This window comes from Haloarchaeobius salinus, from assembly GCF_024464185.1.
In the GTDB taxonomy this organism is placed as follows: domain Archaea; phylum Halobacteriota; class Halobacteria; order Halobacteriales; family Natrialbaceae; genus Haloarchaeobius; species Haloarchaeobius salinus.
This window is the reverse complement of sequence record NZ_JANHAU010000002.1, coordinates 219,956-274,333: the sequence shown is the minus strand read 5'-3', so window position 1 is coordinate 274,333 and position 54,378 is coordinate 219,956. Positions and strand designations below refer to the sequence as shown.

The window sequence follows — 54,378 nt, the reverse complement described above, 5'->3', positions numbered from 1 at the left end:
CGTGTTCGATAGCACGGTGACGGTCCAGGCGGACACGAGCTACACCGTGGTCGCGTTCGGGAACCTCACGGCTGACGAGTTCGCGGTCGGCGTACTCGAGGATGCACCGCCGTCGGTCGGTTCGGACGAGGCGGCGGTGGGCCTGTTCCACGCGTCCCCGGACGCCCCGCCGGTCACGGTGACGGTCGCGTCGAGCGGTGACGCGCTGTTCGAGAACCTCGGCTACGGCGAGCAGACGGACTACACGACGGTCCCCGCGGGGTCGTACACACTCGAGGTGCGGCCCGCGAGCGGGGGCGATCCGGTCGCGACGTTCGACGTCGACCTCGAGGGCGGGACGGCGTACTCGGCGTTCGCCGTGGGCTACCTCGAGCCGGCGAACGCGCCGGGTGACGAGCCGTTCGACCTGCTGCTCGCGACCGATACGACGACGACGACGATGCAGCTGCTCTAGAGGTCGCGGGCGAACTCGCACTCCGTGAGGGGCTGGCCCTTCAGCTCGACCGTCTCCTCCCCGGTCCGCTCGAAGCCGTGACGCCGGTAGAACGAGATGCCGACGTCGTTATCGGCGATGACCCGGAGGACGAGCCGCTCGAAGCCGCGCTCGCGGAGCCGGGTCACACAGCGCTCGAACAGCGACGTCCCGATGCCCTGCCCCCAGCAGCGGGGGTGAACGTAGATGCTGTACAGCCCGGCGACCGACGCGGGGTGGTCGTCCCCCGTCGGGCCGACCGACGCGTAGCCGACGACCCGGTCGTCGACCGTGGCGACGAGGTAGTCGACGTCGTCGTCTTCGATGGCCTCGACGAGCGTCTCGGCGTCGTACCAGTCGTCGATGCAGTCGTCGACGGTGTCGGGGTCCATGACGTCGTCGTAGGCGGCGTGCCAGCCGGCGCGGGCGACGCGCTGGACACCCGGAACGTCCGCCCGCTCGGCCGGGCGGAGGACGTGCTCTGACATGGATTGATCGTCGGCGGGCCCGCCGAAAAGCGTTCGGTCGGCGTGACTCGTTCACCCGGTCAGTTCGACATCGGTGAACTCGAACCGGGCACCGCCGGCGTCGCTCGCGGTGACGTCGACCGACCAGCCGTGGGCGCTGGCGATCTGCTGGACGATGGCCAGCCCGAAGCCAGTACCCTGGTCGTCGGTGCTGAATCCGGGCTCGAACACCGAATCACGCTCGGCGGCGGGGATGCCGTGGCCGTCGTCGGTGACGTAGAAGCCCGACGCGCCGTCGAGTTCGCCGACGGTGATGCTGACCGTGCCGTCGGATGACGGGTCGTCTCCCGACCCGTGCTCGACCGCGTTGGCGAACAGGTTCTCGAGGAGCTGCTGGAGTCGCCCCCGGTCGGCGACCAGCCCGAGGTCGCCGTCGACCGCGAGGTCGGCCCCGTCGGTCTCGACCGCGCCCCAGGCGCGCCGGGCGACGACCTCGAGGTAGAGCGCCTCGGTCTCGCCGACGACCATCCCCTGTTTGGCGAGCGTGAGCATATCCGAGACGAGGTTTTCGATCCGCGTCAGCGACGCCTCCGCACGGTCGAAGTGCTCGTCGGACCCGGTCTCGCGCGCGAGCTCGAGCTGCCCACGGACGACGGCGAGTGGGTTCCGCAGGTCGTGGCTGACGATGTTCGTGAACTCCTCCAGCCGGGCGTTCTGCTCGCGGAGTTCGCGCTCGCGCTCGCGGACCGCCAGCTCGCGGTCGGCGCGGTCGAGTGCCGACTGCAGGTTCGCCGCGAGGATGCGCGCGAGGTTGTGGTCGGTCTCCGCGAAGTCGTCGGGCGTCGGCGACGCGAGCACGAGCGTCCCGTACTCCCCGAGCGGGAGGACGAGCAGCGACCGGATGTCCGCGTGGGACTCGACGGTCACCGACTCCGTGGCGATGTCGGGATACCACTGCACCTCGCCCGTGGTGTAGGCGTCCCAGGCGGGGCCGTTCTCGCCCGGGAACGCCAGTCGCTCCGCCAGCTCGGTCGCCGTGGCGTCGGTCACGGCGACCGGCTCCAGTTCGTCCGTGTCCGCGTCGTACAGCCTGACCGACGCGATGGGGAACTCCAGCGAGTCACAGGCGGCCTCGACGGCGACCCACGCGCACTCGTGTCTGTCCGCCGTCTCGAGCAGTCGGCCGAGCACCTCGTTGAGCGCGTCGAGCCGGTGCTCGTAGCGGACGCGCTCGGTCACGTCGGTGATGAACCCCTCGAGCGCCAGCAGCTCGCCGCCGTCGCCGTACACGCCGCGGCCCTGCTCCCACATCCAGCGTACCGCCCCGTCGCGCCGGCGGATGCGATAGGTGACCTCGAACGACTCCTCGTCCTCGAGGGCGCTCTGGACGGTCCCCCACGCCATCTCCTGGTCCTCCGGATGGAGGACGTCCTCGCCCCAGACCACCTCCCCGCGTTCGAGCACCGCGGGCTGGTAGCCGGTGAGGTCCAGACAGCCCTGACTGACGAACTCCATCGGCCACTGGGGGGCGTTCCGACACCGGTACACCATGCCCGGCAGGTTGGAGATGAGCGTCGAGAACATCCGTTCGGACTCCTCGAACGCCGCCTGGGTGCGGTGTGCCTCGACCGCGTTCCGGATCCGGTTCGCGAGCAGCTGGAACTGCTCGTTCGCGCTCCCCTTCTGGAGGTAGTCCGTCACGCCCGCCGAGATGGCGTCGCTCGCGATTTGCTCGGAGCCGTGTCCGGTGAAGAGGACGAACGGTAGCTCCGGCCGCCGCTCGCGGACCGCCTCCAGCAGCTCCAGCCCGTCCATCTCGGGCATCTGGTAGTCGCTGACCACGCAGTCCGGGTCGAACGCGTCGAGACGGTCCAGTGCCTCCGTCGCACTCGTCGCCGTCTCGACCTCGACTGCGTCGAGCTCTCGAGCGAGGAACTCGCTGGTGAGGGCCAGGAACGCCGGCTCGTCGTCGACGTGCAGGACCCGGATGGGGTCGGTCATGCGTCGTTGCTCCACGTACCCACGGCACCGATTAATACTCTTGGGAAGGTGCCAGATACCCGCAGAACCGTCGAACTGCGTCGAAGATCAGCCCGGATCCTCGACCGGCGAGAGTACCCGAGTCCCGAACGGTGGAGAATCGTGTGTCGCCTAGATGGGCCCTGACGGATTCGAACCATCGACCACTCGGTGTCCCACGACCGGACCCGACACGAGTCCACGGTCGATATGAGCCGAGCGCTCTAACCAGGCTGAGCTAAGGGCCCTGACGGTCGGTAGTTCCCGACCCGGGATAATAGACGTGTCGAAAGTACGGGCAGGGAGTGGCTCAACCTGGTTGCTCGTGGGAACATCGGGAGCTGTGCACTTACTCGAAGCTGGCGCGCTGCACGACGTGAAAGTGCGAGAAGCGCCGTCACCAGGGCTCGAACCTGGGACCACCACGTTAACAGCGTGGTGCTCTACCAACTGAGCTATGACGGCTCGTCGCGTTCTCAGGTAGGCCTGCCGGATATAAAGAGACTTTCGCTTTACCGTGGCCGGGTGCCGTGTCACCACCCCATCGACATCCGTTTAGGGGCCGGCCGAGTATCCGGCGAGCATGAGCGAGGACGCCTTCGAGGCGACGGTCGCGGCGGTCCGCGAGCGGGTGGATCCGTCGCCCGCGGAGCGAGAGCGCCTCCGGTCGGTCGCCGACGAGCTGGTCGAGCGGGCGCAGGCAGCAGCCACGGAGCGCGTCGCGGACGCCGACGTTGTCCAGGTCGGGAGCACGGCCCGGGGGACGTGGACGGCGGGCGACCGCGACATCGACGTGTTCGTGCGGTTCCCGACGGATATCGACCGGGAGGCACTGGAGCAGTACGGGTTAGAGGTCGGCCGCGCGGTGCTGCCCGACGGCCACGAGGAGTACGCCGAGCACCCGTACGTGAAAGGCGAGTACGAGGGGTTCGACGTGGACCTCGTGCCGTGTTTCCGCGTCGACAGCGCGACGGAGATCCGGTCGGCGGTCGACCGGACCCCGTTCCACAACGCCTACCTCGGCGAACGGCTGGACGACGAGCTTGCGGGCGACGTGCGCGTCGCGAAGGCGTTCTGCAAGGGCATCGGCGTCTACGGCAGCGACCTCCGCACGGAGGGGTTCTCCGGCTACCTCGTCGAACTCCTGGTGCTCGGGTACGGCGGCTTCCGCGAGCTCGTCGCGGCGGCGGCGGACTGGCACCCGCAGGTCGAGCTCGACCCGGAGGACCACGGCACGCGGTCGTTCGACGACCCGCTCGTCGTCGTCGACCCGACGGACCCCGAGCGAAACGTGGCCGCGGTGGTCTCGCCGACGAACGTGGCACGGTTCCAGCACCACGCGCGGGCGCTGCTCGCGGATCCGGACCCGGAACGGTTCGAGCCGCGCGAACTCGACCCGCTCTCGCCGGCCGACGTGCGCGAGCACCTCGACGTTCGGGGGACGACACCCGTGGCGGTGCGGTTCGACCCGCCGGACGTGGTCGCGGACCAGCTCTGGCCGCAGCTCCGGAAGTCGCTGGACGGCGTCGCCGACGAACTCGACCGGCGCGGGTTCGACACCTTCCGGGCGACCGCGCTGGCCGACGAGACGGCGGCCCTGTTCGTCGAACTCGCCGTGGCGGAGCGCCCGGCCGTCGAACGCCACGCCGGCCCGCCCGTCCACGTTCGCGACCACGCGACCGGCTTCTACGAGAAGTACGCCGGGATGGACGAGAGGCCGCCGTACGGGCCGTTCGTCGACGACGACCGCTACGTGGTCGAGCGGGGACGCGACTGCACGAGCGCGGCGGCGTTCATCCGGAGCGACCGGCTGTTCGACGTGGCGCTCGGCGCGGGCGTCGAGCGGGCGCTCCAGGACGGTTACGAGGTGCTCGTGGGTGACGAGGTCGCGGTGCTCGCGGAGGAGTTCGGCGAAGAACTGGCGGTCTACTTCTCGCCGCGGCCCTGACGCCGGTTCGCGGTCGGTGGCGACCGCCGTGGGTCAGTCGAGGTCGTGTGCGGCGCGAACCTCGCCGAGCAGGTCGGCGACGTCCTCGTTGACCTCGCCGTCGGGGTCGATGGGGTCGCGGCCGTCGAACGTCTCGTGGACCATGGCGACCCCGTCGGCGAGCACGTCCAGCCCGTAGCCGCCCTCGAGGACGAACGCGATGGGCGCGTCGACGCGCTCGCAGAGGTCACGGAGTCGGGCGGTGAGGACGGCGTAGCCCTCAGTCGAGAGGCGCATCCGCGAGATGGGGTCGTGCCGGTGCGCGTCGAAGCCCGCGCTGACGAGCAGGAGCCCCGGGTCGAACCGCTCGATCGCCGGCTCGACCGTGCGCTCGAAGACGGTGGCGTAGTCGTTCGTGTCCGCGCCAGCGGGGAGCGGGACGTTCATCGTCGCCCCGTCGCCGTCGTCCTCCCCGGTCTCGTCGACGTCGCCGGTGCCCGGGTAGAGCCCGTCCTCGTGGACGGACGCGAAGAACACGTCGCCGCGGTCGTAGAAGATGTCCTGCGTGCCGTTGCCGTGGTGGACGTCCCAGTCGACGATGGCGACGCGGTCCACGTCGCGCTCCTCGATGGCGGTCTGGGCGGCGACGGCGACGTTGTTGACGAAACAGAAGCCCATCGCGTCGTCGTAGATGGCGTGGTGGCCCGGCGGTCGACCGAGCGAGAACGGCGTGTTCCGGCCCTGTTCGCCGTCGAGTGCGCTCGTCGCGGCCCACTGGGCACTGCCCGCGCTCTTCAGCATGGCGACCCAGGACTCCTCGACGGCGGTCGTGTCGGGGTCCCAGTCGCCGCCGCCGTCGGCGCAGAACTGGCGGACCTCCTCGATGTAGTCGGCCTCGTGGACGCCCGTGATGGTCTCGACGGACGCCGGGTCGGGGTCGACGTACGCCACGCTGTGCTTGCGCTTCAGCCCCTCACGGATGGCCCGCAGGCGGTCCGGCGTCTCCGGGTGCCGTGGGCCGGTGTCGTGCTCGAGACAGCGGGGGCTGTATCCGAACTTCATCTCATTCGAACAGGGCGAAGTACGTCTCGATGTCTTCGGCCTTGATGGTGCGTCTGTCTGCGTGGCGCGCGAGCGTCGCGGCCGCCGCCGCGACGTTGTCGGCGTAGTCCTCCAGGATGTCCGCGAGCGCGACGCGGGCGTCCATCGCGACCCGATACGAGTCGTCGATGTCGAGGCGGGCGATACGGTCGACCGGGGCGACCGGCAGCTCCAGTTCGTCCTTGTCGATGGACGCCTCGACGCCGAAATCGCTCGCCATCAGCGTCTTCCGCCCGTCCGCCGTGGCGACCTCAGCCGCGTCCTTCGCCAGCGCCGCACCGTGGAGCTGGATGCGTCGTGCCAGCTCCTCTGCGGCACCGGCGCTGACCCGAAGGTCGCCTGCGTTCCGTCGGATGATGGAGTCCACCGGGGCGAACGGTAGCTCAACGCTCATACCCTGAACCGAGTTCTCCCGTCCCTTTGTAGTTTTCCGTCACGCCAGCATCGGCCGCGACTCGGTCGATGCAGGCCAGAGTGGGTCTCGTTCGGTGCGCCCGGGACCGGACCACCGCCTCAGAACACGTCGGCGGCGTCGAGCGTGCCGTCGGAGACCGTGCCGCGGACCGTGACCTCCTGGCCGAGGTGGACGTCCGCGTCCGTCTCGACGCTCATCGTTTCCTCGCCGTCGTCGAGGATGACCGGCGAACCCGCCTGTACGACGGTGCCGGTGAACTCGACGACCTCGCCCTGGAGCGACGCCGAAGCGGAGCCGCCTGCGCCGCCCGAATCGGCGACCGCGGTGCCCGCGTCGTCGGTCGTCCCGGTCCCGTCAGCACCGTCGTCCGCGTCCCCGCCAGCGAAGGCGTCGAGTCCGGTCGCCTGCTCGTCGACACCGTCGCCGTCGTCGCCACCGGGTGCGTCGCCAGCACCGTCGAGGACGGTCACGCTCGCACGCCACCCCGCCGAGGCCTCGAGGTCGTCCTGCCAGCCGTCCTGTATCTCGACGTCGGCGAAGGCGACCCTGTCACCGGGTCCGATGTTGTAGTCGGCCTTGTCGCCCCAGAGCGCGACCCGGATGTCGCCCGTCTCGTCCTGCACGCGGATGTTCCGGACCTGCCCCTCGCTGCCGTCGTCCCGGTCGAACGTCCGCTTCGGGTCCGCCGACCGGATGACGCCGGCGATGTCGACCGTCTCGTCGAGCTCCAGTGCCTCGATGGGCGTGCTCTCCGGCTCGTACTGGATCTCCTCGTCGAGCTCCTCGATGGCCCCGCGCTCGCCGACGTGGAGTTCGAGGCTCCCGTCGCGCTCGCGCACGTAGCCGTCGACGACCTCGACGCTCGTCCCCGCCGAGAGCTCCTCGACGGTGTCGGCCTGCCCGTCCCACATCGTCACGCGGATGCGCCCGGTCGGGTCGCCGAGGGTGAGGTTCGCGACCTTCCCCTCGGAGCCGTCGTCGCGGTCGAACGTCCGGATGGACTCGGTGTCGAGGATGCGTCCCTTGGTGTTCACGTCCGAGAGCCCCAGCGAGAGGTCCTCGACGCGGTAGGAGTCCCGGATCTGCACGTCGATCTCGGCGTCCTCGTCGACCTCGACCTCGTCGACGTTCACCTCGATGCCGTTGTAGCCCTCCTTCGGCCGGCCCTTCACGCGGAGCACCTGCCCGACCTCGAGTTCGTTCTCGGCGGCGGCGGCCTTCTCGTCCCAGAAGGCGAGCCGGAGCGAACCGGTCTCGTCGGCCACGTCGACGTTGACGACGCGGCCGTCATCGGCGTCGTCACCGTCGCGCTCGAACGTCCGCACGTCGCCGATGGCGGTGACCTTCGCGAGGAACTTCACCTCGTCCATCCCCGGGGCCACGTCGGCGATGCCGTTGACCTCCTCGTCGCGCAGCTCGTGCGCGATGAGCATCGCCGCCGTCTCCTCGTCGGCCAGTCCCCCCATCTGCTCGACCTTGGCCTCGACGGCCTCCTCGAACTCCTCGAAGGAGACGTCGGCCTCGAGGTCCTCGTAGACGTCCTCTATAGCGCCCATAATCCTAGAATTTCGCAGGGTTGGGCGTCGCTTAAGCGTTGTCCTTGCAGTGGACGGTCGCCTCTTGCTGGTGGTTTTCGCGTCCATCGCCGGCTGAACATACCCGACGCTTGGGCGGCTTCCTTCAAGAACTTCGGGACGGTCACGTGCCCGTCGGTCAGTGCCCGGTCAGTGCGGCTGGACGTTGCGCGACTCGGTCGTGACCGTCGTCGTCTCACCCTGGCTCGCGTGCTGGACCTCGACGGTGCCCGGGAGCGCGTCGGCGAACGCGAAGCGTGCCTCGTACTGGACCTGTCCGAGACACTGCTGGCACGCGTCGGCGTCGGCCGCTTCGACACCGACGACGACCGTGAGCGTGCCGTCGGACACCGCGGCACGCTCGACCGTCGCGACGTGGCACGGGTCCGACGCCATGATGGAGCCGTCGACGCGCACCGTCGACGAGCCACCGTCGAACGTCACCGCGGCCTCGCTGGTCGAGCCACAGCCGGTGTCGGTCGTGGTGATGTCCCGGGACTGCAGGTCGGGACTGGTCGGCTCCCCATCGTCCGAGACGTCCGAGTCCGACGAGTCGTCGCCGTCGGTCGTGCCATCGCTGTCGGAGTCATCGTCGCTGTCGGTCGTGCCGTCGCTGTCGCCGCCTTCGTCATCGCCGCTGTCTCCGTCGTCGCCGCCTTCGTCATCGCCGCCATCACCGCCGGAGCCACCGGACCCGTCGGTCGGCGTGCTCGTGTCCTCCCCGCCGCCGCCCGGGGCGTCGTCGGTCTCCAGCGAGCCGATACAGCCCGCAATCGATCCGATCGCCGCCACTGTACCCGCTTTCGTGAGTAGCTCCCGTCGCTTCATACTCCAACCGACGTTCCCTAATTTCAAATCCCTTTCCCACGGTGAAAATCTCGTTTCAGTTGCGAACCCGAGACGAACTGCGTGACAGATGCCCGCACACGTCGCGGGCCCACCACATCGTAACCCTCTTATCCTTCTCCGCGGAACGTGTAGATGAGTCCGGGTAGGGTAGTGGACTATCCTCTTGGCTTGCGGAGCCAGGGACCGGAGTTCAAATCTCCGTCCGGACGTTTCTCTCCAGCGCAGAACCGTGAGCGCCAGCGAGCGGTTCGTCCGCGCTGGAGGAAACTCCGCAACGGAGATTTGAGCAGCGAGCGCAGCGAACGGAGTGAGCGAAGCGAGTGAGTTCAAATCTCCGTCCGGACGTTCCTTCGTTCCTTCACTTCGTTCAGTCACTACGTCACGTCCGGCCTGCCCCCGCTCGCTACGCTCGCGGGGACTCCGTCCGGACGTTCCGCTCGACGCAACGACGACGAGCGCAGCGGGGATCGACACACCAGTAGCCCAGAGAGCCGTTGTACATATCCGAGATTAAAAGATGGTGTGTGTTCACAAAGGACAGATATGGCCGGAGAGATGGAGCACCCGCTGTCCGCCCTCGGTCGTCTGCCACCGCTGACAGCCGGGAACCTCGCTCTCGCGCTCCTCGGACTGCCGCTGTTCGTCGTCCTGCTGGCGGTGACCAGCACGGATGTTCGGACGGTGACGACCATCGGCGTCTACTGGGCACTGGCGCTTCTCGTCGTCGGCGTCGCAGTGAGGGGTGAAGGGCTCTCCGTAGCCGACCTCGGGTTCCGGCGTCCAGCCCTCGTCGACTTCGGCTACCTCTTCGCGACGTCGGTCGGTATCATCCTCGTGTACACCACCACACCACCGCTGATAGAAGCGCTTGGCCTGCCGGTGAGTGAGGGAACGACCGCGGTAGGAGCCGGTGTCGGGATCGGTCTGGCGCTCTTCCAGTCCGTGACCATCGGGATCGTCGAGGAGGTCCTCTACAGGGGCTACCCGATCGAGCGACTGCTCGCGTACACGGACAGCTCGCTCGTCGCCGGTGGGGTGACGTGGCTCGTGTTCACCGCCGCCCACGCGATGAACTGGCCGGCCGGAAGCCTGCTCCAGACCTCACTGGTTGCCGCAGTCCTCACCGTGGTCTACCTCCGCCGACGAACGCTGGTCCCCGTGGTCGGCGCACACGTCCTCGTGTGGGTCTTCGCGACACTCGGACAGTTCTACGGCTAGCGAGCAGGTGACGGCGTGGAAAGCCAGCTGTTTCGCCTGCTGTCCACGTTGGCCGCTCTCCACGAACAGTCTCCGGACCCGGTCCTCACGGCGGTACGATGACCGCCCGCCCCTCAATCTCGCCGTGTTCGAGCCGTTCCGCGACGTCGTTTATCTCGTCGAGGTCGTGTCGTTCCGTACGGAGTTCGACGTCGCCGCGCTCGACGAGGGCGACGAGCTCCTGCAGCTCGGCGTAGCGGCCGACGATGTTGCCCTCGTAGGAGAACTCGCCGTTGACGAGCGCCTGGCAGGGTGCGTGGACGTGGCCGCCGTAGCCGATGACGTGGTGGTCGCCGCCGGCGGCGACGATGTCGGGGGCGTAGCCGGTGGTCTCGTCCGCGCCGACGAAGTCGAGCACCTGCGCAGCGCCGACGCCGTCGGTGAAGCTGTCGAGGACGGCCGGGACGTCGCTCTCGGTCGGGTTGACGGTGTGGTCCGCGCCGCCGTCTTCGGCGAGTTCGAGGGCGGCGTCCTTGAGGTCCACCGCGACGACGTCGGCGGCGCTCATCGCGTCGAGGCACTGGACGCCGATGTGGCCGAGGCCGCCGATACCGATGACGACCGCGGTGTCGCCAGGGTTGAGCCGCCGGGTCGCCTTCTTCGCGGCGTGGTAGGCCGTGATGCCCGCGTCGGCGTGCGGTGCGATGTCGACGGGGTCGACGCCGTCGGGGAGCCGGACGACGGCGCGCTCGTTCGTCAGCAGGTACTCCGCGAAGCCGCCGTCGGTGGTGAGCCCGTTGAACGACTGGTTCTCGCAGTACATGTCCTCGCCCTGCCGGCAGGGGCGGCAGGTGCCACAGGTCTGGACGGGGTGGCAGACGACGGTGTCGCCGGGCTCGACCAGCGTCACCGCCGAGCCGACCTCGGTGACGGTGCCGGCGTTCTCGTGGCCGAGCGTCATCGGGAGGTCCTGGTCGACGTACTCCGTCCACATCCCCTCGATGATGTGGTTGTCCGTCTGGCACCAGCCCGCGCCCTCGACCTCGACGACCACGTCCGTGGGGTGCGTCGCCGTGGGGCGGTCCACCTCGTCGACGGAGAGCCCGTGACTCATGTCCTCGGTGTACTCGTGGAGCCGTGCAGCGTGCATACTCGACCCATCGGGTGCCGTGCCAATAAGTGTCAATGCCGGGGCCGTCGAACCGGAAAGGGGTTTCCGGCCCGCCATCGTAGCCGGGGGTGAATGCGCGAGCACCTCCGGGCGGGCATCGCCGTCTTCAACGCGGGCGACTTCCACGACGCCCACGACGCGTGGGAGGACCGCTGGCTCGACCTCGAGTCGGACACCGACGACGAGCGGCTGCTCCACGGTCTCATCCAGTTCACGGGCGCAGTCCACCACGGCTACGGCCGCAACTGGACGGGCTGTGTGGGGCTGGCCGAGAGCGCGGACGAGTATCTCTCCGGGCTCCCCGACGACTACCGCGGTATCGACGTTGCCCGTGTGCGGCGCATCCTCGCCGGGATCTCGCGGGACCCGGAGGTGCTGTACCGCCGTGGCGCGCCGTTGCTCACCCACGAGGGTGCGCACGTCCTGCTCGAGGACCTCGACTTCGAGGCGGCGGCGGTCGCCGCGGGCGTCTACGCGGAGCGCGAGGGCTACGACGAGACGGTGGTCGACCGCGGGGTGGCCTACGCTCGCGATGCCCTCGCCGACGGACTGGAGAACAGCCGGTTCGTCCACCTCGTGCGGGACTTCGCCGCCGACCCCGCCAATCGCGGCATCGTCCACCAGCGCCTCGCCGGCCACGTCGAGCAGCGCCGCCACCGCGAGCGCGACGTGGAGGGCCTGTTCGACTGACCCAACCTACCCCGGGTGCGGCGTGTAGTCGGCCCCCACACGGATGTCGAGCGCCCCCGACGAGACATCGAGCGCGAGGCATTCGTGCTCGCTCAGCTCGCCGTCGCGGCTGAACGTGATGGGCTCGCCGTCGGTGTCGCGGACGGTCACCCGGGCGGCCTGGAAGTGCGTGACGTTCTCGCTGCCCGACCCGAGCAGCCGGTGCTGGACCGCCTCCGCGACGAGGTTGCTCGTCGGCATCTGCTCGACGACGGCCACGTCGAACAGCCCGTCCTCGAGGTCGGCCTGCCCGCCCTCCTCGACGAACTTCCGGGCGTTGCCGACGAGCACGCAGAGCGCCTCGCCGGACCAGCGCTCGTCGCCGTGGTCGGTCGCCAGCTCCAGATCGATGGAGAGGGGTTCGAACTCCAGCGCCTCCTGCGCGCCGGTGACGAGGAACGCGAGCGTGCCGAAGCGAGCCTTCAGATCGCTCGTCGCGGCGACGCTCGCCTCCGCGGGGAAGCCCGCGATACAGGAGACGGCGAACGGCTGGCCGTCCGCCATCCCGAGGTCGATGGTGCGCACGTCGCCCGTGTCCGCGATCTCGATGCCCTGCTCCATGTCGACGACGCCGATCTGTCGGGCGAGGATGTTGGCGGTGCCGGCTGGGACGACCGAGAGCGTCACCTCGTCGAGGTGGTCCGCCGCCGACAGCCCACGCAGCACCTCGTTCACCGTGCCGTCGCCGCCGACGACCGCGAGTTCGGAGACGCCGTCCCGGCCGGCCGCCAGCGCGAGCTCCACGCCGTCCTCGGGTCCCTCCGTCTCGTGGACCGCGAAGCCACGGGCTTCGAGCAGCCGTCGCGCGTAGTCCGCGTGCCCGCCGCCGCCGCTGATGGGGTTCACGATGGCACGCCGGGACCCGACCTGCATACCCGGTTGGACGGCGGCCTGCTATTTAAGCACGGGCGGTCGTCGGTGACGGTTCAGTCCGTCCAATCCGCCGAGTTGTCCAGCGGCTCGTAGCCGAGCACCTCCCTCGCGTTCTCCAGCGAGTAGTACTTCCGGTCGTTGTCCGAGATGCCGTAGACGATCTCGTAGTCGTAGTCCGCCGTGAGACAGCAGTCGAACAGGTGCGCGCAGTCCCGGTAGGAGAGCCACATCGCCTGCCCGCGCTCGTAGTCCTTCGGCGGGTGGCCCTTCGTGAGGTTGCCGATGCGGACCGCGACGAACGAGAGGTCGTGCTCGTCGTGGTAGTAGCGTCCGAGGAGTTCGCCGCTGGCCTTGGAGACGCCGTAGAGGTTGCCCGGTCGCGGCAACTCCGACCCGTCCAGCCGGAACTCGTCGTGGGTCCGGTAGAGGTCGGGCTTGCGCTCGGTCTCGTAGTGCTTGACGGCGTGGTTCGAGGAGGCGAAGGCGACACGCTCGACGCCGGCGTCGACCGCCGCGGAGAGCACGTTCTGGGTGCCGTCGATGTTGTTGGCGAGCACGCTGTCCCAGGGCGCTGTCTTCCGGGGGTCGCCGGCGAGGTGGACGACCGCGCCACAGCCCTCGACCGCGTCGCGGATGGCGTCCTCGTCGGTCACGTCGGCGACGACGAACTCGCCGGGGAACCGGTCTGGGTCGGTCGGCGGGTCGCGGTCGAGGCACCGCCACTCGTAGTCGTCGGCCAGCTCCTCGAGGATGGCGGTGCCGACGTGGCCGGACGCGCCGGTGAGCAGGACGGGGTCGTCCATTCGGTCGGAGGGACGACGGGGGACAGTAAGTACGATGTGGTTTTGCGCGACGGCTCAGTCGCCGGTGGTCCAGGTGGTCTCGCTCCAGGCGCTCGCGGCACGGTTGACGGCCGTGGCGTAGTCGCTCAGCAGGCGGGCAGGGGCGGCGGCCAGCACCGCGATGCTGTCGCGGTCGCCGGCGTCCTCGGCGTCGCCGTACGAACGGCGGACGGTGAGGGTGTGGCCGCAGTCGGGGCAGATCAGGGCGGTACCCGACGAGTGGTCCCGGAAGAGCCAGTCTCCATCGGACGAACTCTCGTGGTCGCAGGCCCCACAGAACAACGTGGCCTTGCGACGGGTGCGTGTGCCGTCGCCGGGTGCGTCGACACGGGGGTTGGTCATACTAGACGGGACGTTCTCGACGGGTAAAAGCCTCTCCTGCGTGTGTGTACCGTAGTCGAGGGAGGAGTATGTACCTCCCTAGTGCCCCTTGTATCACCCGAGCGCCACGTCGAGCGAGAGCATCACGACCACGCCGAGCATCGTCCCGAGCGTGGCGACGCGCTCGTTCCCGCGGGCGTGGGTCTCCGGGACGATCTCGTCGCTGATGACGAACAGCATCCCGCCCGCCGCGAAGCCCATCGCGTACGGGAGGATGGGCGCGGCGATGCTGACCGCCAGCGCGCCGAACAGCGCGAGCGGGATCTCCACCAGTCCGGCCCGGATACCCGCGAACGCGGCGTAGAACCGCTTTCCGAGCCCGGCGTTGACCGCGGCGACGGACACCGCGAAGCCCTCCGGGATGTTCTGGATGCCGATGGCGAGCATCAGCGAGATGGCGTTGCCCAGCGCGGACTGGCCGTCGACGGTCGCTCCCGGGTCCAGCGCCGCCGAGCCGAGGCCGACCCCGACGGCCAGCCCCTCCGGCATGTTGTGCAGCGTGATCGCCACGATGAACAGCAGGACAGACGCGACCCGGGCGTCGTCGCCACGGCCCTCGTCCCGGGTCTTCCCCGTGACGAACACGTGGACGTGTGGCACCCACTCGTCGGCCTGGTCGAGCAGGAGCACGCCGAGCCCGAAGCCGACGACGACCGGGAACAGGCTCCCGCCCGCGAGCTCGATGCCGGGCAGGATGAGGCTCGTGTAGCTCGCCGAGAGCATCACGCCCGCCGCGAAGCCGAGCAGCCCGTCGAGCTCGGGCTCCGAGGGGTCGGTCCAGACGAACACCAGACACGCCCCCACGAGGTTCATCCCCGCGATGACGAGCCCCCCGACCAGCCCCCAGACCAGCGCGTTCGTCCCGAACAGGTCGACGAACTGGGACTCGAGGCTCATCCCGTCGTGCCTCCGTTCTGCATCATCGGGTGCGTTCTCGGTGCGGTCGTTTCAGTGTTACCCCCCGTTAGCAGTTGTTTGGGCGTGGGTCGACGGGAGCGTCCCTCGCGCGGATGGTAGAAAAAGTGAATCGACGCCCTACTCCGCCCCGACCGCATCCAGCCGGGCCATCTCGTCGTCGGTGAGTTCCAGCGCGGAGGCGGCGACGTTCTCCTCGACGTGGGCGACGCTGCCGGTGCCGGGAATCGGGAGGGTCACGTCGGAGTGCCCGAGCAGCCACGCGATGGCGACCTGTTGCTGCGAGGCGTCGTGCGCGTCGGCCACGTCGTCGACGGCCGCGGCGACGTCGTCATCGAGTTCGCTCGCGCCGAGGGGGTACCACGGGATGAAGCCGATGCCGTGGTCCTCGCAGGCGGCGAGCACGTCGCTCTCCTCGCGGTAGCCGACGTTGAACCGGTTCTGGACGGTCGCCACGTCCACGATGTCGAGGGCGGTCTCCAGTTGCTCGACGCTGACGTTGCTGACGCCGACGTGGTCGACGACGCCGTCGTCCTTCAGCTCGGCGAGGGCGTGGATGGAGTCCTCGAAGTCGGTGTCGGGGTCGGGGCGGTGGTACTGGTAGAGGTCGATGGTGTCGACGCCGAGGCGGTCGCGGCTGCAGAGCACGGCGTTCCGGAGGTAGTCCGGGTCGCCGTGGGGGAGCCAGTCGCCGTCGCGGTTCCGGAGGAGCCCGCCCTTCGTCGCGACGACGAGGTCGTCACGCCTGCAGTCGATGGCCTCGCCGAGGATGCGCTCGGAGACACCGGGACCGTAGGAGTCCGCGGTGTCGACGAGGTCCACGTCGAGCTCGACCGCGCGCTGGGCCACGCGTCGGGCCTCGGCCTCGTCGTCGGGCGGCCCGATGATGTCCTCGCCGGTGAGCCGCATCGCGCCGAAGCCGAGGCGGTTGACCGTCGTCTCGCCGTCCAGGTCGAACGTCTCCGACTGGTTCTGTGTCGCCATGTAGGGTGATGCGGTCGCCGGACCCAAGAGTGTCAGCCTCCCGGTCGTCACGGCCGGGACCGTTCGAACCGACCGCGGTCAGCGAGTCGCGTCGGCACCGGGTGTACCAGCGGGCCACTCTGCGTCCACGGGTTCGACGGGCCGGACGGGCTCGCCGGGGTCGGCCGGGCGCGGCTCGGGGCCGGCGGGCTCCTCGACGGGCTCCGTCGGCTCCCCGGAGTCGACGCGGTCGAACGGCAGCTCGGAGACGGGCTCCCAGGTCTCCTCGTCGACGACGGTCAGGCCGTCGTTCGAGAAGACGTAGAGGTAGTCACCGACGTACGCCGCGCGGGTCGCCGGCGAGTCGGTCCGCACGAACGCCTGCTGGTTCAGCTCGGTGTCGAAGACGTAGCCGCCCCGTTCGGTCGGCAGGAAGAACACCTCGTGGCGCTGGTCGTAGAGGAACGCGTGGTGGGTCTGTGCGATGGCTGACCAGCGGGCTTCGAGGATGCGGGACTCCGCGACGGTCGGGTCCTGCGGGTCCGACACGTCGAACACCGTCGCCTTCACCTGGCCGTCCTCCTGCCCGATGCCGAGGATCCGGTCCTCCGAGAGCGGGTGGAGGTAGCGCGAGAAGCCGGGGAGCTTCAGCTCGCCCTGTATCTCGGGGTTCTCCGGGTCCGAGAGGTCGAGCGTGTAGAACGGGTCTATCTCCCGGAACGTGACGACGTAGGCGGTGTCGCCCTCGAAGCGCACCGAGTATATCTGCTCGGTCTCGCCCATGTCCCGGGCCGAGCCCTGCACGTCGAGCGAGCCGTCGAGCGTGTACACGTCGTTCACCGAGGTCGCGCCGTGCGGGTCGACCGTCGTCGCGATGCGCAGCGTGCCCTCGTGCTCGTCGAGCGCCCACTGGTTCAGCGGCCGACCGGGCACCGCGCCCGTCTCGGCGACCGAGAGGGAGTCGCCCTCGCGGTCGATGCGGACGATGCCGGAGCGCAGCAGGTCGCGCTTGCGCTCGTCGACGTACTCCTCGTAGCCGGACTGGAGGTCCGACCGGAGCTGGTCGCGCTCGTCGGCGGGCTGGCGGGCGAGCCAGTCCTGGACGAGCGCGTGGAGCTCGGTCATCCGGGCGCTCCGGGTGAGGTCGTACGTCGCCAGCTCGTCGAGGCGGTCGTGGGCCGTCTCGTCGAGCATCGCGCTGCTCTGCAGGTACGCCTGGTACGTCTCCGCGTAGGGCACCCGCTGCGTGTAGGTCAGGTACACCGAGTCGTTCGTGACGTACGTCGCGGAGTGCTGGCGCGTCCCGAGGAACGTCACGCGGTCGTGCTCGTCGCCGGTGTGCGGGTCCATCGAGACGACGGTGTAGGTCACGGAGGCGTCGGCGTCCGCGCCGGGGTGGTACACGTCGCCGCAGGCGGTGCCGGGGCGGTCGGTGAACGGCTCGACCGGGCACGGGTCGTCCAGCGAGACGCCCTGCTGGAGGACGAGCACGAGGCGACCCTCGGTCATCCGGGCGGTCTGGATGTGCGAGTTCAGGCCGACCTCCCACACCTGCTCGGGGTTCTCGCGGTCCGAGATATCGTAGCCGGTGACGCGCTCGTTCGAGAGGACGACGAGGGTGTCGTTCACGAGCAGGAGCTGACCCGAGTCGGGGATGCCGCCGACGATCTCGGGCGCGGCGGGGTCGCTCGCGTCGATGAAGCGGGTCCGGCCGTAGCCGTCGTCGCGGACGTAGCCGCCGCCCCAGTAGCGGCCGTCGGCGTAGTACAGCGTGTCCTGCCCGGTCTTCAGCCGGTCGGGCTCGTCGACCCCGCCGACCTGCACGTTGGTGTCGGAGATGCGGGCGTCGCTGCCGCCACCGTCGCTGCCGCCCGCCCGCTGGCTGTTGGTCGCGGCGTCGGCGGTCTCGACTTCCACGTCGTCACCAGCCTGGAACGTGACCCGACCGCCACCGCCGCCAGCGAGGAACGTCCCGCCGCTGTCACGCTGTGCCGCCCTGACGTACTCCTCGAACGCCGCGTCCGACCCGAACTGTTCGACCGTCGCCTCGCCGTCGACCGTCGGCGGGTCGGTCGTCGGTGGGTCGGTCGCGTCGCCCGGACTGTCCGTCATGAGCGCGAAGGCACCCACGCCGACCGCCACCGTCGCGATGGCGGCCAGCAACACCACTACCTGGAGGGAGCGTCGCATACACGGGGAGACGACACCCGACATAAAGGCCGTATCGCTGGCTGAAACGGCGGTTTCAGCTTGCGAGGGCAACCGTTTTCACGGTTCGGGCGGAGTGGGTGGGTATGAAGGTGCTGCTGGGAATCGACGGGAGCGACGAGTCGATGAGGACGTTGCGCAAGACCATCGACCGCACCCTGGAGGCCGGCGACGACCTGACCGTCGTGGTCGTCCCGAAGGACGAAGCCAAGCGCTCGCAGGACGAGATGGCGGCCGCCGCCCGCGAGCTCGTCGGCGACGCCGGCCTCGACGTCGAGGTCCGCGTCGTCTCCGGCGACCCCGGGAGCACGCTCGTCGACATCGCGGAGCGCGAGTCGTTCGACCAGCTCGCCATCGGCGGCGGCACGGAGAGCCCGATGGGGAAGATACGGCTCGGGCCCATCACCGAGTTCGTCCTGCTGAACGCGAACGTCACCGTGAGGCTCGTCCGATGACCCGTCAGCGAGTCTACCCCGAGGAGCCGGCCGGTCCGTTCCCCGAGCCGCCACAGACGTTCGCGGACAGGGAGGACCGGGAGATATCGGTCGTGACCGCTGCCGACGCTGACGTCGACGCCGTCACCGAGATGTACTGCGACTTCGACCCCGCCGACCGCGCCCAGGGCATCCCCCCGACCGGCGAGGACCGCATCCGCGAGTGGCTCGACACCATCTTCGGCGAGGGGCTCAACGTCGTCGCCCGCGACGGCGACACCGTCGTCGGCCACGCGACGCTCGTCCCCGACACCGCCAACGGCGAGGGCGACGAGTGCGCCTACGAGCTCGCCATCTTCGTCCTCCAGTCCCACCAGCGCGCCGGCATCGGCCGCAAGCTGCTCACCACGCTGCTCGGCTACGGGAAACGCGAGGGCATCGAGCGCGTCTGGCTCACCGTCGAACGCTGGAACCGCGCCGCCGTCGAGCTCTACCGCGACGTCGGCTTCGAGACGTGTGGCTCGGAGAGCTTCGAGCTCGAGATGTCGCTGCGGCTGAGTGGGTGACACCCCCACCAGTTCCCACCGCCGGCGGCGATCGAGTGGTCGTCCGCGCGAACGACGCGAGCGCGGTTCCCCGACTGCGAGGCCGAAGGCCGGGCAGCCGGCCTTTTCCACCCATGGTTTGCGAGGAGTGGTGCCGGAGCGAAGCGGCGGCAGCCGACGCTGAGAAAGGTGGGCTTACACCGACAGCAGCGGCTGGCTCGCGTACAGCAGCACGTACTCGGCCGCCTTCGCCAGCACGTCGCCCGCGTCGTCGGCCATCGACTCGCGCGGGACGACGATGAAGTCCGCGCCCAGCTCCTCGGCGGTGTCGAGCACGACGCTGCCGGGGTGCTGGGTCTTGCGGTGCGTGGAGAAGCCGTACGCCGTCGACGTCGACAGCTCGACGTCCTGGTCGGCCGCCACCGCGACGGTGTCGTCGACGAACGACTGCGCCTCCGTGGCGACCTCGTCGTCGTCGATCACACCCTCCTCGATGGCCCGCGTGACGTCCTGCCCGACGACGTACACCGCGTGCACCCTCGCGTCGTAGCTGCCCGCAATCGCCACCGCGTACTCGACCGCCGTGACGGACTCGTCGCTCCCGTCGACCGGCACGAGTACGAGGTCTACGTCGAGCGCCTCGGTCATGTGCGGGAGTGCGTCGGCACGCACCAAAAACGTGCCCCCTCGTGCGTGGGTGGCGTCCGCTGTCGGTGTCGCGGACCGAGAGAGTTTACAACTATTGTAAACTTTGGGCCTGCTTCATCGAAGAACCAGCCGGGTGGCGCGCGGCTGGCGAGACTGTGCGAGCGCAGCGAGCACGTCGAGCCATTCCGCGCGAGGGACGAGAAGCGCAGCGGGCGGGAGACGCGACCGCCAGGGAGCGTCTCCACGCGGAACGGCGAGCGCCAGCGAGCCGTGGAGCAGCGAGCATCGCAGGAGGTTGGGGGGGTTCGAGGGCGGTTGCGGTGCTGTGCGGGATGGGACTGAAAGGGGCCGCGTTCTCGACGAACCCCGACGCAGCAAGCACCGCAGGAACGAGGAGCGCAGCAAGTCGCGGGAGTGGAGAACGCGGGGGCTTTCTGGCTGTTCGCGGTTCAAGTGAGTCCCACGATTGACGGGGTTTTTCCGACTGCTGTCGGAACCAGCAACCCTCACGACAAACCGAGAAGCCACTCACTACTCACACTCACCCACCAAGAACAGACGAGGAAGGTATTTACCCGCGACCCGCTAGCCGACGGACATGTACGACTTCGTCGTCGTCGGTGCCGGACCCGCCGGCTCCCGATTCGCTCGGCGTGCGAGCGAGGCGGGCCACGACGTGCTCGCGCTGGAGCAGGGCCGCGTCGGCGAGCCGCTGGCGTGTTCGGGGCACGTGAGCACCGACATCTGGGAGTTCACCGGACCCGAAGCGCGGTCGGAGCTCCTCCAGAACGAGGTGTTCGGCGCGCGCTTCCACGTCGGCGGACCGGGGTCGGGTTCCCACGTGTTCTACAAGCACGACGTGGTCTCGAACGTCATCGACCGCGTGGGGCTGGACCGCCATCTCGCGGCGCTCGCACGCGAGGCGGGCGCTGACCTGCGCGAGGAGCACACCGTCACCGAGGTCGAGGAGGAGCGCGATTCAGTCACGGTCACGGCCCGCGGCCCGGACGGCGTCGGGACGCACGAGGCGAAGATGGTCGTCGGCGCGGACGGGCCCACGTCGCGAGTGCGCAAGGCACTGAACCTGCCCGAGCCGGGCGAGCTGCTCCACGGCGTGCTCGGCTTCGACCCGGACGCGGACCCGGGGGACTTCGTGGACGTCCACCTGACCGCGCCGCGCTTCTTCGCGTGGCGCATCCCGCGGGCCGACGCGGGCGTGGAGTACGGGCTGGCGTGTCCGCCCGGCCAGCAGGTGAACGAGCTGTTCGACGAGCTGGTCGCGGGCTACGGAGCCGACATCGAGAGACGCTGCTCGGGGCTCATCCCGGTCGGGCCGCCGGGCGTGGTGACCACGCGCCGTGGCCTCCTGGTCGGCGACGCCGCCGCGCAGACGAAGCCGTTCACCGGCGGCGGCATCCTCTACGGGATGACCGCGGTGGACCACGCGGTGCGCACGGTGGACCCGGACGACCCGCGCACGCTGGCGGACTACGAGGCGGCGTGGCGCGACGACCTCTCGACGGAGATCCGGCTGGGCCACCTCATCCGGAAGGCGTACTCGCTGCCGGAGCCGATCCAGACGCTCGGGCTCGCGTCGGTGTCGGGCGAGATCGGCGTGCACATGGACCGCCCGACCAGCGTCCTCTCGGTCGAGCACCTGAAGAAGATGCTCCGCCCCTGAGGCGGGCGTTTTTATCGGGTCGGGCGCTAGAGCGGCGCATGAGTGATGACACCGCCGCCAGCGCGAGCGGATCGGTCGCCGCCGATGCACGTGACTCGGTCGCCACCCTCTACGGGGCCCCAACCATCGTCAGCCTGAGCGACGTTCACGGCTACCTCGACCGGGCCCGCAGCGCGCTCCTGACGCTCTCGGACCACGACGCCTTCGACCCCATCGTCGAGGAGCGGGACGACGGCCGGCTGCACTGGGCCGGCAACGACTACGTCTTCGTGTTCAACGGCGACGCGGTCGACCGCGGGCCGGACTCCGCGGGCTGTCTCGCCCTGGTCGACCGGCTCCGTGACGAAGCGCCCGAGGGCCACGTGCGCCAGCATCTGGGCAACCACGAGTGGTTCTGCCTGCTCCCGAACGACCCCGAGGACGGCAGCTGGTACTGCGACGCCGTCCCCGACGACCGACGGCGTGCCATGTACGACGCCATCGTCGACGGCGACATGGCCGTCGCCTACGAGGGGTACAACTACACGTACAGCCACGCCGGCCAGCCCGACGGCGTCGACCCCGCTGCGGTGAACGACGAGGCAGCGGCGGCCGCCGCGGACCTGCGCTCGGTCGTCGGCACGTCCGAGGACGACCTCCGGAGCGTCGTCGACCGGTTCGGCGAGTATCCCGTGTTCGACGCCGGCCTCCACATCCTCGACGGGGGCGACGGCCACGTGAAGGGCCCGGGCGCTGGCCCGCTCTGGCTCGGCTTCGACCACCTTCCGGCGGCCGCACCACCGCAGATCGTCGGCCACACCCGCCACGAGGAGCCCACGAGAACCGGGAACGTCGTCTGTGGGGACGTGGTATTGAACAACCGCGAGACACCGGGCGGCGAGGCCGTGCTCGTCGAGACGCCGGACTCGCTGCGGGCGCTGGTCAGGCAGGGCGGCGGCGGTGTGGAACTGCGGGAGGTGTAGGGAATCTACGCTTCGGGGTACGCCGGCAGTCTGGCGGAGCGGTCGCTCCCGTCGACGAACGGCAGGTCGACGACCGCGGCGTCGGTTTCGTCACCCTCGTACCGGACGCTCAGGTCCGTCTCGCCGTCGGCGGCGTCCCACTCGACGTACGCCAGCGCGATCGGCCGCTCCAGCATCGGGCTCTCGACGGCACGCGTTACCTCGCCGACGGCGGCGTCGCCAGCGAAGACGGCCGCGCCGGACTCGGGGACTGCGTCGGGCTCCACCCCGACCAGCCGCTTGCTCGGGCGACCGCGGTTCTCGACGCGGGAGACGACCTCCTGGCCGACGTAGCAGCCCTTCTCGAAGTCGAGCGCGTTCCGGATACCGGCGACGTTCGGGATCCTCCCTTCGAGTTCGGTGTCGAACGTGGGCGTCCCGGCTTCGAGCGTCAGCGCGTCCCACGTCCGGTAGCCGAACGGCGCGGCGTTCAGTCCGTGGTTGACGAGCGTGTCGAACACGCTGGCGGCGGCGTCGGCGCTGCAGACGACCTCGTAGCCCTCGTCGCCGGCGGGCGCGTCGCTGGCGATGACGGTGACGCCGTCGTCGCCCATCGAGCCGCGGTCGAACGAGAGGTGGCCCTCCGGGCTGCCCGCGCCGTTCAGTACGCTCGCTATCTTCTCGGTGGACTTCGGGCCGTGGACGCCGAAGGTGGCGAACTCGTCGGTGGCGACCCGGATATCGACGTCCTGGATGAACACCTTCTCGGCCCAGTCCTCGGCGAGCGGTTCGGCGCGCTGGGGCGGCGTAAAGAGCAGGAGTCGCTCGCCCGCGTTGTAGACGTACATGTCCGTCTCGATGCCGCCCTGCGGGTCGAGGAGCAGCGCGTAACAGCCCTGGCCGTCGTCCGCCGGAACCCGGTTGGAGACCGCGTTGTCGACGAACTCGACGCGGTCGTCGCCGGAGACGACGAGGACGCCGTAGCCGAGCTCGATGACGCCGACGACGCGCCGGACGGCCTTGTGCACCCGCTCCGGACGTCCGTAGTGATCGACGACCCGACGGCCGCCGCGCTCCGTGAACGTGGCTCCGTGGTCCGCGTGGACCGACTCGATGACCGTCATTCTCTGTGCCGAGGTTGGCGTCGTTCGCGGGTAAAGGCTCCCATTCCGGTCGGGAGACGAGCAGAAACTGCGTTCAGGCGTCGACGTCGTGGTCGGGGTCGTCCTCGACCGACCGCTTCATCGACTTGCGGCGGGACTTGGCGTCGCGACCGGTCGCCTCGAGCAGGAAGTCGTTCTTCCTGTCGACGGCGTCGCCGGCGGCCTCCAGCTCGTCGGGGCCCAGGTCGGCGACGTCGCGCTCGTGGAACTCGACGGCGAGTTTGTCCTTCTTGCCGGAGTAGGAGACGGCACCGGCGACGACGCGCTCGAACACGGGGTTGTCGGGCTCCGCGATGACGAACAGGTCGCTCCCCTTGTACTCCTCGGTGCCTGTGATGGGACCGAAGTACTCCTCGACGGTCGATTCGAGGTCCGGGATTCGTTCCTCGAGGTACTCGCCGCGTCGCATCTTGTACTCCTTCATGGGTGGGTCAATGACAGGGGTCGGTTTACTTGTTTCGTCACTCGTCCGTCTCCGCCAGGTAGCCCCGCTTGCACTCCGGACAGATGTCGCCGGCTCGCAGCGAGGTGCGCGACCGGCTCTCGGCGTTGCCACAGGCCGGGCAGACGAGCTGGGCGTCGGGGCTCGTGCTCGTGCCCTCCGAGGGCGCGGTGACCTCGCTCGCGCTGGCGATGCCGGTGACGCTCTCGCCGTCGGTCGACCGTCCCGGCTCGGGCTCCGCCCGCTCGCGCTCTGGCGCACGTCCGACCGCGTTGTCGACGAACTCGGCGTCGTGGCCCTCCTCGGGTTCGGCGTCCCCGGCGTCGTCTTCGGCCTCCGGTGCGAGGCCGCCGCCGAACTCCACGTCGGCCGCCTCGTCGTCGGGGACCTGTGCGTCGTAGCCGTCGTCGTCGGTCTCGTGCTCGGGCCACGCCGTGGCCTCGCCGGACTCCGGGGCGGCCGCCTGCTCGTGCTCCGGCCACTCGCCGTGGCCACGCTCGTCGTCGGTCGACGACTCCGTCTCGCCGGGGAGGATGACGCCGTCGTCCGTCGTGGGGTCCTCGTGGGGGTCGGCCGAGGACGCCGACGCGTCGGGAGTGGCCTCGGTCGCATCGGCGTCCGTGCCAGCCCCGCTCGGTTCGTCGTCGTCGTCCGTCATGACCATCGCATCCTCCTCCGCGGGGTCGACTGCCGGCTCGTCGGTCGCCGCCGCCGGTTCCTCGGTGGCGTCGGCCGCAGCCGTGTCGGCCTCATCGCCGTCCTCGGCGTCGACGATGATGGCGGCGTCGTCACCCTCGACGACCGCGTCGGCGGCGTCCTCGCCGACGCCGTCCTCGCCGACGCCGTCCTCGCCGATACCGTCCTCGCCGACGCCGCCCTCCACCACCTCTGTCGCCGCATCGTCGACCGTGGTGTCGTCGCCGCCCTCGGTGTCGGCGTGCTGTCCAGTGTCCGCGGTCGTCCCGTCCGCAGCCGTCTCGTCCGCCTCGTCCGCCTCGTCCGCCTCGTCCTCGGTGCTCGCGACCGACGTGACCTCCGTGTTCTCGCTGACGAGGTTCCGGGCGTCGCAGCGAGAGCAGACCTCGTACTCCCGGACCGTCAGCACGACCTCGTTCCCGCGCTCGTCGCGCTCGTCCTCCAGTTCCCTCTCGCTCCAGTCGTGACCACGGAGCGAACACATCAGACCCATTGTGAGCGCCTACCCTGTCCGTGCCTAAAAGGCTACTGCCGCGGCAGTCGGCGTCTGACACGCGTCCGACGCGAACCCGTCAAGCAGGGACAAACATCAAATCGTATCCACGCGAAGTGTGGGGTGATGAAGGCAAAGCGGGAGTACCGGGACCGGGACGAGATCGACGTTTCGGTGCTCGACGCCCTCGTCGACCGCCAGCACGACGGGATGACCGTCTTCGAACTGCGGTCGCACGTCGAGGTCGAGATCGACGCCCTCGAGGACGCCCTGGCCGGGCTGAAGGACGACGGCCTCATCGTCGTCGAACAGCCGTCGGCCTCGCGGACCGTCATCAAGCCTGCCGAGAGGGTCGTCCCCGATCCCGAGGACCTGGAAGACGACCCCTCCCTCGTCGACGAGCTCCGTCGTCGGCTGCCGTTCTAGTCGAGCGCCCGCTCGACGGCGGTCGCGACCTGCCGGGCCCTCTCGGCGAGCGGCTCGGGGACGTGACCGGCCGCGACCGCATCGTCGAGCTCGTCGTCGTCGACCCGTTCGACGGTGCCGTCCCCGTGTCTCACCACGTCGACGTGCAGGTCGACGTACCGGGCCACGTCGGGGAACAGCTCGACGGGCGTGCAGATGTTGACGTAGGTGCCCTTCGATTCCCCCTCCGAATCGCGGTACACCGTCGGGTACCACCAGCGACCCTCCTTCAGCTTCGTGACGGCTGTGTCGCCGGACTCGCGTGGCGTGCCGAGCGCGTCGTAGGTGCCGCCGCCGGTCATCGACCGCTCGACGGTGAGCGTGCCCGCGTCCGGGTCGAACTCGGTGACCTCGCCCCGGCCGAGCGTGAACGCCCGACCCTCGGGCTTGCCGTGGTGGATGCCGAGACGGTCGCCCAGCCGCGGCCCGAAGCCCTCGCTGACGGCGCGGAACGGGAACTCACCCTCGCCGGGGTCGTCGCAGACGGCCTCCACGAAGTCGACGGCGGTGTTGGCCGACCGGGCCGCCGTCTTCACGCGGTGGTGGCCGATCATCGTCGACTCGACCTCGCGCCGGGCCTCGTCCAGCCCGAACCGGCTCTCGCGGCCGAACCAGACCCAGACCGTCGCCTCGCCGTCGGCGACCACCGGGTCGTCGCTCCCGACGTTGTCCTCGATGGGTGGCGCGTCGGCGACCGCCGCGTCGAGGGCCTCGGCGCGTTCGACGGCCCCCGCGAGTGCGTCGCCCAGTGCATCCATCTCGGCGTCCTCGGCGGCACGCTGCCAGCGGAGCCCCCAGCCGTCGGGGACGTCGGCCGAGAGCAGCTCGACCGTCCGGACGAGCTCGGTGGCACGGTCGCCGGGCACGTTCGCGGACGCGCCGGAGCGCCCGCGCGAGAGCTCGACGAGCCCGGTCTGCACCGTCAGCTCGGTCGTCAGCTCGGCGCGGTCGTCGCCCCAGGGCGGCGTCGGGTCGGTCACCTGCACGCGGAGCGCGTCGCCGTCCTCGACGTAGCCGTCGGTCGCGCCGAACGGGAGGAAGCCCTCGAAGTCGCCGCAGTCGACGACCGCGCCGGAGCCCAGCGTCTCCGTGACGACGCCGTCGACGACCGCACCGCGGCCCGCCGGGTCGGGCCACGAGAGCGCGTCACGGCCGACGCCGGTGCAGACCTCGCGGACCGTCGTGACGACCCCGGCGTCCCCGTGGATGCCGACACCCTGCCTGTCGTCGGTCGTCTCGACCGCGGCGGCGTCGGGGACCGCCGCGAGGTCGGCGTCGTGGTCGGCGAACCGACGCTGGATCGGCGGCGACGCCTGCACCACGTCCACGCCGGCATCGAGCAGGAGCTGGGTCAGCGCGGTCGTGTAGATGCCCCGGAGCCGGACCGTCATAGTGCGTCGCGGGTCGGCGCGAACCGCACCCGGTCGTGGACGCTCGGCCCCAGCGTCAGCTCGACGGTGCCGTCGTCGAGCAGTCGACCGTCCTCGATGTAGACGCCCCAGGTGGAAAAGCGAAGCCAACCGCGCATCTCGGCGGCGTGGGTCGTCACGTCGCAGTACTCGACGGTGTGCTCGGGGAACTCGGCCGTCGAGTGCGCCTGGTCCATGTCCGAGTAGACCACGTCGTTCGTCTCGAAGAACTCCTCGAGCGCGGCGGCCGTGTCGGCGACGCGTTCGACGACGCCCTCGGAGGCGGCCTGTAGCTCCTCGGTCGTCAGGCCGACCTCGCGCAGGGCGGCCTGCGTCCGCTGGTCGAAGTGCATACCCGCCGCTACTCGCAGCAGCGTCTTGAACCTGGCCTCCGCCGGCCGGTCAGTCGTCCGCGGGGGTGCCCTGCCAGGAACTGGGAGATTCGGTGGAAGTCGGACGAGAAGTGCGTGGTGGTTCGGTGGTCGGTGCGTCGGTCGTGGGGGATGGGGCGTCTGTCGGTCGTGTTAGTGTCGGTACTGGTTTTCTAAAACCGTCCTCCTCGGTTGGGAGGGGGGTGTAGAGCATTCTCCGGCTGTTCTGGTCTGTCATTACAACGTACACAGGGTTTCTGGTTGATAAGCTACCCCTAATACGGATACTGTGAATCAATGTCATACTAAGATGGACCAGCAATCCTTAAGGTAGGTGCCGACTGCCGTAGGGGGAACCATTACGGGGCCGTTACCCCAACCCGGAGCCAATGAGTCCACGACGGGACCCGATAGAGCGCGCCGCCGACCGCGGGCGGGACCTGTACGAGGTCGCGACCTGGGACCAGCGCAGCGAGTTCGACGGGATCGCCGTCGCGATCTACGAGGGACTCCGACCGGCCGCGCGCTGGGTCGTCATCGGCGTCGCGACGATCATCACGCTCGCGCTCTTTGCCTTCGGCGGCCTCGCCACCGTCTCGAACCCCATCGTCGGCACGTTCGTCCTCCTCTCGCTCGTCCCCGCGCTGCTGCTCGCCGGCTACGTCTACCGGAGCGACGTGACCACGCGCGAGCCCCTGCCGATGCTCGCCGGTACGTTCCTCCTCGCCGTCGTGTTCTCGACGTTCGCGAGCATCGTCAACACGTTCACGAGCGCCGTCTTCGCGAGCGTCGGCCTCTCGACGCAGGGGTTCGTCGGCGGCGTGCTCTTCTTCCTGTTCATCGTCGGCCCGGGCGAGGAGTTCGTGAAGTGGCTCGCGGTCCGCATCTACGCCTTCCGGCGTGCCGAGTTCGACGCGGTCATCGACGGCGCGGTGTACGGTGCCGTCGCCGGCCTCGGCTTCGCCACCATCGAGAACGCCTTCTACATCACCCAGTTCATCGAGGCGACCGGCACCAGCGTCTCCATCGTCGAGGCCGGGTCGAACATCGCCGCCCTGCGCGCGCTCGCCGGCCCCGGCCACGTCATCTACTCCGGCATCGCCGGCTTCTATCTGGGCCTCGCGAAGTTCAACCGCGAGCACTACGGCCCCATCGTCGTCAAGGGGCTCCTGCTGGCCGCGCTGTTCCACGCCGTCTACAACATCACCGTCGGCTACGTCCCCGGCATCATCTCCCTCGTCTCGCCGCTGGACGGCTTCGCCGCCAGCATCGTCTACATCGTCGCCTACGACACCGTCATCGGGCTGTTCCTCTACCGGAAGCTCCGGAACTACAAACGCGCCTACCGGGAGACCGGCGTGCTCGAACACCGGAACCGGGCTGACGACCCCGAGCTCGCCGAGTTCGACAGCCCACCCCGTCGCTGAAGCCGGCTACTCGCCAGCCGTCGCCCGCTCGCCCAGCATGTTCTCGACGTACTTGGCGACGACGTCGACCTCCAGGTGGACCGGGTCGCCGGGCTCCTTCGTCGACAGGTTCGTCAGCTCGTACGTCGTCGGCACGATGGCGACGGAGAACCCCTCGGCGTCCCGCTCCGCGACCGTGAGGCTGATGCCGTCCAGCGTCACCGAGCCCTTCTCGACCACGTACCGCCCGTAGCCGTCGGGCAGGTCGAACGCGAACCGCCAGTCCTCGCCGACCGACTCCACCGCCCGCACCGTCGCCGTCGTGTCGACGTGGCCCTGCACCACGTGGCCGTCGAACCGCCCGTCCGCCGGCATCGCCCGCTCCAGATTGACGGGGTCGCCGACCGCCACGTCCCCGAGGTACGTCTTCGCGACGGTCTCCTCGGCCAGGAACACCTCGAACGTCTCCTCGTCGTACGCCTCGACGGTCAGGCAGACGCCGCTGACGCTGATGCTCGCGCCGTGGCCCACGTCCGAGAGCACCACGTCGCCCGCGATACGGAGGCGACGACCGTCGTCGGCGTCCGTGACCCCGACGATCTCGCCCGTCTCCTCGACGATTCCCGTGAACATTGGCGGTGCTTGGGGTCGGGCACCCAAAACGCTCCCGTTCTCGCGAGACCGAGGCCACACCTACACGCCAGCGTCCAGCTCCTCGTACCGGTCCCGGAACCGCGCCTCGCAGGAGCCACAGCAGAACTGGTAGACGTCGTCGCCGATGCGGGCCGAGGTGCCCTCGCTCGTCACGGTGTTGTCGCACTCCGCACAGGAGAGCGCGAAGTCCACCCCGCCCACGCTCGGCGACCACTCGGAGTCGGCGACGAGTTCGACCTCGAGACCCCGCACCTGCGAGACGTCCACGATACCGTCGAGCCAGCGGTGGACGGCCGCGTCGGGGACGCGGGCGTGGACGGTCACGTCGCCGTCGGCGGTCGTGAACACGTGCTCGGTGGCGTCGGCGGCGCGGAGCGCGGCGGCGACCTCGCCGCTTGCCCCGGGTTCGAGGGCGAGGCGGGCGAGGACGGGCGTGCCGTCGCGGAGCTGCGAGCGGTCGACGTCGACGGTGAACCGGCGGACGACGCCGACCTCCTCGAGCCGCGAGACGCGGTCGGAGACGGCGGGGCCGGAGAGGCCGACCTCGTCGCCGATGCTGGCGAACGAGCGGCGGGCGTCGGCGGCGAGCAGGCGGAGGATCTCGATGTCGGTGTCGTCGAGGTCGCGCATGGACGGGACGACGGGCCCGACGGCGAAAAGCGTTGTGCGGGTCCGACTTTGGAATCGAATGGTCGGTGGCGGCAGAGCCCCGGAATCGAACGTCAGTAGACGAGACCGGAGCCGTAGACGATGAGCGTCGCGTCGACGAGCAGGAGCACGGCGACGACGCTGGCGGCGTAGAGGAAGGGCTTCGCCTGGCGGGCGGGCGAGCGGACCTTCTGGTCGTCGAAGCCGCGGTCGAGCTTGCCGGCGGCGACCTCGACGAGGCCGGTGAGGACGAACCAGAGCGCGAGCATCGCGAGCACGAGGTGACCGCGCGCGCTCCCGGTGAGCGAGTCGACGGTGTAGAGCGTGCCGGCGAGGTGGCCGCCGGTCACGAACAGCAGCGCGGAGCAGCCACGCGAGAGCCAGCGGAACCGCGAGACGATTGCCTGCGAGGGACTGGCGTTGAGCGACCCGTCGAGCGCGGAGGGGAGCAGCCCGAACGCGACGAACAGCACGCTCCCGACCCAGGCGGCCGCGGTGATGCTGTGGATCATCCGGACGACGACGTCGATGGTGGACATGCTCGTCGGTGACGAAGCACGGGACAAAAGGGTTGCCGAAGTCGGCAGGCGGGCGGCAACAGGCGGACCGTCACCCCCTCATCCCGACGGGGCGGGCACCGCGACCCGCTCGGGGTGTCGCCACGCCGTGACGGCGGGGCCGACGTCGGTCGAGACGAGCAGGAGCCCGACGATGCCGACGAACGTCGCCAGCGCGCTCCCGGTGGTGAGTCCGACCGCGGCCGGGACGACGCCGAGCAGCAGTGTGGGCGCGGCGAGGCAGAGCCAGTACGCCGTGCGGCGGACCGGCCGCGTCGGATGCACCGAGCCGTGGACCGGGTCGAACCCGTCGCCGAAGTCGATGCCGGCCTCGACCCGTATCTCGTCCCACGAGCAGCGCCCGACCGTCGCGTAGGCGGCGGCGTGGACGGCCTCGTGGACGACGAACACGGCGGCGATGACGGCGAACTGGAGGAGTTCGCCCGCGGGCAGCACGTCGGCGTAGGTGAGGTACTGGTCGAGACCGTACGTGGCGACGTACGCGCCGCCGACGGCGAGGGCGACGGTCGCGCCGACGGCAGTCGAGCGGGCCGTCCCCCAGCCGTCCTCGTGGCATTCGGGGTCCGGGTCGACGTACATACCCAGGGAGTTGTCCAGCCGGTGGCTTGAACGCCCGGGCACGGTCACGCGTCGACGCCACAGGTGCGGCCGGGGTCCCGACCGCGCTCCCGTCGGTAGTACGCCAGCGCGAGGAGCTGGCCGTACAGCAGCGCCAGCGCGATGGGGAACAGCGCCAACGCCCCGAGCGTCTCGGAGAGGTAGCCACCCTCGACGAGTAGTTCGGCGAGTTCGTTCCCGGCGACGACCGTGACGGCACCGATGTACAGCAGCGGGGAGGCGACCATACTTCGGGCGGACCTGTACAGCGAGCGGCGGCCGGTGTCGGCGTCACGTCGCGTCATCGGACACCCGTACGACGGCTGCCCACTTGGGCGCTCGGCGAACAGAACTTCTATAGGACGGCTGTCAGTTCCCGTCGACCGCGACGACGCGTCCGTCTCCATCGAGCGTGGCGGTCAGGCTGTCGTCGTCGATGGCGACGGTGACGACGAGCTCGCCGTCGGCGTCGTCCCCGGCGGGTTCGACGCTCGCGTCCTCGCCGACGAACGGGAACTCCCAGACGTGGTCCTCGCGGAGCGTGTAGCCGTGGTCGCGGCACCAGCCGGCCACGTCGGGGTCGACGAGCAGCGGGAAGCTGATCGGGCCGACGAGCCGAGCGGGGCAGGTGTCACAGACGGCGCGGAAGCCCGGCTCGTCGGGGGTACCCACGCTGGTCTCGACGCCGTCGTAGCACTGGGTGCAGACGCCGGCGAGCGCCTGCTCGATGGCCTGGAACGCGAGCAGTTCGGCGAGGTCGACCACCTCGGACAGGCTCGCGTCGGTGGCCGCGTTCGCGGGCACGTGCCACGAGAACAGCGGATGCTCCCCGGCGCAGGAGACGACGCACTGCCCCTCGCGGACCGTCGCGACCGCGGGACTGCCACAGAACGGGCACGTGCTGTCGAGTTCGGCCGGCCCGAGCGAGACCGACTCGGTGTAGGTGCCCGCGAGGATGGCCCCGGCGACGCGCGCACCGGTTGCGGTCAGCCGGTAGCCGTCGACGGTCCGCTCGACGAACCGGTCACGCAGCTGGTTGAGGTGGTAGCGGAAGCGTCCCGAGTCACGGACCCCGACCCGCCGGCGCAGCGCCGCGAAGCCGATGGGGGCGTGGCCCTCGGTCCGGTGGTGGTCGGTCAGCGCGTCGAGGATGTCCAGGCGGACCGGGTCGCTCAGCGCGGCGAAGGCGTCGGAGGGCGCTGACTCGTCGTCGGTGTCGTCGGTGTCGCCGGTGTCGTCGGTGTCGCCGGTGTCGCCGGTGTCGCCGGTGTCGGCCATCGCGTCCTCACTCCGTGTCGGCGGCACAGCCGGCACAGAGCAGCTCGATGGTCGCGGTCTTCGAGCCGATGACCGTCTCGAGGTCGTTGACCGGGTGACTGTCGCCACAGCGCTCGCAGTCGGCGGTCGGCTGGGACACCTCGCCGAGGAGGTTCTCCACGTCGAAGGCGTCGTCGCCGAGGTCCGCATCGAGGTCGTCCGCCGAGCCACCGCGCAGGAGCGCGTCCTCGTCCGGCTCGAGCTCGTCCGGCTCGTCGGGCTCCTCGTCGACGACCGAGCGCATCGCCTCGCCGAAGAACTCGCCGGCGAGGTCGTCCGGGAGCCCGGCGTTGCCGTACAGCGTCGAGACGAGGTCCGTCCGGAGGTCCTCGGGCGAGACGCCCTCGCGCCGGGCGACGGCGGCGATGGCGTCGGCCTCGCGCTCGTCGTGGCCGGTGTACTCGTTCGGGTTGTGGACGTAGCGGTCGACGACCGCGTGCAGCCGTCGTCGGACCGTCGCGTCGGCGTCCCAGCGGGCCGGGAACGCCTCGTCGATGCGCTCGACGAGCTCGCTCGTCGGCCCAGCGGGGGCGGGGGCCGCCGCGTCGGCGGTCGACTCGGTGTCCGCGCTCGCGGTCCGGTCCGCGCTGCCCGGTGCCGGGTCGAGTCGGCCGTCGGCAAGGTCACAGAGCACGCTGAGGCTCTCCTGTGACGACGCGGGCTCGTAGCCACGGCAGTCGACGAAGATGCGGTCGATGCGGTCGGCCAGCGCCGCGGGTATCTCGACCTCGACGGCCTCGCCGTCGCGGTCGTCGCGCTGTTCCATCGTCCATCGTCTTGCCCCCGAGACCTATAAATTTCACTGAAGCTGGTCGTGGGGATTGGCCGCAGTGAGTTGCTAGCGGCTATTGGTAGCGGTGAGCGACAGAAGTCGCCGGCGGTCCGTGAAGGTGGTCGACGAGGTGTGGGGGTGGAGCGACGGGTACTGTTATCACGCGTCGTCTGCTAGGAGGATGCAGCATCGGAACCATGTGGACACGAAACCGGGTGCTCGTGCTGGTGTTCGCGGTGACCATCCTGCTGCTCGGCACGACGTTCGTCTCGCCGTCGGTCCAGACGCCACCCGGCGGCCCCGCGGACGACGACGAGGCGCTCGTCACACTCGGGGAGACCGGGACCGACGTCTGGCCCTACGTCAGCAGCCGGCAGGACTTCCGTGGCCGCGCCAGCGCACTCAACCTGCTCGTCCGAGGCAACCCCGAACAGGTGAAAGCACGGCTCCAGGCCGGCGGCGACGGCTGGAACGAGACGGAGCCGGTGTTCACCGAGGGAGAGGACGAGAACCCGCAGTTCGGCAACGACACACGCATCGTCTGGGCCGACGCCGTCGGGGCGAAGCGCTACGTCTACTACGAACACGCGGACGGCGAGGGCACGTGGACGCCGCAGTCCTACCAGCTCCACCGGGGCGACTACTTCGGCGGCCAGTACCACATCCGGGCGTACCAGATCGAGAGCGGAAGCGGCAACTGGACCGCGGTGCAGGCCCACGCCGAGCACTTCGACTGGTTCACGCTGACCCACACCGTCGACAGCCTGGAGGAGGCCCGGATCGACATCGAACGCGACTTCATCGACTCCATGCCGCCCGGCGACGTCCAGCGGGTGTACCACGACAACGGCGACACCCACGACCACGACGGCTGGACGACCATCGTCTACCTGCTCGCGCTCCCGCTGCTCGGCAGCGTCTCGCTCGGGTCGGCACAGTCGACGGCGCGGACCATCTTCGACGGCGTCTGGACCCACCGGACCCGGCTCCGGGTCGCGGTGTTCGTCGGCCCGGCCGCGGTCCTGCTCGGGGTGCGCTTCGCCGGCATCGCCATCGAGAACGCGATGTCGGTCGACCCCAACGCCGTCGTCGCCGCGCTCTACCCCGTCCTCGTCTTCGCCACGCCGGCCGTCGCCTACGTCGCCGGCCGGAACCTCGACCCCGTCGACGGCTTCATCTTCGGCACGCTCGGCTTCGGCACGGGCGTCGTCATCGACTACGGTTTCATCGGCATCCGCGTGCTCCCCATCGAGATCGTCCTCCACCGCGTCGGCCTCGCGGTCGGCGTCGGGCTCGTCGCAGCCGGCGCGAGCTCGTTCCGTGACTTCGAGCTGCGCCGGTCGCTCGTCGCCGGCGGCCTGCTCTGGTACGGGCTCGTCGTCGCGGCCCACTACGTCTGAGCCGTTTCGGTTCCCGGCGTCCCGTCCGCGTTTTCTGTCCCAGCAGTCGTCGGAGCGATTTAACTGGGTCGCGGGCGACGTTCCGGGCATGCACCAGTCCGTGCGTCCCCCGGAACGCCCCGGCCGGCTCGCCAGACGGCACGCTCCGTCGTGGTCCCGGTGGTAGTCGACCTCCGACACGTCCGTCGCATCGCCCGGATGGAGTTCCGTCGAACCCTCCGCAAGCTCGGCGACAGCACCGTGCAGGTCGTCGCGCTGGCGTTCGCCGGCCTCATGTTCAGCGGGATATCGCTGCTCGGCGCGTCCCTGTTCGCCATCCTCGGCCGCGACCTCCGCACCGGCGACCTCGGCGACCTCCCTATCGAGGGTGGACTCGTCGCCGGCGTCCGCGGCGCGGTCGGCCTCGCCGCCGTCGGTCTGCTCGCGCTGGCGACGTTCCGGACCATCGCCCAGCGCGGCGGCATCGACGAACCCGAGACGCTCCTGCTGGCCGCCCGCGTCCGCGACGTGGTCGCCGGCATCCTCGTCGCGGAGTCGGCGAGCTACATCGCGTGGCTGGCCGTCCCGGTCAGCTTCGCCGTCGGCGGCTTCGTCTACGGTGCCCGCGCCCCGCTCGTCCTCCTCGCACTGCCCGTCGTGTTCGTCGGCGTCCTCCTGCCCGCCATCTGGCTCGGCTTCTGTCTGGGGCTCGTCGGCCGCCACCTCGTCACCCGGTACGAGCCCATCGCGCGCAACCGGACCGCCATCGGACTGCTCGCCTTCCTCGCCTACATGGGGCTCATCTTCGGCAACGGCTTCGCCGTGCTCACCGAGGCGCTGTTCGAGCCCCTGCAGTCGACGCCGCTGTCGGGCTACGCGGACCTGCTGTTGCTCGGCGCGCCGAACGTCGACACCTCGCCCCTGTGGGCCGGCGGCGCGCTCGCGACCACCGTCGGCGTCGTCCTCGTCGGGCACGCCCTCGCGGTGCGCCTGGCGAACTACCACTGGTTCTCCGACCCCGCGACCGAGACCGAACACGAGCGCGTCGAGGACGACTCCGGGCTCGCCGTCGGCGACCGCCTCCTCGCGCTCGTCGACCGACCCACCCGGAGCGTCGTCCGCGTGGCCTGGACCCGGACCCGCCGCGCTCCGATCAAACTCATCTACGCGCTCTACCCGCTGTTCTTCCTCATCTCCGACGTCCAGACCATCGTCCGGACGGGGACCATCCCCACCCATCTCCCCTGGCTCCTCGGCCTCTACGTCGCCTGGGCCGTCGCGCTCGCGTTCGCGCTCAACCCGCTGGGCGACGACGGCCCCGCCCTCGAGGCCACACTCACCGCACCGATCTCCGGCCGGCAGTACGTCGTCGGCCACGTCCTCGCCGGCGCGGTCGTCGGGATACCAGCCGCCGTCGTCGTCGTCGGCCCCGTCGCGTTCCTCAGCCCACTCCCCCCCATCGAGGCCGCGGCGGCCGTCGGCGTCGCCATCCTCGGGAGCCTGCTCACGCCACTGCTCGCCATCGGCGTCGGCATGACGTTCCCCCGCTTCGGCAGCGTGCAGGTCGCCGCCAACAAGAACGCCGTCGTGCCGAGCAAGACCGCCCTCGCCGCGTTCTCGGTCGCGCTCGTCACCATCGCCGGCAACGTCGCGCTCGCGACCGACGCCGGCACCCGCCAGCTGCTCGCCGGGCTCGTCAACGGCCTCGTCGGCTTCCTCACGCCGTGGACGCTCGGGCTCGATCCCGCGTGGCTCCTCCCGGTGAGCGGCGTCGTCGTCGCCGCCGGAATCGCCGCGCCGCTGCTGTCGTACGTCTACGCAGTCAATCGGTTCGAGCGGTTCACCCTCTCCTGACTACTGGAACCGCTCCGGCGTGATGTCCGGCAGGCGCTTCCGGACCACCGTGTACGCCAGCGAGACCACCAGCCCCGCCAGCACCGCCTGCTCGATCCAGCCGTCGAAGACGACCAGCCCCGGCAGCGCGAACGCCGCCCCGACGACGAAGTCCTCCGGCGCGCCGTCGTACCTGACCAGCCGTCTCGGCCGGAGCCACCGCCGCTTCGGGTGGACGTACACGGCCTTCTCGCCGGTCGCCTCCCACGGCCGCAGTTCCAGTCCCCCGCCGAGCACGTCGCTCGCGGAGTGGACCGCCGCCGCGATCAGGAAGAGCGCGACGGCGACGGTCGTGGTGGTCGAGTCCACCAGCGCGAGGAGGGCCGCTGGAACGGCCGCGACGCTGTAGTACACCGGGAAGTGCAGCGTCTTGCGGTGGGCTGCCGCGAGGTCCAGGTCCGGGAAGATGCCGCCCGCGAGTGCACCCGTGGCCGCGGCGACGCCGAACTCGGGTGCGACGAACGCGACGACGGTCGCCAGTGCGAGCCCGACGAACGCGTGCGTGGTCGCCATCATTTTGGTGCCTCTAGGGCCTTCGGCGGCAATGAGCGTTTTCGTCGGGGAACGTTCGTGGGTTTGTTTTCGGTGGGCCATCGGAACCGCGGAGCGGTTCCGAGACGGCCGCGCGCCACCCGACTGGTCCGGGACCACCGCCGTCGGACCCGAAACGCCGGTGCCACCAAGTCCCTCCGCGCCCAAGCCGGAGGTATGAGCCTGACACTGTACCAGCTGGAGGGCTGTCCGTGGTGCGAGAAGGTCGCCGACGAGCTCGACGAGCAGGGCCTCGACTACGAGAGCATCTGGGTGGAGGCGCTGCACTCGGAGCGGGACGAGGTCAAGCGCGTCTCCGGGCAGCGGGCGGTGCCGGTGCTGGTCGACGACGAGCACGGCGTGACGATGAACGAGTCGGCGAACATCGTCGAGTACCTGGAGACGACGTACGGGGGCTGACTACTCGGCCCACTCGGCGTCGGCGAGCGTCTTCTGCACCGTCTCCTCGCCGACGGCCGCCGCGAGGGTCTCGAAGCCGGCGCGCTCGACGCGGTCGTCGGCGTCCGCGACCAGCCGGGAGACGATGAACTCCGGCGTGGAGCGGCCGAGCTGGTCGAACCGGGGCTGGTAGTCGACCTCGAGTTCGAGGTCCGGCGTGAGCCCCTCGGCGAAGATGCCGTCGACGCGGGCCTCCTCGGGGAGCGGTTCGAGGTCGTCGGCGAGGTGGGTGACGAACGCGCCGACGGCGTCGCGGTCGACGGTGAGCGTGACGAGCCCGTGGAGCAGGTCGGCGGCGCTCCCGGGCTCGGTGATGGCCTCGAACTCGTCGACGAGCATCAGCGTCCGGCCCTCGCCGGTCAGCGGCGGGACGACCGACTTGAGCGTGGATTCGAGCACGCCGGCGTTGAACGAGGCGTGCCGCCGGTGGAACACCACGTCGTCGAAGGTGGTGAGCTCGGCCGACTCGGCGGGGACGGGCAGGCCCATGTGCGCGAGGACGACGACCTGGCAGACCGTCTCCAGCAGCGTCGTCTTCCCGCCGGAGTTCGCCCCGGTGAGGACCGCGACGCGCTCGTCGCCCGGCGGCGGCGTGAGGCCGTGCTCGCCCAGCGCGTAGCGCACCGGCTGGACGTCGGCGTCGCCGGCGAGCAGGTCCAGGTTGCGGGCTCCCTCGACGGCGACGGTGGCCTCGCCCTCCACGAACTGGGGGCGGGCGAGGTCGTAGGCGGCGGCGAACCGCGCCAGCGAGAGGTCGAGCGCGATGTCGTCCACCGCCGAGACGGCGCGGTCGATGTCCTCGCGGGCGTCGCTGATGGCGTGCTGGAGGTCGACCCGGACCTCGCGCTCGCGCTCGTCGACGGCGGTGGCGAGCTCCTGGGTCAGCGAGCGCAGTGCGGAACCCACGAAGTCCGTCGCGTCGCGGGCGTCCGCCGGAACCGCGTCTCTGATGCGTTCGGCGTCGACCTCGGCCTGGCCGCGGACGTGGTCGACGAACGCGCTCCGGAACTCGTCGGGCGAGCGTGCGCCGGCGTCCCGCACCGCCTCGATGACGTCCACCGCGTTCGCGTCCATCGTCTCCACGGCGGCACGAGCGTCGCGCAGCCGGTCGAGGCGCTCGTCCGCGCCGGGGGCGACACGGCCATCCTCGAGCGCGCCGAGCGCGTCCGCGGCGTCGGCGAGGCCCTCGCGGTCGAGGTCCGCGAGCGGCGCGAACGTCCCCTCGGTCAGCTCCAGTTCGAGCAGCGCGAGCGCGGTCTCGACGGCCGCGAGCTCGCCGCCGCCGGCCGCGTCGTAGTCGGCGAACGCGTCGAGGATGGCCTCGCGGTCGTCCTCGGTGACGGCCTCCCAGGACTCCCGTGCGGTGGTCACGTCGTCGAGTCTCTCCGCCATCGCCTCGCGGTGCGCCAGCGGCGTCAGCACGCGGATGCTGTCGGCGGCGTCCTGCGTGACGGCGTGCCGGCGCGCGAGCTCGATGCACTGCTTGTACACCGAGCGCGTGTCGCCGGTCGCGAGGATGCCCATGCCCTCGCCGCCGCCGGCACGCCGGAGGATGCGCGTCGCCCGACCGCGCGAGAGCCCCGCCTCGGCCAGCGTCCGCACGTCCGCCGACTCGATGGCCGAGACGCTACGCTCGACGCCGAGTTCCGCGACGAGCAGCTCCCGGGTCTTCGGCCCGACGCCCCAGTAGTCTTCGAGTCGCATACCTGCCGGCAGGGCCCCCTCCCCCAAGAGGTTATCCGAAGCGGCCGGAGTGAGCGTCGTCGTCCGGCCCCGCGAGGGGAACACGCCCCGATTCTGCCAGCGCAACGGGAGCGAGGACCGTGAAATCTCGGCCAGCGAACCGGAATCGCTTAAAATATCGGTGAACTCGAGGGATACCTGTCGAGGAAAACGCCACCGTATCCGACTTTCAGAGCGTGAAACTGTGTCGGTTGCTTTATCTGTTTACCAGTCAGACGTCCGATGTATGCAGGACAGTTCCCGCAGAGCAGTCCTCCGCAGTATCGGTACAACGCTCTCCATCGGTGCCCTCGCGTCGGTCCCCGCCGCCGCGACTGACGCCCCCCGGTCGACCGTCCTCGACCGCACGTGGCGCGACGCCGCCGAGTTCGGCGAGCTCTTCGAGTACGTCCCCGCGTCGGCCAGCGATGACCAGTTCGCGTTCGGTGCCATCGACTACGCGGCGATGCGCGAGGCGAACCGCCAGGCGACGACCTCGGTCCCCGTCGCGGGCCTCGAGATAGAGACGGACGCGCTCTCGAAGGGTGTCGTGCTCCAGAACGGCCAGTACGGCGGCTCGGTCGAGCTGCTGGTCCTCACCGGCGACGTGTCCCTCGACGGCGAGGGCGAGACGGTCGAAGGTCCGACCGGCACGGAGTACGAACGCTACGAGCGCGACGAGAACGTCGTCGCGGCCGTCGACGACCGCCTCGTCGTCGCCGCGTCCGACGACCTGCTGACCGACGCGCTCGCGGCGAAGGCCGGCGAACGTGACCGACTGCTCGACGCCAACGAGGGCGTCTCGGACGGCATCGACGCCTTCGGCGACGCCGACACGCGCGCCGTCATGGTCGGCGACGAGATCGGCTACGGCCAGGCGTTCGACGTCGAGCTCCGGTTCTCGGGCTACGCGACGACCGTCCGCGACCCCGATACGCTGGAACGCACCTTCCTGTTCGGCCTCGAGGACGAGTCCGACACCGAACAGCTCGCCGACAGTCTCGAGGAAGACGGCTTCTTCGGCGACGGCGAGGACACCACCGTCGAGACCGACGGCGCGGTCGTCACCGTGACGACGGTCATCGACCTGGCCGCCCGCCGTCGAGCGCGCGAGCACGACAGCCCGGGCGGTCTCCGGGTCGACCGGGAGGACCTCCAGAGCGACGACGAGTACGTCACGGTGGAGGTGACCGACGGCGACCCGACTCCGGTCGACGAGCTCACCCTCGAGGTCGGCGGCGAGACGTACGACCGGGCCGTCTGGGCCGGCGACCAGGAGACCATCGCCGGGGGCGACACCATCCGCTTCCGGGCGGCCGACGTCGAGCCGAACCTCGAGGTCACCATCACCCACGAGCGCGAGTACGGCACGAGTTCGAGCACCACGCACGTGCTCGGGTCGCTCGAGTTCGACTTCGGCTACGCGTTCGACGACCGCCGCCTCGACGTCGAGTACGCCGATACGTTCGACATCGACGGCGACGAGCTCTCCGTGGTCGTCTTCGAGGGACAGCAGTGGTGGCGTCACGACGCGGACGACGAGACGCGGACCGAGAGCCCCTGGACCGACGAGACCGTCACCGAGGGCGACACGGCGTCGCTCGCCGACGTCGACCCGGGCGAGACGGTCGTCGTCACCTACGGCGGTACCGAACCCCAGGACGGCATCGCGTACTTCCGGCCCGACCCGCCGGGCGAGGCGACCGTCGAGTACGACTTCGAGGCCCGCTCGATGACCGTCACGCTCGACCTCTCGGAACCCCGGCCGGCGGCGGAGTACAGCGTGCTCGTCGACGACGAGCCCGTCGAGTCGGGCTGGAACGACACCGTCGAGACCGGGGACAGCGTGACCGTCGAAGACGTGGCCGTCGGGACGACGGTCGCCGTCGTCTGGGGCGAGAACGACGCCGTCATCGCGTCCGAACGGGCCGTCCCGGAGATCGAACTCGAACTCGACGTCGGCGACGAGATCGAGCTCCGACACGCCGGCGGCGACGCCGTCCCGGCCGAGGAGCTCGCCGTGCACGTCTGGAACGGCGACCGCACCGTGGTCCCCCTCGCCGACGCGGTCGACGGCGCGTTCGAGTCGGGCGACACCGTCGCACTCGACGTCGAGACGGTCGAGTACGTCTCGCTCATGTACGACGACCGGTACTACGTCGGCTACGCCTCGGCCCGGTCCCGGTAGCCACCGACAACCGACAACGCCGGTACGGTTTTTTCCGCGCCCCACGTAGCCCGAGGCATGACGGACGCCTTCGACGGTGCCGACCGCATCGACACCCACGCACGGTCGTACCGCTACTACCGAAACGCGGTCGAACGCCACTGGGACCCCGCCGATGTCGACCTCTCGCAGGACCGCGTGCACATCGCGGCCCTCGACGACGACACGTTCGACCAGCTCAAGGGGGTGCTCGCGCTGTTCGGCGCGGGCGAGGAGGCCGTCACCGAGGACCTCGCCCCGCTCGGGGTCGTCCTCTCGGACCTGAACGACCAGCTGTTCGTCACCACCCAGCTCTACGAGGAGGCCAAGCACGCCGACTTCTTCAACCGCTACTGGTCGACCGTCATCAGGCCGGAGGAGGACAGCCGCGGCAACACACGGACGAACCCCCGCGACCCGAACTGGTACTCCGACGCCTACGTCGAGCTGTTCGACCGCACCGAGGCCGCCATGCACCGGCTGCTGACCGAGGACACGCCCCGGACCCGAGCCGAGGCGTACTGCCACTACCACCTCACCATCGAGGGCATCCTCGCCCAGACGGGCTACTACGGCATCCAGACCTCCTTCGACGGCAGCGTCCCCGGTGTCCCCGAGCTCCCCGGCCTCGTCGAGGGATTCGGGAAGATCCGCGCCGACGAGGGCCGCCACGTCGGCTTCGGCATGGCCAAACTCGAGGAGCTCGTCGAGTCCGGCGCGGTCGACCCCGATCACATCACCGAGCTGACGACGGAACTGGCGATGCTCACCCAGCAGGCCGTCTCCGACGCCGCGAGCGAGGACCGGACCGGCATCGGCCCCGACGAACTCGCCGAGTACGCCGCGACGAAACACAGCGAACGCATGACCCAGATCATCGACGAGGACGTCCCGATCCCCGACGTCGAGGAGCTGGTGGACATCGAGAACGAGTGAGGGCAGGCTCGCTGGCTGTTCGCGACGGGAGGATCGGCAAGCAGTGGGCCGAGGAGCGCGGAGCTGCTACCGAACACCGCACCGCGTCCACATCCCCGGCCCGTTCCGGGACCACAACGAACTTCGCGAATCCGCCCGACCCACGACCATGGACGCGACGGAGGCGGAGACGGCCTGTTTCGAGTCGGGCATCAAGTTCGGGACGCTGTACCACCAGTTCGCGGGGACGCCGGTCTCGCCGGATTCGGCGGCGAGCCTGGAGACGGCGATGGCGGAGGCCATCGAGAACCAGCCCCACTGCGTGGACGTGACGGTGGACGTGCTGGCGGACGAGATCGCCGCGGCGCTCGCGGAGCAGTCGGCGGACTACCTCGAACTGACGGGGCGGTTCATGGAGGTCGAGATGGTCGTCGAGTACGAGGGCACCCGTGTGGAGACGAGCATGTCGATGGAGGGTGACTACCCGATGATGCGGGTGGACAGCGTCAAATGAGGTACCTGGAGGACCTCGAATCGGGCGAGACCCACGACCTCGGGACGTTCTCGCTCACCGCCGACGAGATACGCGCGTTCGCCGAGGAGTTCGACCCGATGGCGATGCACACCGACCCCGAGGCCGAGGAGCCGTTCGGCGGGCTGGTGGCGAGCGGCTACCACACGCTGGCGGCGGCGAACCGGGTGGTCGTCGACGAGTTCCGGTCGGCGGTCGCAGGGATCGCGGGGATGAGCATCGAGAACCACCGCTGGCACGCGCCCGTCTATCCGGACGAGGAGCTGGCGGTCGAGCTCGAACTCGCGGAGAAACGCGCCTCGGCGGGGCGGCCCGGGACCGGCGTCATCCGGGAGCGGGTGCGGGTCACCCGCGAGGGCGAGGACGGCCGGGAGCCGGTGCTGACCTACGACAGCGTCGGGCTGGTGCGCCGGCGCGAGGACTGACGGACGGAGTATAGCGTTCCGGTTCCGCTGAGCTATCCGGCCGCGAGGGAGCCCGAGGCCGCCGGTTTCACTTTCACTTTCAGGCAGGTACTTAACCACCTCCCGCTCGAACCGTGAGCCATGAGCCAGTCCACCCTGAACGACGACGAACTGTTCGGCGAGGCGGCCAGCGAGATGCGCGAGGACGTCGAGGAGTCGCTCGCGGAGGCGTGGGACGAACTGCCCGACCCGGACGATATCTGGGAGACGGACGCCGACAACGTGCTGGGCGTGCTAAACGGCCTGCGCTCCGCGCTGGACGTGGGCGACGCCGAGGACCACCTGCGAGACGCGAAGAAGTGGTTCACGATGGGCCAGCGCGCCGACGCCTTCGACGACGCCGACGACCTCGAGGAGGAGATCGAGGAGCTGGAGGGCGTCATCGAGGACATCGCCGCCGCCGGCGACCAGGTCGGCGACCTCACCTCCACGATTCCGGGCCTCCGGAGCACGCTGGAGGAGGCCGCCGGTGACGACGACGAAGACGACGAAGACGAGGAGTAGTCCCTACACCGACCGCTGCTTGATGCCGTCGACCAGCGCCAGCAGTTTCTCCGCGGCGTCGTCCAACACGGCCTCGCCACGCTCGGCGCTGGCCGCGCTCGGGTCGCCGACGTTGCCACTCTCGGCGAACTCGCTGAAGTCGTAGGCGACGTTCACGCCTGCAATCCAGTCGCCGAAGCCGTCGCCAGCGCCCGCTGCGGCCTCGTCGAACCGGTCCGCGTGCACGAGGTCGCTGTCGATGGCTGCGACGACGCTCGTCTCGACGGGGCCGCCGTGGCCCAGCCCGTCGAGCAGGTCGTCGTCGACGGTGTCGAACCACGTGAACGGCACCGCGTAGGCCGTCCCGTCACGGGTGACCCGCGCACAGACCTCCCGCACCGCGGCGGTGTTCCCGCCGTGACCGTTGACGACGACGACGTACTCGACGCCGTGGTGGGCGAGGCTCTCGATGGTCTCGCGAACGTACGCCCGGAACGTGTCCTCGCTGACCCAGAGCGTGCCGTCGAACTGGCGGTGCTCCTCGGCGATCCCCACGGGGACGACCGGGGCGACGAGCGGGTCATCGGCGGCGGCGTCGGCCGCTCGTGCCGCGATCTCGGCGGCGCTCATCGCGTCGGTTCCCAGCGGTGCGTGTGGCCCGTGCTGTTCGGTGCTGCCGACAGGGAGGAAGGCGACGTCGGCGTCGGCGTCGCGAACGTCAGTCCACGTGGCGTCGGTGAGCTGCATACCGGGACCGACGGACGGTCGGGTCTTGTATCCGCCGTCTCCGTGTCGGGCGTCGTCGGCTGCGGGCCGGCGACCACCCGTCGCTCACTCGGGTGAGACTCGCCGGAGGTAGAGCGCGACGCCGACGAACCAGACGATCGCCGACCCGAACAGGAGGAACAGGACCTCGAACTGCTCCGCGACGGCGGCCGAGCCGACGACCGCCGCGAGGAGGAGGGCCAGGAGCACCATCCGGAGGAACCCGAGCGTCTTCACGACCTCCCGTATCGTCCCGACGTCGACCTGGACGCCGTCGTCGTCGACCGTCCGTGGGCGGACGACGAACGTGAAGTCGCGGAGTCCGAGACGCGCTGCCGAGAACTTCCGCTGTCTGATCCGCCAGCCGTCCTGGTACTGCGGCGGCAGCTCGTGGAGGTACACCAGGACGTAGTTGTATCGATCGCTCTGGGACGGGAGCCGGTGGTCGAACCGCTGCATCCGGCCCCGGTTGAAGTCGGTCACGAACCGGATGCCAATCGCGCCGTTGACGACGATTTCACAGCCACTCGACTGGGTGCCGAGGGCGACGACGTCCTCCTCCCACTCCGTCTCGGTTCCGGTGTTGAGATCCCGCTCGATGTGCTCCCGGAGTCGTCTGACCGGGTCGCCGTCCGGGAGACTGCCGCGGTCGGCCCAGGACCTGACACTATCGACCACCGACTCGAACGTCTCCGGCCCCTGTCCCTCATCGGTCGGGACCATGGGGGAGGGAGGACGACTCGGGGCTCCGCCCATCGCGGGGGGCATTGCCGGTTGGACGTCGATGGGAGGTGCTGACCGGGTCGTCCGGCCGCCAAGTCTCCTCGAGAGTGAGACGCATCACGTGAGAGATTAACGAGGGACCGACAAAAAGGATTCTCTCAGACTGCTCTGGCGACCGGCCGCCCGGTGTCCGTCCCGCGACCGGCTCACGCCCCGCCGAAGTCGTCGGTGAGGTGGAACCGCCAGGCGTCGAACCCCGAGCTGCACTCGGGGCTGGTCTTCAGGTGGTCCATGAACCCTGCACCCGGGTTCGGGAGCGTGGCGTCGCAGAACGGGCAGGTGTTCTCGTCGGTCCAGTTCGCGGTGGGCGTGCCGACTGACATACAACAGTGTTCTCGCGCATCACGTATGAACCCCGCCTACAAAGTAATAGGATACATTAGTGGTGGTTAAACACCCTTTAATTTCTGTCGGCGGTCGCGGACTCGGCCCGTCGCTGTGCCGTCCCGCCCGCCGCGTCGACGACCCGGAGCTCGACGACGAACACGGCACCGCCCCGCTCGCTCTCCTCGACCCAGACGTCGCCACCGAAGGCGTCCGTGAGCGTGTCCACGAGGTAGAGCCCGACGCCCGTGCCCTCGCTCTCGATCCCCTTCTCGCCGCGCCCGAAGATCTCCTCGCGCTGGTCCGGCGGGACGCCGGGGCCGTCGTCCGCGATCGCGATACGGACCGCATCGTCCGCCACGGTGCAGTCGACCCAGACACCGGGCTCGTCGCCGCTGTTGTGGACGACCGCGTTGTTCAGCAGGTTCGTGAACACGGAGGTGAGCATCTCGTTCCCGGCGACGCGGACCGCGGGCACCTCGTCGAGGTGGAAGCTCGCGTGCGGGAAGTTCGAGCGCGCCTTCTCGACCTCCGTCGCGAGGACGTGGTCGAGCGCCACCGGACTGAGCGTGAGCGAGCCGTCGCTGGTGATGGTCTCCATCAGCTCGCGGACCGTCTCGGTGATCTCGATGACGTGCTCCGCGCTCTCCATGGCGAGGCGGTAGTCGTCCTCGCCCGCCGGGTCGACGTGCGGTTCGAGGAGCTGCCCACGCCCGTGGAGCACGTTCATCTCGTTGCGGATGTCGTGGCGGACGATACGGTTCAGGATGGTTATCTCCTGCTCGCGGTTCCGGCGTTCGGTGATGTCGTGGAAGACGGCGACCGCACCGGTGCCGTCGGGGAACCGCGAGAGCTTCAGGTCGTAGAAACGCGTCTCGCCGTCGCAGTCCATGGTGAGTTCCCGGCTGGCGAGTTGCTCTCCAGCCCCGGCGTCGCCAGCCGCCACGACGTCCGCAAGCTCCACGTCGAGCACGTCGTCGATGACCTCGTGGACGACGCTCCGGTCGCCGACGAGCTCCTCCGCGGCGGGGTTCACGTCGACGATGTGGCCCGTATCGGTGAGCACGAACACCGCCTCGTCCATGTTCTTGAGGACGGTCGTCCGTGCGACCGGGAGCGTATCCAGCAGCTGGAACCGCTCGACAGCGACGTAGAACGCGAGCACCTTGACGGCGCTCGTGAGCGCGAGCGTGTCGAGTGGGACGAGGCGGAGCCACCAGACGGTCACCCCGACCATCACGAGCGTGATGGTACCGACGAGGACGCCGGTCTGGAGAGCGAACCCGCTCCGGGCCCGGAACAGACCGAGCAGTAGCGCGACGCCGACGACGAGGAGGCCGACCATGACGGTGGCGTAGACCCAGTACAGCGGGCCGAACGAAGGGACGAGCAGGCCGTTCTGGAGTTCACCCGCGGTGTAGAACAGCCCGTCGGACCCGTTCGTCCACGCCGCGACCTGGACGAGGGCGACGAGGACGACGAGTGCGGCCACGACACGGCGGGTCAGCAGGTGCTCGTTGTCGGTGTACTGGACCGCCATCAGCATGTAGCCGATCGACATGAACGACACCGCGAGGAACCGCCAGTTCCACCAGAACAGCTTCGTCGCGGGGTCCGTCGCACTCACCTTCAGCGCGACGACCGCCGAGAGGAGGACGACGCCGGTCACGTCGAGCAGGAATCCCTTCGCCGCCCGTCTGTCACGGTGTCGCCACAGCAGCACCCAGAGCCCCACTGTGAGGGCGAACGCGACGACGTATGGGATGGCGAGTGGTGTCAGTTCGTAGGGCACTGTTGGGACCTCGATCTGTCCGTACAAATAGATAAGGACGACGGGGGCTTTAGCCTACGGGCCGGTCAGTCGTCGTCGCTGGCCTCGACCCGGTTCTCGCGCTCTCGCGCGCGCTCGATGAACTCCTCGGGGAGCTCGTCGATCTCGCCGGCCTGCACGCCCCAGAGGTGGGCGTAGAGGTCGTCGTTGCCGAGCAGCTCCTCGTGGGTGCCGCGCTCGGCGATCCGGCCGTCCTCGAGGACGAGGATCTGGTCGGCGTCCTTGATGGTCGAGAGCCGGTGCGCGATGGCGAACGTGGTGCGGTCCTCGGCGAGCTCGTCGATGGAGCGCTGGATGAGCATCTCCGTCTCCGTGTCCACGTCGGAGGTCGCCTCGTCGAGCACGAGGATGGCGGGGTCCTTGAGGATGGCGCGGGCGATGGAGATGCGCTGGCGCTGGCCGCCCGAGAGCTTCACGCCGCGCTCGCCGACCTCGGTGTCGTAGCCGTCGGGGAGGTTCTGGATGAACTCGTGGGCCTCCGCCATCTTCGCGGCCTCGACGACGTCCTCGCGGTCGGCGTCGAAGCTACCGTAGGTGATGTTCTCCTCGACGGTGCCGTAGAACAGGAACGTGTCCTGGCTCACGTAGCCGATGTGCTGGCGCAGGCTCGGGATGGTCACGTCACGGAGGTCCTGCCCGTCGATCTCGATGGCTCCCTCGTCGACATCGTACATCCGGAGCAGGAGTTTGAGCACGGTCGACTTGCCGGCCCCGGTCGGGCCGACGAGCGCGAGCGTCTCGCCGCCGTCGACGTCGAAGTTGATGTCCTCGACGATGGTCTCCGCCTCGTCGTAGCCGAACGTCACGTCGTCGTAGGTGACGTTCCCGTCCTCGACGACGAGGTCCTCGGCGTCGGGGTCCTCGGCGATGCGCGAGGGCTCGTCCATCAGCCCGAAGATGCGCTCACTGGAGGCACGTGCCCGCTGGTACATGTTGATGATCTGCCCGAACTGCGCCATCGGCCAGATGAACCGCTGGGAGAGCAGGATGAACACGACGAACTCACCCTCCGAGAGCGTCCCGGTGAGGAACCACGGACCCTCGCCGCTGTACACCCAGAGCCCGCCGACGAGGAACGTGATGACGAAGCCGACGCCCGCGAGCACGCGCAGCGCCGGGAAGAACTTGATCCGCGTGTTGATGGCGTCCCAGTTCGCGTCGTAGTAGTCCTGGGAGACGTCGTCGACGCGGTCGGACTCGAAGTCCTCGGTGTTGTACGTCTTGATGACCTGCACGCCGCCGAGGTTGTTCTCCAGCCGGGAGTTCATCTGCCCGACCGACGAGCGCACGTCGGCGTACTTCGGCTGGATGATGCTGACGAACTTGTACGTCGTCAGCCCGATGAGCGGGACGACGACGAGCGTGATGAACGCGAGCTGCCAGTTGTAGTAGAAGAGGATGCCGGCGATGCCGAGCACCATCACGCTCAGGCGGAACGCCGAGTTCATCCCGTCGTTGAGGAACCGCTCGAGGCGGTTCACGTCGTTGCTGAGGATGGACATCATCTCGCCGGTCTGCTTGTCGGCGAAGAAGTCCATGTTGAGTCGCTGCATCTTGTCGTACGTGTCGGTGCGCACCTCGTGCTGGATGTGCTGGGCGAAGGAGTTCCAGCCCCAGTTGCGTGTCCAGTGGAACGCCGCGCCGCCGAAGAACGCGAACGCGATGATGCCCGAGGCCAGCACGACCTGGTCCTCGGCCGCCGGCGCGTACTCGTACAGCGGGATCGGCCCGAGCGCGAACGGCCGCGAGTCACGGAACGTCGCGTCGAGCGCGATGCCCAGTAGGACCGGCGGAAGCAGGTCCAGGAGGCGGGCGACGATGCTGGAGAGCAACCCCACCACGAAGGCGAGTTTGTTGTCCGACCCGTACTCGAGGAACAGCCGCTTCATCGGGTTCTCCGCGTTCTCCCGTTGTTCCTCGAACGGGTCGTCGTCTTCAGCTTCGATACTCATTGTGAATCTCCTGGTGTCTCGAACTGAAAAGGCTTGTTACGAATCGAAACGGTTGCCGGAACCGACAGCGACGGCTGGAGCTGTTGGGGCAGCATGGATTCGGAACTGAATCGCGGTACGTAAAGGGACTATCGAGGTGTGGCAACAGGGGACAGGGCCGGGTGTCGAACCGGGTCAGAGCCGTCGTTGCTCGATCTCGGGGTCGATACCCGCCTCGGCTAAATCCTCCCGGATTCGCGCCCGGAGCGGGTCCGGGACGGTGTCCCGGCCGACGGGCACGGCGACCTCGCCGTCGCCTTTCACCTTCCAGTAGATCACGCACTCACTCGGCGCGTAGAACTCGATGCTGTAGCGGTCGCCCGCGCCCTCGTAGTGGACGCGGGCGGCGAACCCCTCGGCGCGCCAGCCGTCGCGGTCGGCCAGCGCGGCAACGGCGTCGGTCATAGCGGGGAGTGGGGCCGACGGGAGGGTAGGCGTTCCGGTCGCGGCTCAGGACGAGTCGTTGTAGTACGGTTCGACGTAGTCACCGACCTCGATGCCGGTCTCGTTGGCGTAGCCGCGGGGGACCTCCAGCACGTACTGGCCCGTACCGGTCGCGGTGATCTCGTTGCCGTCCTCGTTCGGGCCGGGTGCGCGCCGGTGGTGGATGCTGTTGATGCGGCCGTCCGCGCCGACGAAAATGATGTCAAGCGGGAAGTCCATCCGACGCATCACGTACGTGTGCTGGCTCTCGCCGTCGTAGACGAACCACATCCCGTCGCCGTCAGCGAGGCTCTCGTGGTCGCTCAGCCCGGTGAATCGCTCCTGGCGGGTGTCCGCGACCTCGACGTCGATGACAGCCTTCTCCGTGCCGTTCTCGTCGGAGACCACGACGGTCCCGCCCTCGTACTGACTCTCGCCCGGCAGCTCGATCACCCCCAGGTACCAGAACATGGCGACGAGGAGGACCGCCGCGAACCCCAACAGGGCGAACTGAAAGAGGCGTTCTCGGTTCACACCTGACGATGGGACCCGCATCAGAAAAAGGGAAGCGTTATTCCGCCGGGTCGGTTACCGCCGAACGCGGGGTGGTGGTCTAGCCGGTTATGACATCTCCCTTACAAGGAGAAGGTCGCCAGTTCGAACCTGGCCCACCCCACTGATCGTTTTCGGACGGGTGTACGACAACTCGTCTGGAGAGGCTCGCTCGTTCGGCTGTGAACTACCTCGAAAGCCCCTTTTCGCCCTCCAACCATCTGGTTTCACTCGCACAGTCTCGCCAGCCGCGCGCCATCAGGCTGGGCAGGCTTCCTCACGCCAGGCCGTCACACACTTTACCCCCCACCCAGTAGTGACGGCGACGATGGCAGAGTACTACGTCGTGGTGGATGGGCACGAGTTCGAGGGGCCGTTCGAGAACCGGAAGTCGGCGAAGAAGCGGGCGGACGAGCTGAACACGAACGAGGTCGGCGGGCGGTACCGCGTCGCGTCGAAGTAGCGGCCGGGTGACCGACTCCGCGGCAGTTTTGTGTCGGAGGGGCGTCGGCTGGAACATGGACGAACGCATCCACGAGCACGCCGCAGTGCTCGTGAACTGGAGCGCCCGCGTGAGCGAGGGGGACAACGTCGTCGTCAGCGTCGACGAGGGCGCACACGACCTCGCCGTCGCGGTCGCCGCAGAGCTCGGTGACGTCGGCGCGAACATGTCGGTGCAGTACGGCTCCAGCGAGGTCGGCCGCGCGTACACGAAGGCCCACGACGGCGAGTTCGAGGAGAGCAGTCACGAGCTGGCACTGTACGAGGCGGCCGACGTGGTGCTCCGCCTCGGCGGCGGGCGCAACACGAGTGCGGACGCCGACGTGCCAGCGGAGACGCGACAGGCGTCCATGCAGGCGGCCCAGGGCGTGCGCGAGGCCGTGATGGCCACCGACTGGGTGTCGACGGTCCACCCGACGCGCTCGCTCGCCCAGCAGGCCGGGATGGCCTACGAGGAGTACCAGGAGTTCGTCTACGACGCCGTCCTCCGCGACTGGCAGGAACTCGCGGACGAGATGGCGGAGATGAAGGCGATCCTCGACGAGGGCAGCGAAGTCCGGTTGGTCAAGGAGGACACCGACATCACGATGTCCATCGAGGGCCGGACCGCCGTCAACTCCGCCGCGAGCGTCGCCTACGACAGCCACAACCTCCCCAGCGGCGAGGTGTTCACCGCGCCGTACGACACCGAGGGCGAGGTGTTCTTCGACGTGCCGATGACGCTCCGCGGGACGCGGGTCCAGAACGTCCATCTCACGTTCGCGGACGGCGAGGTCGTCGAGTACAGCGCCGACCAGGGCGAGGACGTCCTCGGCGAGATCCTCGATACCGACGAGGGCGCGCGCCGCCTCGGCGAGCTCGGCATCGGCATGAACCGCGGCATCGACCGCTTCACCGACAGCATCCTGTTCGACGAGAAGATGGGCGACACCGTCCACATGGCCGTCGGGCGCGCCTACGACGCGAACCTCCCCGAAGGCGAAGCGGGGAACGACTCCGCGGTCCACGTGGACATGATCACCGACGTGAGCGAGGACTCGCGCATGGAGGTCGACGGCGAGGTCGTCCAGCGCAACGGCGTCTTCCGGTGGGAGGACGGGTTCGAGGGATAGGGCGGTTCTCCTCCGGCGCGCTCTCAGAACCGTGGACCGCTCGCCAGCGAGCACCGATGGAATCAGTCAGGCGAGCCGAGCCAAACGGGCTGTCCCATCGCTTTCGCAGTCACCTTTTGGCCCAGCTTTTACGAGCGAGCCGGCGGCTCGCTCGATAAAAGGTGGTGGTTGAGAGGAGTAAGCCCCCTTCTGTTCGTCCCGGCATTCGGCTGAGCGTCCGTCGCCTCGTCCGGACTACCTGACGGCGCGGACTTGCACCGGTGGGGATTCGCCGTTCCATCCGTTCTCGCCCGTCGACACGCGGCGGACCGCGTGCCCGGACGTGGTCGCGGGTGCGACCACGCGCGCTCGGCGGGTCAGCTCCCTTCCCTTGCGGGTCGGTTCGCGCGCTCGCGGCTCGCGCCGTTCGCGCCGGGCGGTGACTCGCGTCACCGCTCGCGCCTCATCGCTCGGGGCGAGGGGTCTCGTTTCTGTTCCAGAGCCAGCGGTCTCCCGCTCCGGACTTGCATCCGGCCACCTGTCCGGACGGTGGGGGGACTTTCCTCACGTCGTGGCGGTGCCACGTCGCGGCGGCCGGGCTCTCTCTACCGTCGGAACGTAGCCCCGTTCCGCGTTTAAACCCCTCGGTCACAGGGGCGGTAGGAGGAGCCTACTCCCGGCGAGACGAAACGAAAGCGTTCAAGAGCGTGTCCCCCCATATACTGTCTATGTCGCAGGCAAAAGGCGTCCAGTTGACGTACGATGACGGGGCGCGCGCCGTCGAACTTGCGCGAGAAGCGGTGGAGGGCTTCGTCGTGAACGGTCGACGTGAGCAGCCAGGCAGCATGATCGACGCCTTCTACAACCGGACCGGTGCGTTCGTCCGGCTCGAATCGACCCGTGGGCGCGGGAGCCTCCGGGGCTGTGCCGGTGGCTACGAGTCGAACGACCAGCTCGGCCACGTCATCGTCGACGCCGCCATCGAGGCCGCCAGCGAGGACTCGTGTGGCTCGGAGGTCACACCGACGGAGCTCTCGAGTCTCACCGTCTCCGTCTGCTGTGTCTGCAACGTCGTCCTCACGGACGACCCGGTCGCCGACATGGAGCTCGGAACCCACGGGGTCGCCATCGACACGGGTAGCGAGCGCGGCTGGCTCTACCCGACCGTCCCGGTCGAGCACGGCTGGTCCGAGGCCGAGTACCTCGGCCGTGTCTGCCGGAAGGCCGGCCTGCCGCCAATGGCGTGGCAGCAGGAGGACGTGATGGTGACGCTGTTCGAGGGCCAGATCTTCCGCGAGCGCGACCCCGAGGGCAGCATCGAGGAGCTGACGAACTAGAACCCGACCCGCTCGGCGTCGCGGAGCGCCCGTTCTGCCGCCGCGTCGACGTCGAACTCACCGACTATCTCCCCATCCCGTAGCAGCGGCTCGAGCAGCGGTTCAGCGTCTTCGGGACCCTCACGGTCCGCCAGCCCGACCGCGTGCGCGCCGTCCGCGGTCCGGTACACCTGCTTCGTCCCGGAGAGCTTCCCGCGCTTGGCCGCCGGTTCGCCGTCCACGCTCACGATGTCGAGCGCGAAGTCCACGGGGTCGGCGTTCGTGATGTGGCTCCCGACGCCGAAGCCGTCCGCGAGGTCGCGCAGTTCGCGGATGCGCTCGGGGGTGAGCCCGCCGCTGACGAAGATGTCCACGTCGTCGTGGCCCCGGACGTCGAGCTCCCAGCGCACCTCGCGGATGATGTGCGCGAAGTCGCCCCGACGGGAGCCGGTCGTGTCGAGGCGCACGCCGTCTAACTCGTCGCCCAGCTCCTCGACCGCGCGCAGCGTCTCGTCGACCTCGTCGGTGTAGGTGTCACAGAGCGCGATGCGGGGCACCTCGGGCGGTGCGGCCTCGTGGAACGCCCGCCACGCCTCCTCCTGGTGGCCGCGACCCATGCAGATGACGAGCGCGTGGGGCATCGTCCCGCCGGCCTCCCGGCCGAGCAGCTCGCCCGCGGCGACGTGCGAGAAGCCGTCCAGCCCGCCGACGAGCGCGCTCCGTTCGACGACGGCGGCGATGGCGGGGTGGACGTGGCGCGCGCCGAACGAGAGCACCTGGGACTCCGGCGCGGCCAGTCGCGCCTCCAGTGCGGCCGTCGCGAAGCCCGAGGCCTGCGAGAGGAACCCCAGGAT

57 protein-coding genes, 4 tRNA genes and 1 other RNA gene (2 of these 62 only partly in view) are annotated in these 54,378 nt (G+C 69.6%); 23 read left to right on the top strand and 39 right to left on the bottom strand.

Features of this window, described 5'->3' with window-relative positions:
- A protein-coding gene (locus NO345_RS07965; protein ID WP_256298119.1) for a DUF4397 domain-containing protein crosses the window boundary here: on the top strand, positions 1-454 show its 3' portion. It extends 443 nt beyond the left edge of the window; only the last 454 of its 897 coding nucleotides appear in the window; its start codon lies off the left edge, out of view; the stop codon is at positions 452-454.
- Here NO345_RS07965 and NO345_RS07960 read toward each other — a convergent pair.
- The 4 genes from NO345_RS07960 to NO345_RS07945 form a co-directional block, all read right to left on the bottom strand.
- Complete coding sequence (locus NO345_RS07960) at positions 451-960, bottom strand: GNAT family N-acetyltransferase (RefSeq protein WP_256298117.1); 510 nt, start codon at positions 958-960, stop codon at positions 451-453. The genes NO345_RS07965 and NO345_RS07960 overlap by 4 nt on opposite strands.
- Positions 961-1,011: 51 nt before the next feature.
- Positions 1,012-2,940, bottom strand: coding sequence for a hybrid sensor histidine kinase/response regulator (locus tag NO345_RS07955; RefSeq protein WP_256298115.1), 1,929 nt, complete (start codon positions 2,938-2,940; stop codon positions 1,012-1,014).
- A 155-nt stretch (positions 2,941-3,095) separates the two neighbouring features.
- Positions 3,096-3,206: transfer RNA gene (locus tag NO345_RS07950), tRNA-Ile, on the bottom strand.
- Positions 3,207-3,350: 144 nt separating this feature from the next.
- Positions 3,351-3,423, bottom strand: a tRNA-Asn gene (locus NO345_RS07945).
- A gap of 118 nt (positions 3,424-3,541) precedes the next feature.
- On the opposite strand from NO345_RS07945, the gene cca reads away from it, so the two are divergent.
- Positions 3,542-4,906, top strand: a complete 1,365-nt coding sequence (gene cca / locus NO345_RS07940; RefSeq protein WP_256298113.1) for a CCA tRNA nucleotidyltransferase — start codon at positions 3,542-3,544, stop codon at positions 4,904-4,906.
- Positions 4,907-4,939: 33 nt separating this feature from the next.
- Here cca and NO345_RS07935 read toward each other — a convergent pair whose 3' ends face one another.
- From NO345_RS07935 to NO345_RS07920, 4 genes are all read right to left on the bottom strand, one after another.
- On the bottom strand, positions 4,940-5,947 hold the full coding sequence (locus NO345_RS07935) for a histone deacetylase family protein (RefSeq protein ID WP_256298111.1): 1,008 nt from the start codon (positions 5,945-5,947) through the stop codon (positions 4,940-4,942).
- Position 5,948: 1 nt separating this feature from the next.
- Positions 5,949-6,380: a histone gene (locus NO345_RS07930; protein WP_256298109.1), complete on the bottom strand. Its 432-nt coding sequence runs from the start codon at positions 6,378-6,380 to the stop codon at positions 5,949-5,951.
- Positions 6,381-6,499: 119 nt separating this feature from the next.
- Positions 6,500-7,957 carry a single-stranded DNA binding protein gene (locus tag NO345_RS07925; protein ID WP_256298108.1) on the bottom strand — a complete coding sequence of 486 codons (1,458 nt, stop codon included), beginning with the start codon at positions 7,955-7,957 and terminating at the stop codon, positions 6,500-6,502.
- Between the two features lie 168 nt (positions 7,958-8,125).
- A complete protein-coding gene (locus NO345_RS07920; RefSeq protein WP_256298107.1) occupies positions 8,126-8,803 on the bottom strand; it encodes a hypothetical protein in 678 nt (225 codons plus the stop codon).
- 157 nt (positions 8,804-8,960) lie between these two features.
- Here NO345_RS07920 and NO345_RS07915 point away from each other — a divergent pair.
- Both NO345_RS07915 and NO345_RS07910 read left to right on the top strand, forming a co-directional pair.
- Positions 8,961-9,033: transfer RNA gene (locus NO345_RS07915), tRNA-Arg, on the top strand.
- Between the two features lie 334 nt (positions 9,034-9,367).
- Complete coding sequence (locus tag NO345_RS07910) at positions 9,368-10,042, top strand: CPBP family intramembrane glutamic endopeptidase (RefSeq protein ID WP_256298106.1); 675 nt, start codon at positions 9,368-9,370, stop codon at positions 10,040-10,042.
- A gap of 85 nt (positions 10,043-10,127) precedes the next feature.
- Here NO345_RS07910 and NO345_RS07905 read toward each other — a convergent pair whose 3' ends face one another.
- The gene (locus NO345_RS07905; protein ID WP_256298105.1) at positions 10,128-11,171 is read right to left on the bottom strand and encodes an NAD(P)-dependent alcohol dehydrogenase; all 1,044 of its coding nucleotides are present in this window, start codon (positions 11,169-11,171) and stop codon (positions 10,128-10,130) included.
- Between the two features lie 93 nt (positions 11,172-11,264).
- Here NO345_RS07905 and NO345_RS07900 point away from each other — a divergent pair, with 93 nt between their 5' ends.
- Positions 11,265-11,882, top strand: coding sequence for a DUF309 domain-containing protein (locus NO345_RS07900; RefSeq protein WP_256298103.1), 618 nt, complete (start codon positions 11,265-11,267; stop codon positions 11,880-11,882).
- Positions 11,883-11,888: 6 nt separating this feature from the next.
- Here NO345_RS07900 and NO345_RS07895 read toward each other — a convergent pair whose 3' ends face one another.
- The 6 genes from NO345_RS07895 to NO345_RS07870 all read right to left on the bottom strand — a co-directional run bounded on the left by NO345_RS07895 (position 11,889) and on the right by NO345_RS07870 (position 18,085).
- Positions 11,889-12,794, bottom strand: a complete 906-nt coding sequence (locus tag NO345_RS07895; RefSeq protein ID WP_256298101.1) for a diacylglycerol/lipid kinase family protein — start codon at positions 12,792-12,794, stop codon at positions 11,889-11,891.
- A gap of 53 nt (positions 12,795-12,847) precedes the next feature.
- Positions 12,848-13,597, bottom strand: a complete 750-nt coding sequence (gene azf, locus NO345_RS07890) for an NAD-dependent glucose-6-phosphate dehydrogenase Azf (protein WP_256298099.1) — start codon at positions 13,595-13,597, stop codon at positions 12,848-12,850.
- Positions 13,598-13,651: 54 nt separating this feature from the next.
- Positions 13,652-13,978: a DUF8106 domain-containing protein gene (locus NO345_RS07885; protein WP_256298097.1), complete on the bottom strand. Its 327-nt coding sequence runs from the start codon at positions 13,976-13,978 to the stop codon at positions 13,652-13,654.
- A gap of 93 nt (positions 13,979-14,071) precedes the next feature.
- Complete coding sequence (locus tag NO345_RS07880) at positions 14,072-14,914, bottom strand: ZIP family metal transporter (protein ID WP_256298095.1); 843 nt, start codon at positions 14,912-14,914, stop codon at positions 14,072-14,074.
- A gap of 138 nt (positions 14,915-15,052) precedes the next feature.
- Positions 15,053-15,916 (bottom strand): aldo/keto reductase, encoded by an 864-nt coding sequence (locus NO345_RS07875; RefSeq protein ID WP_256298093.1) that lies wholly within the window; start codon positions 15,914-15,916, stop codon positions 15,053-15,055.
- Between the two features lie 78 nt (positions 15,917-15,994).
- Complete coding sequence (locus NO345_RS07870) at positions 15,995-18,085, bottom strand: beta-propeller domain-containing protein (RefSeq protein ID WP_256298091.1); 2,091 nt, start codon at positions 18,083-18,085, stop codon at positions 15,995-15,997.
- A gap of 104 nt (positions 18,086-18,189) precedes the next feature.
- On the opposite strand from NO345_RS07870, the gene NO345_RS07865 reads away from it, so the two are divergent.
- Positions 18,190-18,558: a universal stress protein gene (locus NO345_RS07865; protein WP_256298089.1), complete on the top strand. Its 369-nt coding sequence runs from the start codon at positions 18,190-18,192 to the stop codon at positions 18,556-18,558.
- Positions 18,555-19,103, top strand: coding sequence for a GNAT family N-acetyltransferase (locus tag NO345_RS07860; RefSeq protein WP_256298087.1), 549 nt, complete (start codon positions 18,555-18,557; stop codon positions 19,101-19,103). Before NO345_RS07865 ends, NO345_RS07860 begins: the two co-directional genes overlap by 4 nt.
- Before the next feature lie 174 nt (positions 19,104-19,277).
- Here NO345_RS07860 and NO345_RS07855 read toward each other — a convergent pair whose 3' ends face one another.
- Entirely contained in the window at positions 19,278-19,730 is a 453-nt protein-coding gene (locus tag NO345_RS07855; protein ID WP_256298085.1) for a universal stress protein, read from the bottom strand.
- A 598-nt stretch (positions 19,731-20,328) separates the two neighbouring features.
- Here NO345_RS07855 and NO345_RS07850 point away from each other — a divergent pair.
- Positions 20,329-21,411 (top strand): geranylgeranyl reductase family protein, encoded by a 1,083-nt coding sequence (locus tag NO345_RS07850; RefSeq protein WP_256298083.1) that lies wholly within the window; start codon positions 20,329-20,331, stop codon positions 21,409-21,411.
- A gap of 38 nt (positions 21,412-21,449) precedes the next feature.
- Positions 21,450-22,373, top strand: a complete 924-nt coding sequence (locus NO345_RS07845; RefSeq protein WP_256298081.1) for a metallophosphoesterase — start codon at positions 21,450-21,452, stop codon at positions 22,371-22,373.
- A gap of 5 nt (positions 22,374-22,378) precedes the next feature.
- On the opposite strand, the gene ygfZ is transcribed toward NO345_RS07845, so the two are convergent.
- The 3 genes from ygfZ to NO345_RS07830 form a co-directional block, all read right to left on the bottom strand.
- Positions 22,379-23,476, bottom strand: coding sequence for a CAF17-like 4Fe-4S cluster assembly/insertion protein YgfZ (gene ygfZ, locus NO345_RS07840; RefSeq protein ID WP_256298079.1), 1,098 nt, complete (start codon positions 23,474-23,476; stop codon positions 22,379-22,381).
- Positions 23,477-23,549: 73 nt separating this feature from the next.
- Positions 23,550-23,939 (bottom strand): DUF5611 family protein, encoded by a 390-nt coding sequence (locus tag NO345_RS07835; protein WP_256298077.1) that lies wholly within the window; start codon positions 23,937-23,939, stop codon positions 23,550-23,552.
- 37 nt (positions 23,940-23,976) lie between these two features.
- Positions 23,977-25,146, bottom strand: a complete 1,170-nt coding sequence (locus NO345_RS07830; protein ID WP_256298075.1) for a DUF7093 family protein — start codon at positions 25,144-25,146, stop codon at positions 23,977-23,979.
- Between the two features lie 126 nt (positions 25,147-25,272).
- Between NO345_RS07830 and NO345_RS07825 the strand changes: the two genes are divergently transcribed.
- Complete coding sequence (locus NO345_RS07825) at positions 25,273-25,572, top strand: DUF6432 family protein (protein WP_256298073.1); 300 nt, start codon at positions 25,273-25,275, stop codon at positions 25,570-25,572.
- Here the strand turns inward: NO345_RS07825 and NO345_RS07820 are convergent.
- Both NO345_RS07820 and NO345_RS07815 read right to left on the bottom strand, forming a co-directional pair.
- On the bottom strand, positions 25,569-27,002 hold the full coding sequence (locus NO345_RS07820; RefSeq protein ID WP_256298072.1) for a ribonuclease FAU-1 family protein: 1,434 nt from the start codon (positions 27,000-27,002) through the stop codon (positions 25,569-25,571). The two genes, NO345_RS07825 and NO345_RS07820, sit on opposite strands and share 4 nt — an antisense overlap.
- A complete protein-coding gene (locus NO345_RS07815; protein WP_256298070.1) occupies positions 26,999-27,373 on the bottom strand; it encodes a DUF7532 family protein in 375 nt (124 codons plus the stop codon). The genes NO345_RS07820 and NO345_RS07815 overlap by 4 nt, the downstream gene beginning before the upstream one ends.
- A gap of 407 nt (positions 27,374-27,780) precedes the next feature.
- Between NO345_RS07815 and NO345_RS07810 the strand changes: the two genes are divergently transcribed.
- Complete coding sequence (locus NO345_RS07810) at positions 27,781-28,818, top strand: PrsW family intramembrane metalloprotease (protein WP_256298068.1); 1,038 nt, start codon at positions 27,781-27,783, stop codon at positions 28,816-28,818.
- Positions 28,819-28,824: 6 nt separating this feature from the next.
- Here the strand turns inward: NO345_RS07810 and NO345_RS07805 are convergent, their stop codons facing one another.
- The 7 genes from NO345_RS07805 to NO345_RS07775 all read right to left on the bottom strand — a co-directional run bounded on the left by NO345_RS07805 (position 28,825) and on the right by NO345_RS07775 (position 33,357).
- Positions 28,825-29,430 (bottom strand): riboflavin synthase, encoded by a 606-nt coding sequence (locus tag NO345_RS07805; RefSeq protein ID WP_256298066.1) that lies wholly within the window; start codon positions 29,428-29,430, stop codon positions 28,825-28,827.
- Positions 29,431-29,490: 60 nt separating this feature from the next.
- Entirely contained in the window at positions 29,491-30,081 is a 591-nt protein-coding gene (locus tag NO345_RS07800; protein WP_256298064.1) for an AsnC family transcriptional regulator, read from the bottom strand.
- 92 nt (positions 30,082-30,173) lie between these two features.
- On the bottom strand, positions 30,174-30,638 hold the full coding sequence (locus tag NO345_RS07795; protein WP_256298062.1) for a CopD family protein: 465 nt from the start codon (positions 30,636-30,638) through the stop codon (positions 30,174-30,176).
- Positions 30,639-30,716: 78 nt separating this feature from the next.
- Positions 30,717-31,256 carry a DUF3267 domain-containing protein gene (locus NO345_RS07790; protein WP_256298060.1) on the bottom strand — a complete coding sequence of 180 codons (540 nt, stop codon included), beginning with the start codon at positions 31,254-31,256 and terminating at the stop codon, positions 30,717-30,719.
- A gap of 44 nt (positions 31,257-31,300) precedes the next feature.
- Positions 31,301-31,579: a hypothetical protein gene (locus tag NO345_RS07785; RefSeq protein WP_256298058.1), complete on the bottom strand. Its 279-nt coding sequence runs from the start codon at positions 31,577-31,579 to the stop codon at positions 31,301-31,303.
- A 64-nt stretch (positions 31,580-31,643) separates the two neighbouring features.
- Complete coding sequence (locus tag NO345_RS07780; RefSeq protein WP_256298056.1) at positions 31,644-32,552, bottom strand: winged helix-turn-helix domain-containing protein; 909 nt, start codon at positions 32,550-32,552, stop codon at positions 31,644-31,646.
- A 7-nt stretch (positions 32,553-32,559) separates the two neighbouring features.
- Entirely contained in the window at positions 32,560-33,357 is a 798-nt protein-coding gene (locus tag NO345_RS07775; protein WP_256298055.1) for a hypothetical protein, read from the bottom strand.
- 203 nt (positions 33,358-33,560) lie between these two features.
- On the opposite strand from NO345_RS07775, the gene NO345_RS07770 reads away from it, so the two are divergent.
- Positions 33,561-34,763: a hypothetical protein gene (locus tag NO345_RS07770; protein WP_256298053.1), complete on the top strand. Its 1,203-nt coding sequence runs from the start codon at positions 33,561-33,563 to the stop codon at positions 34,761-34,763.
- 159 nt (positions 34,764-34,922) lie between these two features.
- Positions 34,923-36,596 (top strand): hypothetical protein, encoded by a 1,674-nt coding sequence (locus NO345_RS07765; protein ID WP_256298052.1) that lies wholly within the window; start codon positions 34,923-34,925, stop codon positions 36,594-36,596.
- Here the strand turns inward: NO345_RS07765 and NO345_RS07760 are convergent, their stop codons facing one another.
- Entirely contained in the window at positions 36,597-37,151 is a 555-nt protein-coding gene (locus NO345_RS07760) for a metal-dependent hydrolase (protein ID WP_256298051.1), read from the bottom strand.
- Between the two features lie 192 nt (positions 37,152-37,343).
- Between NO345_RS07760 and NO345_RS07755 the strand changes: the two genes are divergently transcribed.
- On the top strand, positions 37,344-37,586 hold the full coding sequence (locus NO345_RS07755; RefSeq protein WP_256298050.1) for a glutaredoxin family protein: 243 nt from the start codon (positions 37,344-37,346) through the stop codon (positions 37,584-37,586).
- Here NO345_RS07755 and NO345_RS07750 read toward each other — a convergent pair whose 3' ends face one another.
- Positions 37,587-39,329 (bottom strand): MutS-related protein, encoded by a 1,743-nt coding sequence (locus NO345_RS07750; protein WP_256298048.1) that lies wholly within the window; start codon positions 39,327-39,329, stop codon positions 37,587-37,589. It lies immediately after the preceding gene.
- A gap of 265 nt (positions 39,330-39,594) precedes the next feature.
- Between NO345_RS07750 and NO345_RS07745 the strand changes: the two genes are divergently transcribed.
- The 5 genes from NO345_RS07745 (at position 39,595) to NO345_RS07725 (ending at position 43,968) form a co-directional block, all read left to right on the top strand.
- Entirely contained in the window at positions 39,595-41,535 is a 1,941-nt protein-coding gene (locus NO345_RS07745) for a hypothetical protein (protein ID WP_256298046.1), read from the top strand.
- Positions 41,536-41,592: 57 nt separating this feature from the next.
- Positions 41,593-42,489 carry a ribonucleotide-diphosphate reductase subunit beta gene (locus NO345_RS07740; protein WP_256298044.1) on the top strand — a complete coding sequence of 299 codons (897 nt, stop codon included), beginning with the start codon at positions 41,593-41,595 and terminating at the stop codon, positions 42,487-42,489.
- A gap of 148 nt (positions 42,490-42,637) precedes the next feature.
- Positions 42,638-42,982 (top strand): dihydroneopterin aldolase family protein, encoded by a 345-nt coding sequence (locus NO345_RS07735; RefSeq protein WP_256298042.1) that lies wholly within the window; start codon positions 42,638-42,640, stop codon positions 42,980-42,982.
- Positions 42,979-43,425 carry a MaoC/PaaZ C-terminal domain-containing protein gene (locus tag NO345_RS07730; protein ID WP_256298040.1) on the top strand — a complete coding sequence of 149 codons (447 nt, stop codon included), beginning with the start codon at positions 42,979-42,981 and terminating at the stop codon, positions 43,423-43,425. Before NO345_RS07735 ends, NO345_RS07730 begins: the two co-directional genes overlap by 4 nt.
- A 120-nt stretch (positions 43,426-43,545) precedes the next feature.
- The gene (locus tag NO345_RS07725) at positions 43,546-43,968 is read left to right on the top strand and encodes a DUF5790 family protein (RefSeq protein ID WP_256298038.1); all 423 of its coding nucleotides are present in this window, start codon (positions 43,546-43,548) and stop codon (positions 43,966-43,968) included.
- A 3-nt stretch (positions 43,969-43,971) separates the two neighbouring features.
- Here NO345_RS07725 and NO345_RS07720 read toward each other — a convergent pair whose 3' ends face one another.
- From NO345_RS07720 to NO345_RS07690, 7 genes are all read right to left on the bottom strand, one after another.
- Positions 43,972-44,694, bottom strand: coding sequence for a creatininase family protein (locus tag NO345_RS07720; RefSeq protein WP_256298036.1), 723 nt, complete (start codon positions 44,692-44,694; stop codon positions 43,972-43,974).
- An 84-nt stretch (positions 44,695-44,778) separates the two neighbouring features.
- Positions 44,779-45,435, bottom strand: coding sequence for a hypothetical protein (locus NO345_RS07715; protein WP_256298034.1), 657 nt, complete (start codon positions 45,433-45,435; stop codon positions 44,779-44,781).
- Positions 45,436-45,641: 206 nt separating this feature from the next.
- A complete protein-coding gene (locus tag NO345_RS07710; RefSeq protein WP_175526433.1) occupies positions 45,642-45,818 on the bottom strand; it encodes a DUF7501 family protein in 177 nt (58 codons plus the stop codon).
- Positions 45,819-45,895: 77 nt separating this feature from the next.
- A complete protein-coding gene (locus NO345_RS07705; RefSeq protein WP_256298031.1) occupies positions 45,896-47,611 on the bottom strand; it encodes a sensor histidine kinase in 1,716 nt (571 codons plus the stop codon).
- Between the two features lie 65 nt (positions 47,612-47,676).
- Positions 47,677-49,602, bottom strand: a complete 1,926-nt coding sequence (locus NO345_RS07700; RefSeq protein WP_256298030.1) for an ABC transporter ATP-binding protein — start codon at positions 49,600-49,602, stop codon at positions 47,677-47,679.
- A gap of 174 nt (positions 49,603-49,776) precedes the next feature.
- Entirely contained in the window at positions 49,777-50,046 is a 270-nt protein-coding gene (locus tag NO345_RS07695) for a DUF7538 family protein (RefSeq protein ID WP_256298028.1), read from the bottom strand.
- A 45-nt stretch (positions 50,047-50,091) separates the two neighbouring features.
- On the bottom strand, positions 50,092-50,598 hold the full coding sequence (locus tag NO345_RS07690) for a DUF192 domain-containing protein (RefSeq protein ID WP_256298026.1): 507 nt from the start codon (positions 50,596-50,598) through the stop codon (positions 50,092-50,094).
- 68 nt (positions 50,599-50,666) lie between these two features.
- Here NO345_RS07690 and NO345_RS07685 point away from each other — a divergent pair.
- From NO345_RS07685 to NO345_RS07675, 3 genes are all read left to right on the top strand, one after another.
- A tRNA-Val gene (locus NO345_RS07685) sits at positions 50,667-50,740 on the top strand.
- Between the two features lie 204 nt (positions 50,741-50,944).
- The gene (locus tag NO345_RS07680) at positions 50,945-51,079 is read left to right on the top strand and encodes a hypothetical protein (protein WP_256298024.1); all 135 of its coding nucleotides are present in this window, start codon (positions 50,945-50,947) and stop codon (positions 51,077-51,079) included.
- Positions 51,080-51,134: 55 nt separating this feature from the next.
- Positions 51,135-52,229: an aminopeptidase gene (locus NO345_RS07675; RefSeq protein WP_256298022.1), complete on the top strand. Its 1,095-nt coding sequence runs from the start codon at positions 51,135-51,137 to the stop codon at positions 52,227-52,229.
- 166 nt (positions 52,230-52,395) lie between these two features.
- Here NO345_RS07675 and rnpB read toward each other — a convergent pair.
- Positions 52,396-52,818, bottom strand: an RNA gene (rnpB, locus tag NO345_RS07670) — RNase P RNA component.
- A 118-nt stretch (positions 52,819-52,936) separates the two neighbouring features.
- Here rnpB and NO345_RS07665 point away from each other — a divergent pair.
- Complete coding sequence (locus tag NO345_RS07665) at positions 52,937-53,545, top strand: TIGR00296 family protein (RefSeq protein WP_256298020.1); 609 nt, start codon at positions 52,937-52,939, stop codon at positions 53,543-53,545.
- Here NO345_RS07665 and NO345_RS07660 read toward each other — a convergent pair.
- A protein-coding gene (locus NO345_RS07660; protein WP_256298018.1) for a nicotinate phosphoribosyltransferase crosses the window boundary here: on the bottom strand, positions 53,542-54,378 show its 3' portion. The gene runs 309 nt beyond the window's last position; the window shows 837 of its 1,146 coding nt (coding positions 310-1,146); the start codon falls outside the window, past its right edge — the gene reads right to left on this strand; the stop codon is at positions 53,542-53,544. The two genes, NO345_RS07665 and NO345_RS07660, sit on opposite strands and share 4 nt — an antisense overlap.

Coding starts and splice junctions, on each gene's coding strand:
- NO345_RS07960 (WP_256298117.1), bottom strand. CDS start 960: ATGTCAGAGCACGTCCTCCGCCCGGCCGAGCGGGCGGACGTTCCGGGT.
- NO345_RS07955 (WP_256298115.1), bottom strand. CDS start 2,940: ATGACCGACCCCATCCGGGTCCTGCACGTCGACGACGAGCCGGCGTTC.
- cca (WP_256298113.1), top strand. CDS start 3,542: ATGAGCGAGGACGCCTTCGAGGCGACGGTCGCGGCGGTCCGCGAGCGG.
- NO345_RS07935 (WP_256298111.1), bottom strand. CDS start 5,947: ATGAAGTTCGGATACAGCCCCCGCTGTCTCGAGCACGACACCGGCCCA.
- NO345_RS07930 (WP_256298109.1), bottom strand. CDS start 6,380: ATGAGCGTTGAGCTACCGTTCGCCCCGGTGGACTCCATCATCCGACGG.
- NO345_RS07925 (WP_256298108.1), bottom strand. CDS start 7,957: ATGGGCGCTATAGAGGACGTCTACGAGGACCTCGAGGCCGACGTCTCC.
- NO345_RS07920 (WP_256298107.1), bottom strand. CDS start 8,803: ATGAAGCGACGGGAGCTACTCACGAAAGCGGGTACAGTGGCGGCGATC.
- NO345_RS07910 (WP_256298106.1), top strand. CDS start 9,368: ATGGCCGGAGAGATGGAGCACCCGCTGTCCGCCCTCGGTCGTCTGCCA.
- NO345_RS07905 (WP_256298105.1), bottom strand. CDS start 11,171: ATGCACGCTGCACGGCTCCACGAGTACACCGAGGACATGAGTCACGGG.
- NO345_RS07900 (WP_256298103.1), top strand. CDS start 11,265: ATGCGCGAGCACCTCCGGGCGGGCATCGCCGTCTTCAACGCGGGCGAC.
- NO345_RS07895 (WP_256298101.1), bottom strand. CDS start 12,794: ATGCAGGTCGGGTCCCGGCGTGCCATCGTGAACCCCATCAGCGGCGGC.
- azf (WP_256298099.1), bottom strand. CDS start 13,597: ATGGACGACCCCGTCCTGCTCACCGGCGCGTCCGGCCACGTCGGCACC.
- NO345_RS07885 (WP_256298097.1), bottom strand. CDS start 13,978: ATGACCAACCCCCGTGTCGACGCACCCGGCGACGGCACACGCACCCGT.
- NO345_RS07880 (WP_256298095.1), bottom strand. CDS start 14,914: ATGAGCCTCGAGTCCCAGTTCGTCGACCTGTTCGGGACGAACGCGCTG.
- NO345_RS07875 (WP_256298093.1), bottom strand. CDS start 15,916: ATGGCGACACAGAACCAGTCGGAGACGTTCGACCTGGACGGCGAGACG.
- NO345_RS07870 (WP_256298091.1), bottom strand. CDS start 18,085: ATGCGACGCTCCCTCCAGGTAGTGGTGTTGCTGGCCGCCATCGCGACG.
- NO345_RS07865 (WP_256298089.1), top strand. CDS start 18,190: ATGAAGGTGCTGCTGGGAATCGACGGGAGCGACGAGTCGATGAGGACG.
- NO345_RS07860 (WP_256298087.1), top strand. CDS start 18,555: ATGACCCGTCAGCGAGTCTACCCCGAGGAGCCGGCCGGTCCGTTCCCC.
- NO345_RS07855 (WP_256298085.1), bottom strand. CDS start 19,730: ATGACCGAGGCGCTCGACGTAGACCTCGTACTCGTGCCGGTCGACGGG.
- NO345_RS07850 (WP_256298083.1), top strand. CDS start 20,329: ATGTACGACTTCGTCGTCGTCGGTGCCGGACCCGCCGGCTCCCGATTC.
- NO345_RS07845 (WP_256298081.1), top strand. CDS start 21,450: ATGAGTGATGACACCGCCGCCAGCGCGAGCGGATCGGTCGCCGCCGAT.
- ygfZ (WP_256298079.1), bottom strand. CDS start 23,476: ATGACGGTCATCGAGTCGGTCCACGCGGACCACGGAGCCACGTTCACG.
- NO345_RS07835 (WP_256298077.1), bottom strand. CDS start 23,939: ATGAAGGAGTACAAGATGCGACGCGGCGAGTACCTCGAGGAACGAATC.
- NO345_RS07830 (WP_256298075.1), bottom strand. CDS start 25,146: ATGGGTCTGATGTGTTCGCTCCGTGGTCACGACTGGAGCGAGAGGGAA.
- NO345_RS07825 (WP_256298073.1), top strand. CDS start 25,273: ATGAAGGCAAAGCGGGAGTACCGGGACCGGGACGAGATCGACGTTTCG.
- NO345_RS07820 (WP_256298072.1), bottom strand. CDS start 27,002: ATGACGGTCCGGCTCCGGGGCATCTACACGACCGCGCTGACCCAGCTC.
- NO345_RS07815 (WP_256298070.1), bottom strand. CDS start 27,373: ATGCACTTCGACCAGCGGACGCAGGCCGCCCTGCGCGAGGTCGGCCTG.
- NO345_RS07810 (WP_256298068.1), top strand. CDS start 27,781: ATGAGTCCACGACGGGACCCGATAGAGCGCGCCGCCGACCGCGGGCGG.
- NO345_RS07805 (WP_256298066.1), bottom strand. CDS start 29,430: ATGTTCACGGGAATCGTCGAGGAGACGGGCGAGATCGTCGGGGTCACG.
- NO345_RS07800 (WP_256298064.1), bottom strand. CDS start 30,081: ATGCGCGACCTCGACGACACCGACATCGAGATCCTCCGCCTGCTCGCC.
- NO345_RS07795 (WP_256298062.1), bottom strand. CDS start 30,638: ATGTCCACCATCGACGTCGTCGTCCGGATGATCCACAGCATCACCGCG.
- NO345_RS07790 (WP_256298060.1), bottom strand. CDS start 31,256: ATGTACGTCGACCCGGACCCCGAATGCCACGAGGACGGCTGGGGGACG.
- NO345_RS07785 (WP_256298058.1), bottom strand. CDS start 31,579: ATGACGCGACGTGACGCCGACACCGGCCGCCGCTCGCTGTACAGGTCC.
- NO345_RS07780 (WP_256298056.1), bottom strand. CDS start 32,552: ATGGCCGACACCGGCGACACCGGCGACACCGGCGACACCGACGACACC.
- NO345_RS07775 (WP_256298055.1), bottom strand. CDS start 33,357: ATGGAACAGCGCGACGACCGCGACGGCGAGGCCGTCGAGGTCGAGATA.
- NO345_RS07770 (WP_256298053.1), top strand. CDS start 33,561: ATGTGGACACGAAACCGGGTGCTCGTGCTGGTGTTCGCGGTGACCATC.
- NO345_RS07760 (WP_256298051.1), bottom strand. CDS start 37,151: ATGATGGCGACCACGCACGCGTTCGTCGGGCTCGCACTGGCGACCGTC.
- NO345_RS07755 (WP_256298050.1), top strand. CDS start 37,344: ATGAGCCTGACACTGTACCAGCTGGAGGGCTGTCCGTGGTGCGAGAAG.
- NO345_RS07750 (WP_256298048.1), bottom strand. CDS start 39,329: ATGCGACTCGAAGACTACTGGGGCGTCGGGCCGAAGACCCGGGAGCTG.
- NO345_RS07745 (WP_256298046.1), top strand. CDS start 39,595: ATGCAGGACAGTTCCCGCAGAGCAGTCCTCCGCAGTATCGGTACAACG.
- NO345_RS07740 (WP_256298044.1), top strand. CDS start 41,593: ATGACGGACGCCTTCGACGGTGCCGACCGCATCGACACCCACGCACGG.
- NO345_RS07735 (WP_256298042.1), top strand. CDS start 42,638: ATGGACGCGACGGAGGCGGAGACGGCCTGTTTCGAGTCGGGCATCAAG.
- NO345_RS07730 (WP_256298040.1), top strand. CDS start 42,979: ATGAGGTACCTGGAGGACCTCGAATCGGGCGAGACCCACGACCTCGGG.
- NO345_RS07725 (WP_256298038.1), top strand. CDS start 43,546: ATGAGCCAGTCCACCCTGAACGACGACGAACTGTTCGGCGAGGCGGCC.
- NO345_RS07720 (WP_256298036.1), bottom strand. CDS start 44,694: ATGCAGCTCACCGACGCCACGTGGACTGACGTTCGCGACGCCGACGCC.
- NO345_RS07715 (WP_256298034.1), bottom strand. CDS start 45,435: ATGGTCCCGACCGATGAGGGACAGGGGCCGGAGACGTTCGAGTCGGTG.
- NO345_RS07710 (WP_175526433.1), bottom strand. CDS start 45,818: ATGTCAGTCGGCACGCCCACCGCGAACTGGACCGACGAGAACACCTGC.
- NO345_RS07700 (WP_256298030.1), bottom strand. CDS start 49,602: ATGAGTATCGAAGCTGAAGACGACGACCCGTTCGAGGAACAACGGGAG.
- NO345_RS07695 (WP_256298028.1), bottom strand. CDS start 50,046: ATGACCGACGCCGTTGCCGCGCTGGCCGACCGCGACGGCTGGCGCGCC.
- NO345_RS07680 (WP_256298024.1), top strand. CDS start 50,945: ATGGCAGAGTACTACGTCGTGGTGGATGGGCACGAGTTCGAGGGGCCG.
- NO345_RS07675 (WP_256298022.1), top strand. CDS start 51,135: ATGGACGAACGCATCCACGAGCACGCCGCAGTGCTCGTGAACTGGAGC.
- NO345_RS07665 (WP_256298020.1), top strand. CDS start 52,937: ATGTCGCAGGCAAAAGGCGTCCAGTTGACGTACGATGACGGGGCGCGC.